We start from the raw sequence: 57,421 nt of genomic DNA, 5'->3' as shown, positions 1-57,421 counted from the left end.
TAAGGGCAACGGCACCACGTGGCGATTTGTTACCGGATTGCGGGCCACGCTAAACAAAACCGCTAAAAGGTCAGGATGAAAGGCCCCTTTCGCTTGACCGCGTCTGGGGTTTTTTTGATGCCCTTGCCTGACAAGGGTCGAGAGGAATGAGATGAGCGAGAGCTGGAATAAACGCACCCAAGCCGTCCATGGCGGCACCCGTCGCAGCCAATACAATGAGGTCAGCGAAGCGATCTTTCTGACGCAGGGCTTTGTCTATGAGACAGCCGAGCAGGCCGAGGCACGGTTCATCGAAACCGGCCCGGACGAGTTCATCTATGCCCGCTACGGCAACCCGACCGTGTCGATGTTTGAGCAGCGCATCGCCGCGTTGGAAGGGGGCGAGGACGCTTTCGCCACGGCTTCCGGTATGGCTGCGGTAAACGCTGCGCTGACTTCGATGCTGAAGGCGGGCGATCATGTGGTGTCGGCCAAGGCTTTGTTCGGGTCGTGTCTGTACATCCTCGAGAACATCCTGACACGCTTTGGGGTCGAGGTTACGTTTGTGGACGGCACTGATCTGGACGCATGGCAGGCTGCTATTCGGCCAGACACAAAGGCGGTGTTCTTCGAATCCATGTCGAACCCAACGCTTGAGGTGATCGACATCGCGGCAGTTGCCGAACTGGCTCATGCGGTTGGTGCGCTTGTGATTGTGGACAATGTGTTTTCCACACCGGTCTTCTCGCGCGCGATCGCGCAGGGGGCCGATGTCGTCGTCTATTCCGCGACCAAGCATATCGACGGGCAGGGGCGCGCCCTGGGCGGTGTCATCATCGGTACCAAGGACTTCATCCGTGGAACCGTCGAACCCTATCTGAAACATACCGGCGGCGCGCTGAGCCCGTTCAATGCGTGGATCATGCTGAAAGGGCTGGAGACGATGGCGCTGCGCGTTAATGCTCAGGCCGAAACGGCGCTGGTTATTGCCGAAGCACTGGAAGGGCATTCGGCGCTGGAACGTACCCTGTATCCCGGCCTGAAAACCCACGCTCAGAACGCGTTGGTTCAGACCCAGCTGGGCGGCAAGGGCGGAACCGTTCTGTCGCTGGATATCAAAGGCGGTAAAGATGCTGCGTTTGCATTCCTGAACGCGCTGACAATCCCGGTGATCTCGAACAATCTGGGGGATGCCAAGTCGATCGCGACGCACCCGGCCACCACTACTCACCAGCGGCTTAGTGATGAGCAGAAAGACGAGCTGGGCATTACACCCGGCCTCATCCGCTTCTCCGTCGGATTGGAAGATGCTGGCGATCTGCTGGCAGACATCAAACACGCCTTGGATGTGTCGCAACGTTAACAGCGACGGCGGTTTACTGAAATCCGGATCGAACGTAAGTGAAAATGACGCAACTCATGCGTCATTCGCCGAATTTCGATCCGGACTGTGATTTCCAGCGTATAAAGCTACACTGGAAAACGCGCCGGAGCTGTATATAGTCCGGCGATCAACCGAGGAACCCGATCGATGAACGTGCACCCCCGCGACATTGAGGACACGCCTGACAACGACGAAGCCGAAGCCGCTCTGAAGACATTGCGGAAATGGGCCGAGTCAGCGACCGAAACCGAGATCAGTCAGCTGGACCCGGCGATTGCTCGGCTGGTGCCTGGTCTGGTTCCGGTGAATTACCCATCGTTGTCGCGCAACTACCCCGAGGGGTTCACGGTCGACAGTGCATACCGCGCCACATTGCCGGACCTGCAAAACGGTCCGTCCAGTCTGATCCGCGGTGCCAAGCAACAGATCCAGCACGTCGGGATTTCCAATTTCCGCCTGCCGATCCGGTTTCATCGCAAGCATGGCGAAGACTTGACGCTCGAAACTTCGATTACCGGAACGGTCAGCCTTGATGCCGAAAAGAAGGGCATCAACATGTCCCGGATCATGCGATCATTCTACAAGCATGCCGAACGCACCTTCAGCTTTGAGGTGATGGAAGCAGCGCTTGATGACTACATATCCGATTTGGACAGTTTCGACGCACGTATCCAGATGCGGTTTTCTTATCCTGACCGGGTAAAAAGCCTGCGGTCGGGCCTGGAAGGGTACCAGTATTATGACATCGCGCTGGAACTGGTAGAGCAGGGCGGCGTGCGTCAGAAGATCATGCATCTGGACTATGTTTACTCTTCGACTTGCCCATGTTCGCTGGAACTCAGCGAACACGCGCGTTCGACCCGTGGGCAACTGGCCACGCCGCATTCGCAGCGGTCGGTGGCCCGGATTTCGGTCGTGGTCGATTGTGATGCGGATTGTCTGTGGTTCGAAGACCTGATCGCCATTTGTCGACGTGCGGTGCCGACGGAAACGCAGGTGATGGTCAAACGCGAAGACGAACAGGCCTTTGCCGAGCTCAATGCCGCCAACCCGATTTTCGTTGAAGATGCCGCCCGTCTGTTCTGTGCCGAGTTGCTGGCCGACCACCATGTCGGCGATTTCCGCGTGGTTGCCAGCCATCAGGAAAGCCTGCACAGCCATGACGCGGTCTCGGTTCTGACCGAAGGTCCGACCTTTGTTTCCGCCAGCCTGGACCCAAGGATGTTCAGCACTCTGTTCCACGTCGGATGACGGGCCAGAATAGATCGTTAAAGTATCAAAATTAGACTAACGGCGGTTTTCCGCCGCAGTGCAGCGAATATTGCTGCGCTCGCACAGTTGTTCGCGGTACACTGGCGCGGAATGCAGCCGTGGCAGGTGCGCATTGTTTGCAGGGTCTGCCACCCTGAAAGGAAGCTGAGACGTGCGACGCTCAGAACTGCTTGACTGCGCAATCCGCCCGAGAGATCGGGACGGGCAGGGTCCTTCACTCTTTTGTCGGCTGCATCGCTTTCAGAGGAGAACTAACGTATGAATCCGATTTCCCAACCGCTGGAGTTTCAGGCTGCGGCCATTCGAATGGCCGGATATGCGGTTAGCAACCAAATGAAAATAATGCAGATTTTGACCCGCTCGGCGATGGAACTGCCGTTTGTGTCAGTGCACGCTTTGCACGCGTCAGCCTCGGCTCCGGCACCGGTTGCACCATCGGAACAGGTCAAGCCAAAGGCCAAACCGGCCGCCAAGGCCAAACCAGCACCGGTCGCGAAACCCAAGCCGGTCGCCCGCAAGAAAACGGTTGCCAAGCCAAAGGTCGAATCACCCAAGCCAGCCGCGACTAAGACGGCTCCGGTGGCGGCAAAAACTGCCGAGGTTGTAGACAAGCCGGTGGCAAAACCCGCCGTCGCGAAAAAGCGGTCGGCACCGAAACCGGCAGTAGCGGCGAAACCAAAGCCGGTGGCGCAAAAACCGGCAGTTGCGAAAACGGCTGAACCTAAAGTTCAGGCCGCCAAGCCGGCGACCCCTCAGGTGAGTGCCAAAGCCGAGGCTCCAAAGGCTCCGGTCAAGCCAGCCGTCAAACCGGTTGTGGCCAAGCCGGCAAACGCAAACCCGTCGGTTGCTGCGTCTGACGCTGCAAAACCGGCAACGTCACAGGCATCTGCGGCCCCGGCGCGTCGTACCCGCGCACCGTCCAAACCGCCTGTAATGCCAACACCTGCGGCTAAAACGGAAGAGTAAAACCGGACACCGCTTGACACAGTCGTGCAGGCGCGCCAACGCTGCGCCTCATGACGGACATGCGCCCGGTTGGATATGTGATTGGCCTGTTGGTCGCCATTCTTGGGGCGACCATGATGCTGCCCATGCTTGCGGACCTCATTGAGGGACGGGGTGAGTGGCACGTATTTCTGGAAAGCGGCGTCATCACGATTCTGACCGGCGTCATCCTGGCGATGAGTTGTTCGAACGGGGTGGGCGAAGGTCTGACGATCCGTCAGACCTTTTTGCTGACCACCGGCGTTTGGGTCGCGCTGCCCTTTTTTGGTGCTATTCCGTTTCTGCTCGGTGAGACCGAGCTGCGATTTGTCGATGCTTACTTCGAGGCAATGTCCGGCCTGACGACAACCGGTTCGACCGTCATCTCGGGTCTCGACAACCTGCCGCGAGGTCTGTTGCTGTGGCGGGGTTTGCTGCAATGGCTGGGCGGTATCGGCATCATTGTCGTAGCGATGGTTTTCCTGCCCGAACTTCGGGTCGGTGGTATGCAGATCTTCCGATCGGAAGGATTTGAAACCATGGGGAAAATCCTGCCGCGCGCGCAGGAGATCGCGGGTCAGATTTCCCTGATCTACGTCTTTCTGACCGTCGTCTGTGCTTTGGTCTACGCCGGCTTGGGCATGGGTTTCTTTGATGCCGTGGTTCACTCACTAACGACAATCTCAACCGGAGGGTTCTCGAACTATGATGCGTCCTTTGGGACGTTTTCCGGCACTGCCGAATATGCGGCCTCGGTCTTCATGATCCTGGCGGCGCTGCCGTTCGTCCGGTATGTCCAGTTCGCAAATGGCAACACAAAATCGATTTTTCACGACAGCCAGATTCGAACTTTTCTGGCTACGATTTTGGTGTTGGTTGTCATCATGGCGGTCTTTCTGACGTCAGTGTTTCCCCATCATTGGGAACAGGCCGTTCGGGAGTCCCTGTTCAACATCACGTCGATCATTTCCGGTACTGGCTATGCCAGCGTCGACTACATGGGCTGGGGCAGCTTTCCGATCATGATGTTCTTTCTGATCGGTCTGATCGGCGGGTGCGCGGGGTCTACCGCCTGTTCGATCAAGATCTTTCGGTATCAGCTGCTGTTTGCCTCGATCAAAACCCAGATCCGGCGAATTCGTACACCACATGGTGTTTTTACACCCCAGTATGACGGCCGTACGATCGGCCCGGATGTTCTGACCTCAGTGATGAGCTTTTTCATGTTCTTCGTGGTTTCGCTGGGTGTGCTTGCCTGGGCGTTGGCACTGACAGGGCTGGATTTCATAACTTCGGTATCCGGGGCAGCCACAGCTTTGGCCAATGTCGGGCCGGGGCTGGGGGATAAAATCGGACCAGCCGGTAACTTCGCGGGACTCAGCGACACCGCCAAGTGGTTGTTATCGATTGGTATGTTGGTCGGGCGGCTTGAGCTGTTGGCCGTCTACGCACTGTTCACTGTCCAATTCTGGAGAAACTGATGAAAAGACCCCTTGGTGCGCAAATTTCGCATATGCTCAGGGATCGCGGCGTGGATGTCATCTTTGGCATTCCCGGCGTGCATAATCAGGAAATGTATCGCGGGATCGAGGAAGCCGGGATTACACATGTTCTGGCCCGACACGAACAAGGCGCCGGGTTCATGGCCGATGGCTATGCCCGAGCGACTGGCAAGCCGGGTGTCGCCTATGTGATCACAGGGCCGGGGTTGTGCAACATCATGACGCCGATGGGGCAGGCCTATACGGACTCGGTTCCAATGCTGGTAATGTCGTCCTGTCTGGACGAAGCGCAGGCTGTGCATGGCCAACTGCACCAGATGAAGGATCAGCGGGCTGCGGCTGAAACCGTCACCGACTGGTCGCGTCAGGCCAATTCGGCGCAGGCGGCTTATGGGTTGGTTGAACGCGCCTTCGAGGAATTCGAACTTAGCCGCCCACGTCCAAAGCACATTCAGGTGCCTATCGCGCAGCTCGAAGCAGACGCTGATCCTGCACCATTTCCCAACCAGCCCGCTTTGCGGACAAAGGTCCTGCCGCCGGACCTTGCGCCGGTGATGTCCATGCTGAACATTGCGCGGCGTCCGTTGTTTATTCTGGGCGGAGGCGCGCGGTCGAACCTGTGGCGGCAGATTCTGACCGAATTGGGTGCGGCATGTTTCACCACCTACGCCGGTCGCGGAATGGCTGGGCTGGATTATGCTCTGGATTTTGGGGCCATGCTTCCGCGACCAGGCAGCGCCGATGTCATCGCCTCAGCGGACCTTGTGGTCGTGGTTGGCGCGGAACTGGGCGAGGTTGACCTGTGGCGCGATGAACTGGGCAACTCTGCCAGTCTGGTGCGCGTCGATCTCGATCCGAAAGTTCTGTCTGACCGTCACCGGGCTGCGGTCAAGCTGCAGGCAGATGGCGAAAGCTTTGCGCGCGCGCTCTTGGAAGCCACTGATCATGTAAAACCTGCGACCGGCTGGTCACCGGCAGAGGTGGTCGAGGCGCGCAACCGCTGGCGGGCCGAGGTGGACGCGGAACGCCCCGGAATTGTGCCGGTCATGGACGCCCTGCGCGAAGCCATGCCCGGCGACACCATGATCTATTCCGACATGACACAGTTTGCCTATGTCGCCAAAGAGGTTTGGGACATGGCCTATCCCTACCATTGGCACCACCCGACGGGGTTCGGCACTTTGGGCTATGGACTACCGGCCGGAATTGGTGGGGCCGTAGCCCGCAGGGGCAAACCCACTGCGGTGATCGCAGGCGATTATGGTTTTCATTATACGATGCAAGAGCTTGGCGTCGCGGTTGAACTGGGTTTGTCTCTGCCGATCATCCTTTGGGACAACGGGAAACTCAAAGAGATCGAAGACAGTATGGTTCGAGGCCAGATCGCCCCGAATGCAGTCGTGGCGCGGAATCCGGATTTCTGTAAACTGGCCGAGGCATTCGGAGCCTTGTCGGCCGCGCCATCCAATCTGGACGAGATGCAGGTCGCAGTTCGTTCGGCATTCGACGCGCCGGTTCCGACCCTGATCCGCGTCACACCGGATATCCTTTAGCCTACAAAAAAGCGCCGCCCGAAAGAGCGGCGCTTGGATCTCATTCGGCGCGTATCAATCCCAGCAATGGACCAAAACGGTCATCCCGGTGGCGCGCCGGCTAAGCTCGTTGGGTGAAACTTGCGCTGCGGACTGGCCTGATTGGCCCGACACTCCGGCATTGGTCAATGCCTCATTCAGCCGGTTCGCCGTGGCGGCAAGGCTGACGGTTTCGGGCAGGGTGCGCCCCTCGGTCGGCGTCGGCAGCAGCATGCCAACAACCTGACCGTTGCCGTCAAACACCGGTCCGCCCGCGTCGCCCGGCTGAGCTGCCAGCGCCAGACGCTTTACTCCGTCTTCACCATTCAATCCGCGCAGGTCAGCGATTTGGCCGTAGGTGAGCGTCGGTGCACCCAATGCGCCTTGATAGGAAAATCCGGACACAGCGACCTCGGATTGGATGCGTGGAGCGTCTATGCTGAATTCTGCCACGTTGACCGGAACCAGATTGCGGCTGGGCCGCAGAACAGCGATTCCCAGATCCGCGTCCGACCAGGCGACCTGAAGCTCCTGATCGCCATCCAGCGTGATACGCGTGCAGTTATTGATCGCCTCGGACACGGTCAGGACAGTGCCATCTGCGTCGGTAAAAAAGCCCGAGCGGGACAGGCGAGGTTTGCGGATCTGCAGACCCGAGACCAGATCAATCCGTTGCTCAGCATCCGCTCCGGCCGATGCGTCCAGCACCGCGCCGGTTGGGGTGAAGCTGGCCTTGATTGCCGCAAGCACTCTGGCCCGTCGGGCATCGTCGTCCTCGGGCCAAACCAAGGTAAAGCCCTTGATCTGGCCATTATCCAGTCGTGCCTCGCTATAGGATACGATTCCGTTGCCGCGACCTTCAAGGGAGAAGCTGTCGCCACGCAACTGCCGAGGACCGTCGAGCGGAACGATTTCCAGCGACTGCATCACCTCATACAGGGCGCGCAACGTGGCTTTGTCGCCTTTCTGGCTGATCAGCAGAGCCTTTGCGCCCAGATCGGTTGAGTTGTTGAAGTGGACAAACGGTGCTTCGTACCGGTCAAACGTAATGACGCCCAGCGGCAGGTCTACATTGATACCGGCCTGAGCGTCCAAATGGCGATCCATCCCAACGCTCAGCAGGGGGGCGTTAAAGTCATCCATCAGCGCTTTACGCTGCGCGGTCGTCAAAACGCCGGTCGCCTCGTAGCCATTGAACCGCTGCCAATCGCCCATCGAACGCCGCGTACCTTGTCCAAACGCGCCGTCGATTGTCGAGTTATAGAAGCCAGCTGCCTGCAGTGCGGTCTGCAAGTCCTGACGTTCTTTCGCGGTCAGCAGGCGTTCGCTTTGCAAAGCTTGCGACCGCGTTTCATCAGATGCTTGCGGTGTCAGCCCGACCGCCGGCTGTTCCGGCTGGGGTTCAACAGGTGCCGTCACAACACCCCGGTCCAGGATATTCGCGCCGATCGGCCAGAATTGCTGACCCAGCGCGTTTGAGAACGCAATGTAGCTGTCTGCCGGTATCTGCCCCTCGGCCCGGTAGACACGCAAAACCTGCTCGGCGTCGTTGCGCAAATAAGGCCCAATAACAATAGCATACCAGCCAGAGTTCAGGCGAAAACCGTTTACGTCAGGGAGAAAGCTTGCATATGCCTGCGCCCGTTCCTGCGCTTCACGCAGCGACGGTTGCGCTTCGACCTGAACCCACACACCAGCATCCTGTTGTGCAAACACGGCCCGCGTGCCGAATAGAAAAAGAAACAATATAGCCGTAAGTATGCGTGTCATTGTCTGCCCATGTCCGCAGTGTTTTATCTTTGCCGGAGACTACGCGATTTGATGCGCGGAACGCCATGCCCGGAATACGGGGAATTTCCAGTGTGGCTGCGCAGTGACAGCATGGGCGCTGACGCCCGTTGACGCCCGTTGGCCCCTTGCATAGGAAGGACAAAACCGACCGGCAAAGGGCGCGGATGTGCCCAAAGGGAAATTCATGACCGAACCGTCCAGCGCTCCACGTTCTTTTCAGGAAATAATCCTGCGACTGCAGACCTATTGGGCCTCGAAAGGCTGCGCCATTCTGCAGCCCTACGACATGGAGGTTGGGGCAGGGACATTCCACCCGGCGACGACTTTGCGCGCGTTGGGGTCCAAGGCTTGGGCTGCCGCTTATGTGCAACCTTCGCGCCGTCCGACGGATGGTCGGTATGGTGAGAATCCGAACCGGTTGCAGCACTATTATCAGTATCAGGTACTGATCAAACCCAGCCCACCGGACCTGCAGGAGCTGTATCTGGGATCGCTCGAGGCCATCGGCATCGACATGAACCTGCACGACATCCGTTTTGTCGAGGATGACTGGGAAAGTCCGACTCTGGGTGCCTGGGGGTTAGGCTGGGAAGTTTGGTGCGACGGTATGGAAGTCAGCCAGTTCACCTATTTCCAGCAGGTCGGCGGCCATGACTGCGCGCCGGTTTCGGGGGAACTGACTTATGGTCTGGAACGCTTGGCCATGTATGTGCTGGGTATCGATCACGTGATGGACATGCCATTCAATGACCCTCAGTCGCCCAGCCCGCTGACATATGGCGACATCTTCAAGCAGACCGAAGAGGAATACGCCCGCTGGAACTTTGACGTGGCCAACACAGAGGTTCTGCTGCGCCACTTCGAAGAGGCCGAGGCAGAATGCGCTGCCATCCTGTCGCAAGAACACGACGACCCAAAGACCGGCAAACGCATCATCATGGCACACCCGGCCTATGATCAGTGTATCAAGGCCAGCCACGTGTTTAACCTGCTGGATGCGCGCGGCGTGATCTCGGTAACCGAACGCCAAGCCTATATCGGTCGCGTGCGGGCCTTGGCGAAACAATGCGCGGATGCGTTCTTGCTGACCGAGGCCGCCGGGTTCGAGGCCTGATGCGCCGCTCAGGCCAGTCCGGGCAGCAAGACCTTGAGGCCAGCCGCGATCATACCGATCGCGATGGCCGACAGGATCATGCCCATGAACCGGCTCATGATGACACGGGCGTTCTCGGACAGGCGTTTTGCAATGGCCGAAGCGTTCCAGAACGTCACAAACAACAGCAAGAGAACGATCAGAAAAACACCTGCGTAAACAGTGGCATCGATGGTGCTTTTGATATGGTGAGCATAAAGGATCAGCGTTGTAATCGTGCCTGGGCCCACGAGGATCGGGAAGGCCAGGGGGTAAAACGCGACGGTATCAGGTTCGGGATAGGACTGCCGTTCTCCCTCGGTCCCATGATGCGACGTACTGGGCTTTCCGTTCAGCATGTTCAGCCCGATCATCAGGACGACCAGACCGCCGGCGACGCGCAAATCATCCACGCTGATCCCAAACAGGCCGAGCGTCTGGTTGCCGATGGCCGCAAACGCACCGCCGAGGATCAGGCAGTAGATGGCCGTCTTAGTTGCAACCTTTCGTTGCTCGGCAGGGGGCAAGCCGTCTGTGACACTCAGGAAAACCGGCAGGTTCGTGATGGGATTCATGATCGCAAAAAGCGCTCCGAAAAATCCTACGGCAAGGGTGCTGTCCATTCCAAAAGTCTCTTTGCGGCCTGTAAACAATTGGAACCTGTCCTATTTTTACCGTGCGTGAAAGAGGCATCGTGAGCAGAAGGGAAAGACGATGACAGGAAAATTGCTTGCGATCATTCTACTGGTCTCGGCTGTCGTGGCCGGCGCCGGGATGTATTACCTGCAGATTTACGGTTTTTATTATGACGTTGAACCCAAGCCGGGGCAGGATGTCATGTTGATGACAGAGAGCAGCGAAGAGCCCGCGCCGATTTCCTACAGCGCTTTTCAGGCGATAGACGCAGACAGCTCTCCCATCCGCTACCGCGCCTGTTTTGAAACAGATCTGACGCCTGAGCAGATCGAGGAAACACATATCGCCGTCGAGGATGCAGAGCCGCTGACGGCACCGGGATGGTTCGATTGCTATGACGCCGTCGCGTTGGCGGATGCCCTGAAGTCTGGCGATGCCAAAGCGTTCATGGGGGCAAAGAACATCCATTTCGGCGTTGATCGTATTGTTGCGGTTACAAACGACGGTAAAGGATATGTTTGGCACGTCCTGAACAACTGCGGGGAAAAGGCCTATGACGGCACCGTGATTGGCGAGGAATGCCCGGCCCAACCGCAGAATTGAGGACGTAATGACCGCCGAATCCCTGCAGATACCCGACTTTCTAACAGCCACATTGGGTTTTGCGGTGTATCTGCTGGGGGCCGAGATCAACGCGCGCGTCGCCACACTACGTCAATTCAACATTCCCGAACCCGTTACGGGCGGATTGCTGGCCTCTCTGGTCGTGCTGCTGCTGTATGTGGTCTTCGATCTCGAGCTGTCCTTTGATCTTGCGACACGGGATTTCTTGTTGGTGGTGTTCTTTGCGGGTATCGGGTTGAATGCGCGAATTTCCGATTTGATTTCGGGTGGCAAGCCTCTGTTTTTGTTGTTGATCCTGACGTTGATCACGATCATTGCGCAAAATGGGATCGGCGCGCTGGGGGCGTCAATGTTCGGCTACCCAGCACAGGCTGGTGTTCTATTCGGCTCGGCTGCGCTGATCGGTGGGCACGGCACCGCGATTGCATGGGCACCCGAAGTGGCCGAGGCCACCGGATTGGACGGGGCGACCGAGTTGGGGGTGGCGGTGGCAACGCTCGGGCTAGTTCTGGCCGCTCTGGTCGGAGGTCCAATTGCAAGGCTTTTGGTCGAAGGGCGCAACCTCTACCCCGCACGCCCGGACGAAGAGCATACCGTGGGTCTGCCCTCTGACGGAAATGATGTGTCCAACCAAATCGACCACCTGTCGATCATGCGGGTGCTGCTGTTCCTCAACCTGGCGATCATTGCAGGGTATTCTCTGGGCGAGGCGATCAGCGCTGCCGGTCTGAAGCTGCCTCTGTTCGTGCCCTGCCTGATCATGGGCATCGTAATCGCCAACCTGCGCGCCTGGCTTGCGCCCAACCGGCCACCGGTCGAACGTACGCCTTCGTTGGCGCTGATCTCTGAATTCTCGCTGGGTGCCTTTCTGGCAATGTCACTGATGAGCCTGCAGCTCTGGACCATCGCGGAACTCGGTCTTGCCATTGTGGTTATCATGTCCGCCCAAACGCTGTTCACGGTGGCCTTCGTGATCTGGGTTCTGTTTCCCGTCATGGGCAGCAACTACCGTGCCGCCGTGCTGGCCGCGGGCTTCGGCGGCTTTGCCCTGGGCGCGACCCCGACCGCTATTGCAAATATGACCGCAGTCACCAAGCGATATGGCCCATCGCCTATTGCCTTTATCGTGCTGCCCCTTGTATCCGCATTCTTTGTGGATATCGCTAATGCCATCGTCATTCAGACGATCGTCAATTTCTAAGGACCGAATATGCCCGACCTGCTGATCGAATTGTTTTCCGAGGAAATCCCCGCGCGCATGCAGACCCGCGCTGGCGAAGACCTGAAAAAGCGGATCACCGATGGTTTGGTCGAGGCCGGTTTGACCTATGCCTCTGCCGCTGCCCTGACAACGCCCCGGCGTTTGACACTAGCGGTCGAAGGGCTGCTGGCTGAAAGCCCCACAACCCGCGAAGAACGCAAAGGTCCCAAAGTCGGCGCGCCGGACAAGGCGATCGAGGGCTTCCTGCGCGGCGCAGGTCTGACCCGCGACCAGCTGGAAGAACGCGAAACACCCAAAGGCGCGGTCTATTTCGCGACCATCGAAAAACCCGGCCGTCCGGCGGCCGCGATCATTGCCGAGGTGCTTGAGGCGACGATCCGCAACTTCCCATGGCCCAAATCCATGCGCTGGGGCAGTGGCGGTCTGCGCTGGGTGCGCCCGCTGCATTCGATCCTGTGCATTCTGACCGATGAGACCGGCGCGCAGGTCGTGCCGATGGAAATCGAGGGCATCAAGACCGGCGACACCACCGAAGGTCATCGTTTTATGGCGCCGGGCCGCTTTTCTGTTTCGTCCTTCGAGGATTACGCCGCCAAGCTGAAACGCGCCTTTGTGGTTCTGTCGCCTGAGGAACGCGCCGAGCATATTTGGAACGACGCCCAGAACCTTGCCTTTGCCGCCGGTCTGGAAGTGGTCGACGATAAGGGCCTGCTGGCCGAGGTCGCCGGGCTGGTCGAATGGCCAGTGGTCCTGATGGGGCAGATCGACGTCGAGTTTCTGGAACTGCCGCCCGAGGTTCTGCAAACCTCGATGAAAGAGCATCAGAAGTTCTTCTCGGTCCGTAATCCCAAAACTGGTCGGATTGAACGGTTCATCACTGTTGCGAACCGCGAAACCACTGACAATGGCGCGACCATTCTGGCGGGGAACCAAAAGGTGCTGTCGGCCCGTTTGGCCGATGCCAAGTTCTTCTGGGAGAACGACCTGCGTATCGCCAAGTCGGACATCGCCCAATGGACCCGCGCGCTGGAGAATGTGACCTTCCACAACAAGCTGGGCACGCAGGCGGAGCGGATCGGCCGCATTGCCGCGCTGGCCCGTGAGTTGGCGTCGGTAACGGGCGCAGATGCAGATCAGGCTGAGAAAGCCGCGCGTCTGGCCAAGGCCGATCTGAGTTCCGAGATGGTCTATGAATTCCCCGAACTACAGGGGCTTATGGGGCGGTATTACGTCGAAGCCGCAGGCGAAGACGCCGCCGTGGCCGCCGTGGCGCAAGAGCATTACTCGCCGCTTGGCCCGTCGGATGACGTGCCCACCGCACCGTTGTCGGTGACGGTGGCGCTGGCCGACAAGCTGGATACGTTGACAGCGTTCTGGGCGATTGATGAGAAGCCGACGGGGTCGAAGGATCCGTTTGCCCTGCGTCGTGCAGCGTTGGGGGTTATTCGGTTGGTGTTGGAGAATGAACTCCATTTGAAGCTTGGCGAGACTGTGTTCTGGCGCCTTGCGCGTACTTTAGTTGAACGCGAAAACGCCGAAAAGAAACAGGAATCCGAGGACCTTGCAGCTAGGATTGCAGCACGGGACCCCGAGCTGGCTCGCGGTTTCCTAAACAGAGAGTTTGAAAAACGTAGCGCGGAGTATCGGAGCGGAGACAGCATTGCTGCCAGCGGTCAAGCCGCCAATGATCTGTTTTCCTTCTTCCACGACCGCCTCAAAGTATTCCTCCGGGACGAAGGCATCCGCCACGACATCATCGACGCCTGTATCGCGATGGACGGCAACGACGACCTCAACCTGCTGGTCAAACGTGCCCGCGCTCTGAACGCTGTGATCGCGACCGAGGATGGTGAGAACCTCGTGCAGGGCTTCAAGCGCGCCAACAACATCCTCACCCAAGCCGAGGAAAAGGACGGGGTCGAGTACTCCTATGGTGCGGATATCAAATTTGCAGAGACCGACAGCGAAAAGGCTCTGTTCGGAGCGCTGGAAGCCGCGCAGGCCAAGATCGACCCGGCGCTGAAGGCCGAGGATTTCCCCACCGCCATGTCGGCAATGGCCGATCTGCGCGGCCCGGTGGATGCGTTCTTTGAGGATGTTCAGGTCAACACCGACAATGACATCCTGCGTCGTAACCGGTTGAACCTGCTGAGCCAGATCCGTCAGGTCTGCTCCAGTGTTGCCGATCTGAGCCGCATCGACGGATGATCCAGAACGCCCTTGCGCCATTGGTGCAGGGGCTTATGCTGCGTGCAAACCAAAAGGTGCCGCAGTGCAGAATAATCCGAATACCACGCTGATCACATCCGAAGCCCCCGTTGCTGCCAATACCCATGGCGGCCGGGCGAAATGCTTGCAACGTCTGGTTCGGCTGGACTTGCCAGTACCGCGAACGGTTGCCTTGTCGTTTGACGCCGTTCATCAAATCTCGGACGGGCAGGTCCCGGACATCAGCGCAATTCTCGACCAGTTCGACCAGACCGCTCTGGTGTGTGTCAGACCCAGTTCCGAAGACCCGGACTGGGGCGGGCCGGGGGCCATTCTGAACATCGGAATGAATGACGCGCGCTATGTCGACCTGTCGGATTCAATGGGAGTTGAGGCCGCCGCCGCGCTGTATCTGCGCTTTGTGCAAAGCTTCGCCGTTCATGTGGCCCGCCTTGACCCGGATGTGTTTGACGAGATCGAAGCGGACGGGCGCGAGGGTCTGCAGGAATCTCTGCGCGCCTATGAGGACGAAACTGACGAAGCCTTTCCGCAGGATCGGGGCGAGCAACTGATCGCCGTTCTGCGATCGATGGCGCGGGCGTGGGATGGCACCTCGGCCCGGTTGTTGCGGCAGGCCAAGGGTGCGCCGGCGGATGCCGGGCTGGGGCTTGTTATCCAAGAGATGATCCCAGGCGTCGGGCAGGGTGAGTGCGGGTCGGGCGTTCTGCAACTGATCGATCCGACGACCGGATTGCCTCAGATAACCGGTCGGTATCTGAGCCAGAGCCAGGGCCGGGACGCGCTGGGTGAAGGCGTTGCGGCGCTGTACCTTGAAAAGGACCCGCGCGGAGCGTCCTTGGAAGATGTCGCACCCGAGGCGTTTGCAGAGCTAAAAGCGCACGCAGCGCTGATGCGGATCAAGTTGCGCGAGGAAATGCAGGTCGAATTCGTGATCGAAAACGGCCATGTTCATATTCTGGACGGTGTGCGTGTTCAACGTAGTGCTAGGGCTGCGATGCGTATCGCCGTGCGGTTGGCCGAGGACGGCATCATCCCGCCGCAAGAGGCGGTGATGCGGGTCGATCCGCACTCGCTGAACGAGTTGCTACACCGGCAGGTTCATCCGGATGCGCGCCGGGACACGCTGACCACCGGTATCGCCGCCAGTCCTGGCGCTGCGACAGGTAAAATCGTGTTTACATCGGCTGAGGCTCAGGCCAGCGCCGCACGTGGAGAACCCTGTATTCTGGTGCGCCGTGAGACGTCTCCGGAGGATGTGCGCGGGATGCACGCAGCCGTGGCCGTGCTGACCGAAAAGGGCGGCATGACCAGCCACGCCGCCGTGATTGGTCGCGGTTTGGGGCTGCCCTGCATCGTCGGCGCGTCAGAGATGCGTTTCCAGACCAAGAAAAGGCAGCTGACCGCACCGGACGGGCGTGTATTCAAGACGGGTGACACACTGACAATCGACGGCAGTTCGGGACAGGTACTGGCAGGGAAGCCGACCATGCTGGAAGCCGCATTGGATGATTGTTTCCAGACCCTGATGGGCTGGGCCGACGAAGAGCGCGACATCGCAATTCGCGCCAACGCCGACACGCCGGCCGACGCGCAGACGGCTCGGAACTTCATGGCGCAGGGGATCGGTTTGTGCCGGACCGAGCACATGTTCTTTGACCCCGGCCGACTGATCGTGATGCGCGAGATGATTTTTGCGCAAACCTCGTCCGGTCGCGCAGCGGTGCTGGAACGCTTGCTGCCGATGCAGCGAGACGATTTCGTGCAGCTTTTCCGGATCATGGAAGGGCAGCCCGTCTGCATCCGCCTGTTCGATCCACCGTTACACGAATTCCTGCCAACTACGCGCGGGGGGCAGCGTGAACTGGCCGAGGCTTTGGATTTGCCGGTTTCGGATGTTGAGCGTCGCGTCGCGGCAATGACCGAATACAACCCGATGCTGGGCCTGCGCGGTGTTCGTCTGGGTGTCACGGTGCCGGAAATCTATGACATGCAGGCGCGCGCGATTTTCGAAGCGACGCTAGAGGCAAGCAAAGACGGGGCACCGGTCGTGCCCGAGGTGATGATTCCGCTGGTGTCAGCAAAGCGTGAGGTCGAGCTGGTCAAGGCGCGCATCGATTCCGTGGCAGCATCCGTCGCCGCCGAACGCGGGCAGGAGTTCGAATACCGGCTGGGCGTGATGGTCGAAACTCCGCGGGCTTGCCTGCGGGCCGATGAAATCGCGCCACAGACCGCGTTTCTGAGTTTCGGCACCAACGACCTGACGCAGATGACCTACGGTCTGTCTCGGGATGATGCGGGCCGGTTCATGTCGGCCTATGTCCGGCAGGGTGTCTTTGTAGAAGATCCGTTTCATGTGCTGGATCCGGATGGGGTAGGTGAGCTACTTAAACTTGGGGCTGAACGTGGCCGGCAAGCTCAACCAGACGTTACACTTTCTGTCTGTGGAGAACATGGCGGTAACCCCGAATCAATCGCCATTTGCCGTGATTTGGGGTTCGACTACGTGTCCTGTTCCCCCTTCCGAGTCCCCGTCGCTCGGCTGGCTGCCGCTCAACTGGCGATTTCGTCCAGACTTGGGGGTTGACAGCCAAACTCGAAACTAGAATTAGTAGGAGACAGAGAGCGCCGTCGTCAAATATTGTTGACGAAACGGCGATTTTCCACTTGCTTTTTCGTCAGAACTGGACGTGGCCGATTGAATTCGGTAAGAGCCTCGTCGCGCCCGCCGGGGGAGGGTATGGCGCAGAATGTGCCTGTGCGAGGTTATCTGATGCTACGATACATAATGGCTGTTGCCACGATGGCGGCAACCGTGCTGCCGAATGTTTCTTTCGCTGAGAGAGAAGCCACCGAATCTGCCAAACGTGAGCTTGTGAACCGGAGCGAATTGCCGGGGCAAAACTTTCGCGACTATCTGAATCTGTTCAAGCCTCGAAAGGCGCCTGTACTGCAAAAAGTTTCGTACTCGAAGGCTTGGCTGGATCAACTGCCGAAGGCCACCGGGGATGAGCACTTTAAATGCCTGGCCGAAGCGCTGTACTTTGAAGCGCGCGGCGAAAGCGTCCGCGGTCAGTTTGCCGTGGCCGAGGTGATCCTGAACCGGGTCGAAAGCGGCCGCTTTCCGAACTCACTGTGCGGGGTGATCAAGCAGGGGACGGGCAAGAAATACCAATGCCAGTTCACCTACACCTGCGACGGGCAAAAGGAAGTGATCCGCGAGAAAAAGGCCTATGAGCGAGTGTCCAAGGTTGCGCGGGCCGCAATCGACGGCGTTGGCGTTGGGCTGACCGAAGGAGCGACCCACTACCACACCAAAGCGGTGCGCCCGTCCTGGTCGCGCGTCTACAAAGAAACTGCGCGGATTGGCGTGCACATTTTTTATCGCCACAACTACCGCACCGCGAGCAACTGATTGACGCACCCGCGCTGGAACCTTGATGGCGCGGGTCGTTTTATGACCTAAGTAGCGGGCCAGGAGGTCCGCCATGATGTTATCCCGCAGACGATTTCTGCAAACTTCGACCGCATTGCTGTTGCTGCCTAAGGCAGCTCAGGCGGTCGGAACTGATCTGGTCGCGCAAGAAGCTATGCAGCAGATCGCACCGGATGGTTATCCAGCTACGCACGTTTGGACCTATGGCGGCGGCGTTCCCGGTGTGGAAATCCGATTGCCTCAGGGGAAGCGGGTCAACCGCACGCTCGTCAACAATCTTCCCCAGCCAACTGCCGTGCACTGGCATGGCATTCGGATCGACAATGTCATGGACGGCGTGCCGGGGTTGACGCAGGACGCCGTCGGGCCCGGACAAAGCTTCGAATACGACTTCGCGGTGCCGGATGCTGGAACGTATTGGTATCACTCACATAATCGATCTGTTGAGCAAGTGGCACGCGGCCTTTATGGCCCTCTGATCGTAGAAGAAGCCAGCCCGCCGGATGTTGGTCAGGATCTGACGCTGATGCTGGACGACTGGCGGCTGGATCCGGAAACCGCCCATATTGTTGATGACTTCGACAATGGGCATGACCTCAGCCATGCGGGGCGGTTAGGCAACCTTGTGTCCGTCAACGGTCGGTTTGATCCCGCACATCCGGTCAGATCTGGTGAGCGGTTGCGGCTGCGCCTGATCAACGCTTCGAATGCTCGGGTTTTTGATGTGGCCTTGGACGGACTGACCGGCTGGATTGTGGCCTTGGATGGGATGCCGCTGGCTGAGCCATTAATCGTCTCGGACAGCTTTCCTCTTGCTCCGGCGCAGCGGGCCGACCTTTTCGTGGACGTAACTTCAGCTTCTGGGGAGGTTGCCAGTCTCGTGAGCGTTGAAAGGGATGGTGGATTTGGGCTGGTGCGTTTCCCGATTTCCGCCGGGTCCGCGACAATGGGAAAACAGGGTATTGAGCCTTTGCCCGCAAATAGCATGCCGGACGTCCAGATTGATGCCGCACCCTTGCACCGCATGGTAATGCTGGGCGGCGCGATGAGGTGGCTGGAGAACGCAAGGCTAGGGGATACCGAACTAACCGGCCGAGAGTTGGCGCAGTTGGGTCGCTTCTGGGCGTTGAACGGGTATGCGGAACGTCCCGAAGATCCGTTTCTCGACGCCCGTTTGGGCCAGACCCATCGGATCGAGTTCGTGAACGAAACGGCCTTTCCCCATGCGATGCACTTGCATGGCCATCATTTCCGACTTGTCTTGCCGGACGGCAGTCTGGGGCCTTGGCGTGACACGGTGCTGGTCGAGCGGGGGCAGGCTCGGCAGATCGTGCTAGTTGCCGATAATCCGGGCGATTGGTTGCTGCATTGCCATATGCTGGGGCATGCCGCTTCGGGTATGATGAGCTGGTTCCGGGTCACCTGACGCCGCATTCGGTGGCTGGAAAGACGCATGTTGCGGTGTTATACGCGCGCGCATCGTTTAATTTGGGCAAACACGTCCACGAAGCCCGAAAAGGTTTGTCGCATGAGTTCTGAAATCCGTCTTGCCTTTGCGCACCCGTCCGAGCGGTCCGAAGCGACCGCCACCCGGGGGCCGCTGGATCGTATTTCGCTGCGCGACCATATTGTCGAGGTTGAGATAGGCGCTTTTCAGGCCGAGCGCGGTACGACGCAGCGCATTTGCTTTAATATCGTGGTCGAAGTGCGCCCGCTGACCGACCCGATCGACGACGACGTGGATCGCATTCTGTCTTATGACCGTGTGACCGAGGCAATCGCATATGAGCTCGCGGCTGAGCGTCTTAATCTGCTCGAAACTCTTGCGGACCGTGTAGCTGAGAGAATTCTACTTGAACCTCAGGCTGTAAGAGCCTTTGTCAGAATAGAAAAACTGGATCGCGGACCCGGTGCTTTGGGTGTCGAGATTGTGCGCGGCAAGGATACCCTCCACCACGATATGGTCGAGGAAGAACGGCCGCATCCGCGTTTGGTTTTCCTGTCGAACGAAGCGATTGCTTCACCTAACCTGACCGGTTGGATTGATCAGCTTGAAAACCGCCAGCGCCCGCTGATCCTTTGTGTCGGCGCGGCTGAAATTCCCGTCGCTCAGACGGGTCACGCGATGACCCAGCGCCGGATTGACCTGCTGGCGATCGAACAGAACGCTTGGGTTTTGGCGGCGCGCGATCATCGTTGCGTTGTGGTCTCCACGCGGACCGAGCTGGATTGGGCCATGAAAAACGGCCAGATCTGCGTCTGGGCACCGTCGAAAATCGTGTTGGACGCCGTTGATGGCCCGTCTGCCGCACCATCAGATGCCGTCGCGCTGGCCGCGTGGTTCGCAGCCACCTTTGAGGCAAGCGAGATGTTGGTGATCGGTGGCGCACTGCCTGATGCGCCGAAAACGCCCTTGCGTGCAGTGCCCGTGGATCAGGCGCAACTGTGACCGACTACTTCCGGCCACTGGTTCAGCATGGAGTTAACCGTCCTGCGGGTGCGGTGCCTTTGGCTGGGCAATCGCTGTGGTTCACTCATGTTGAACGGCTGAGCCGATTGGACAGGCCGCAGATCATCGCGGCTAGGGATGTCCCACAAGACGCTCTGAATCGCCTGACACGTCCGCGCGCGGACATCGCTGGCCTATCCATGGTTCGCCCGCACATCATGGGCATTCTGAACGCAACGCCAGATAGCTTTTCGGATGGAGGAGTGCACAACTCGGTCCAGACCGCGCAATCTGCGGCGGAGCATATGGTGTCTCAGGATGCCACTATTCTGGATATCGGTGGCGAATCGACACGACCTGGCGCGACTTTCGTGCATGAAGATGAAGAGATCGCCCGGACGCGTCCGCTGATCGAAGCCATCAAAACCCGCACTGACGCGTTGGTGTCCATTGATACGCGTAAATCCGCCGTTGCCAAAGCTGCGTGGGAGGCCGGAGCAGGGCTGATCAACGACGTGTCCGGCTTTACGTTCGACCCGGAATTGGCCCCGTATTGTGCCGAAGTCGGCGCCCCGGTTTGCGTGATGCATATGCAGGGCGATCCCGCCACAATGCAGGACGATCCGACCTATGAAGACGTGCTGTTGGACGTATTCGATTTTCTTGAAGGGCAAGTGGCCTATCTCGAAAAGCTCGGGTTGAACCGGGATCAGATCGTAGTTGATCCGGGCATAGGCTTTGGCAAAACCGAGGCGCACAACCTCGCCTTGCTGCAAGGTATCAGCTTGTTCCACGGGTTGGGCTGTCCGATTCTGTTGGGCGTGTCCCGAAAAGGAATTATCGGCCAGATTGGCAAAGAGCCGCGCAAGGATGCCCGGGCACCGGGATCAATCGCTGTAGGTTTGGCCGGATTGTCTCAAGGCGTGCAGATTCTACGCGTACATGACGTGGCCGAAACAGCTCAGGCCTTGCGCCTGTGGGCTGCCGTCCGGTAATCCGGACGCAGGCAAGAAATAACGGAGTAACATTATGCGCAAGCTGTTCGGAACCGATGGTGTGCGAGGCACCGCCAATACGCATCCGATCACGGCCGAGATGGCATTGCGCATCGGGGCAGCCGTGGGGCGGTATTTCCGCCGCGACCAGTCCGGCGCACACCGCGTCGTAATCGGGAAGGATACGCGCCTGTCCGGCTATATGCTTGAAAATGCTTTGACCGCCGGATTGACCTCGACCGGTATGAACGTGTTGCTGCTTGGGCCGGTGCCGACTCCAGCCGTTGGTCTGATGACGCGATCCATGCGTGCGGATCTGGGGGTTATGATATCGGCCAGTCACAACCCAGCCGAAGACAATGGCATCAAGTTCTTTGGACCGGACGGGTACAAATTGTCGGACCAGGCCGAGGTCGAGATCGAAAAACTGATCGAAGAGGGCGTACGGCCCGCGCAGGCACAGAATATCGGCCGTGCCCGCCGAGTTGACGACGCCCGGTTTCGTTATGGTGAGCGCGTAAAGTCCTCGCTGTCTCGCGACCTGCGACTGGACGGGCTTAAGGTTGTGGTCGATTGCGCCAATGGCGCGGCACACCGAACAGCGCCCGAAGTTCTTTGGGAGTTGGGTGCGGACGTGATCCCCGTGGGCACCGCGCCAAATGGTAAGAACATCAACCTGAATTGCGGATCAACCAAACCGCAATTGGCTGCAGAAACGGTTGTGGCCCATGGTGCGGACGTTGGAATTTGCCTGGATGGTGATGCTGATCGCGTTGTCATGGTCGACGAGCATGGACAGGTGGCGGACGGCGATCAACTGATGGCGCTTTTGGCGACAAGCTGGGCCGCAGCGGATCGCCTCAAGGGCGGCGCGCTGGTTGCAACCGTGATGTCGAACCTGGGGCTGGAGAGGCACTTGACCGAACATGGACTGCGTTTGGAGCGCACGGGCGTCGGGGACCGGTACGTTGTCGAACGGATGCGCGAAGGCGGGTTCAACCTGGGCGGCGAGCAATCGGGCCACATCGTCATGAGCGATTTCGCCACAACCGGTGATGGTCTGATGGCCGGGCTCCATTTCCTGGCCGAAATGGTTAGTACGGGTCGTAAGGCATCAGAGTTGTCGATCCAGTTCGAAACCGTGCCGCAAATGCTGAAAAACGTGCGCTACAGTGAAGGGCAGGCTCCGCTCGAAGCGGCCAGCGTTCAGGCGGCGATTGCCGATGCTGAATCGCGACTGAACGGGCAAGGGCGTCTTCTGATCCGCAAATCCGGAACTGAACCGCTGATCCGCGTTATGGCTGAGTGCGAGGATGACGCCCTGTTGACACAGGTTGTCGACGGGATCGTCGCCGAGGTCGAAGCGGTCGCGGGTTAACGCCCGATCAACATTTTGCGCAGACTGAACCACTGGCTTATTGCCAATCCGGTCAGGATCATCGCAAGCGCCACGTAAAAACGCAGCGGCAGCGCTTCGGACAGCACCCATGCGCCGAGCACCATCGACCAGATCGGCACCTGGTAGTTGACCAGTGTCATAAAAACCGATCCTGCACTGCGAATGACGGAGACGCGCAGCAGTGTTGCGAATGCTGTTGGCACAAGTCCAAGCACGATGATGGCAACGCTCGGCCGGGTTCCCTCCCAGGTTGGCACGCCTTCGGTCACGAACATGATTGGCAACAGGATTACCGCTCCGACCAGCAAGGTCAGGGCGGCCAGTACCACCGGATCGATCGGCGGGCATTGCCGCGTCAGGATCGACGCGCAGGAATAGCACAGCGCGGCGCCAATGCAGGCCAATTGGGCAAGTGGCTCCGACCCTTGGCCAAGTTGTGTCAAACCGGGGCCGATCAAGACCAAAGCGCCGCAGAATCCGAGAGTGACGCCCACGAACCGACGTAGGTTCAAAGGCTCATCTGAAAAGAAATGCGCAAGTGGCAGCACCATCAGCGGAATCGCAGCCATGGAAAGCCCCGCAAAGGCCGATGGCACGTATTGCTGCCCCCAACTCAGCAGTACGAAGGGCAGGGCCGTCGACAGAATTCCAATCACAATGACCGAGGTCCAAAGTGCTGAAGATCCAACGGGTAACCTGCGTTTTGTGACCGCCATCAGGCCCAACAACATCACCGCACCCAGGGTCGTGCGCGCGGTGGCGACCGTTATCGGCCCATAACCTTCCAGCGCCATGGCAACGACCATAAAGGTGCCGCCCCAGATCAGGCCCAGAGTAATAACGCCGCTCCAGTCGCGGGATGTGGGCTGCTGGACCATCTTCGCCTCAGTTCAGGGATCGGTTGTGACAAAAAAGGGCGGCCAACTGGGCCGCCCTTTCGAAAATGCCTGATGGGATCAGTTCTTTTCCTGATCAACCAGCTTGCCGGCCGAGATCCACGGCATCATGTCGCGCAGTTTCTTACCGACTTGTTCGATCTGATGCTCATCGTTGTGGCGGCGGGCCGCTTTGATGGTCGGCTGACCAACAGCGTTTTCCAGCATGAAGTCACGGACGAACTTGCCGGTTTGGATGTCCGACAGCGTCTCTTTCATCGCCTTCTTGGTCTGCTCATAAGGCAGGATCCGCGGGCCGGTGACGTACTGGCCGTATTCGGCAGTGTTCGAGATCGAGTAATCCATGTTCGCGATGCCGCCTTCATAGATCAGGTCAACGATCAGTTTGGTTTCGTGCAGACACTCGAAATAGGCCATTTCGGGCGCGTAACCTGCCTCAACCAGCGTTTCGAAACCGCAACGGATCAATTCGACGATGCCGCCGCACAGAACGGCCTGCTCGCCGAACAGGTCGGTTTCGCATTCTTCGCGGAAGTTGGTTTCGATGATGCCCGAGCGGCCGCCACCGATGGCCGAGCAGTAGGATAGGCCGATTTCCAGCGCTTTGCCGGTTGCGTCGCTGTCGACCGCGACCAGGCACGGTACGCCGCCACCTTTGACGTATTCGCCGCGCACGGTGTGGCCGGGGCCTTTGGGGGCCATCATGATGACGTCGACGCCTTCTTTCGGCTCGATCAGGCCAAAGTGGACGTTCAGGCCGTGGGCAAACGCGATCGCGGAACCCGGCTTGATGTTGTCATGCACGTACTTCTTGTAGGTTTCAGCCTGCAGTTCGTCGGGCATGGTGAACATGATGACGTCGCACCAGGCCGCCGCTTCGGCGATGCCCATGACCTGCAGACCTTCGGCTTCGGCTTTCTTGGCCGATGCGGACCCTTCGCGCAGAGCGACGACAAGGTTCTTGGCACCCGAATCGCGCAGGTTCAGTGCGTGGGCGTGGCCTTGGCTGCCGTAGCCCAGGATCGCCACTTTCTTGTCTTTGATCAGGTTGATGTCGCAATCGCGATCGTAATAAACGCGCATGTCGCCGGTCCTTTCCGTTTCGATTGCCGAGGTTCTATCCGCCCAGCGTGGTATTGGCGATAGGGTTGCGCTTGAGTATTTGTCAAAAAGATGAAGAATAATTCGTTAAATGATCTAAGTGCGAGAAAATCATGCTTGATGACATTGACCGGCGAATCCTGCGCCATTTTCAGGCCGACCCCAGCCTGTCAGCGGCGGAATTGGCCGAGCGTTGCCGGATCAGCCAAGGCGTTTGTTGGCGTCGGCTTGAAAAGATGCAGGCCGCCGGCATCATCCAAGGACAAGAGGCGGTGATTGACTGGGCTGTGCTTGGCTACGCGGTCGAAGTCTCGCTGCGCGTCACGCTCGACAAAACGCAGCCACGCGCCTTCGATGAGTTCACGGCTGCGGCCAGGAAAGTCCCCGAGGTTATCGAATTGCAGACGTTTCTGGGACGCGTGGATGTTCGCCTTTCCGTACTCGCCAAGAATATGTCTCACTATCAACAGCTGTACCGGGACCGCATTCTGACCCTGCCGCATATCGCGGATATCGAGGCACTGATGCACATCGCCAGGGTCAAAAGCGAAGAGGTTCTACCGCTGTGACGGACTTGGATGAACTGGACCGGAAGATTCTACTCGCCCTTGCGCAGGACGCTTCGCAAAGTGCCGGGGCGTTGGGGCGCAAGCTGGGCTTGTCGCAACCAGCGACCTGGCGGCGAATTCGGCGGTTGGAGACCGCAGGCGTCATCAAAGGGCGTAGGTTGCGGTTGAATGCAGAAGCGCTTGGGTTTGGCGTCACGGTATTCCTCGGCGTGAAACTGGCGCGCAAGGGGCAGATCAGCCTGGAAGATTTTGAGCGTGCAGTAAGCGCTATTCCAGAAGTGCAAACGGTCGAGCACGTATTGGGGCTGTACGATTACCGCCTGCGTGTGGTTGCGCGTGATCTCTCAGATTTTGAACGGGTGCTGCGCCGACGGATCATGACATTGCCCGGTGCAGGGGACGTAGAAGCGAATGTTTTGTTGAGTGAGGAGCGATTGCCCGGCCCGATTGGGTAAGCGGCGTTAGTACCGGGTGCGGATGCAATATCCGGGATGGTGAGTCATCCGCGCAAACGTCATTGGCTGACCATTTTTCCAAGTGGTGCGTTCCAACTGGATCATTGAAGTGCCTGCGGTTGTACCCATGAATTCAGCCAACCGGCCGTCGGCGGAAATCGCGCAAAAGGCAACTTCGGCCTCGGTAAAGGGGGCTACGTTCAGCAGCCACTCATGCGGGCCGTGCGTGTTCAGATCGGCATGTTCCACCTCTGGCACCGCATCGATGTTGATCCAGCGTTCCTCCAGCTGAAACGGGCGATTGTCGGCGTAGTGCATACAGATGACGTGCAGGACGCGCGCGTCAGATGTAACCCCTATCTGCGAGGCCAGCCAGCCGGGGATGTCCACGACGTTACGCTCGACCAGCGAATAGCGATAAGTTGCATTTTGGCCTTCAACCGTTTGACGTGCCAGGGAAAATTCAAGCTTCGCATGCTTGCTGGGCTCTTTTTTGACCCGTGTTCCGCTTTTGCGCTTTCTTTCTACAAATCCCTGTTCGGCAAGCTCACGCAGGGCACGGTTCACTGTGGCGCGTGCGCAATTGAATTCTTCGGCAAGTTGCGTTTCCGTCGGCAGCAATGATCCTTGAGGCCAAATGCGGCTTTCGATCCTTCGTTTAACTTCGTCCCGAACAACTTGAAAACTGATCCGCTTATGCGCATTCACGTGTCGAAATACCTTTCTTCCACAAAGTGAACGTATCTGGTCAGAAACACGTCAAAGTGTAAAGGGTTGCTGACACTAATTGGCGTCATTTGTTGTTTCATTTGACGCAATATTAGTAAATTAATCGTTAATTTTTTGGGTTCCCTTGGGTCAAGAATTGGGTTTGAGTGCTGGCCGATACATACGTGCTGGGGGCGTGAGCCAGCAGTCGACAAATCGAAAGGACAAATCATGCCAGCGCTATTGGATACCGTTGATCCCAATGGGCTCGAAGAATTCTCGGTCGTGTTCACGGACCGGTCGCTGAACCACATGTCGGTTCAGTTTCAGCAGGTGATGCGTGACATCTCGGGCCTTTTGAAAGAGGTGTATAACGCGGACGGCGTTGCGGTCATTCCCGGTGGTGGCACCTATGGAATGGAGGCCGTTGCCCGGCAATTCGCGCGCAACGCCAACGTTCTGGTCGTGCGGAACGGGTGGTTTTCCTACCGTTGGAGCCAGATCATCGAAACCGGCGGGCTGACCGCGTCTGCCACTGTGCTCAAGGCACGCGAGACCGGCAATTCCAGCCCGTCCCCATTTGCGCCCGCGCCGATCGAAGAAGTCGTCGCCACCATTCGTGAGCAGCGCCCGGACATCGTGTTTGCTCCGCATGTGGAAACTGCGGCCGGTGTCATTCTTCCGGATGACTACGTAACCGCAATGGCCACTGCGGCACATGAAGTCGGTGCGCTGATGGTTTTGGACTGCATCGCATCCGGTTGCGCGTGGGTCGATATGAAGGCTACCGGAGTGGACGTTCTGATCTCGGCCCCGCAGAAGGGGTGGAGCGCGTCCCCCTGCGCAGGGCTGGTCATGTTGTCCGAACGTGCCGAGGCACGGTTGGAAGAGACAACGTCGGACAGCTTTGCGGTCGATCTGAAAAAATGGCGTCAGATCATGCAAGCGTACGAAAACGGTGGTCACGCCTATCATGCCACCATGCCGACAGATGCATTGAAAGCCTTCCGAGACACCATGATTGAGACCCGCGACTATGGGTTCGAAAAACTGCGCGATGCGCAATGGGAGCTAGGCGACGGTGTCCGGGCAATGCTGCGGGACAAAGGGATTGTTTCGGTGGCTGCGGACGGGTTCGGTGCACCCGGCGTTGTTGTCAGCTACACGTCCGATCCCGAGATACAGAATGGCAAGAAATTTGCCGCTCTGGGCATGCAGATCGCGGCTGGCGTTCCCCTGCAATGTGATGAGCCGGAAGGGTTCAGCACCTTCCGTCTGGGCCTGTTTGGTCTGGACAAGCTCTATGACGTTGACGGCACAATCGCGCGTCTGAAGCGCGTGTTGGATCAGGTGCTTTGATGGCAAGGCCTCAGCGTACGCCGAGGCCCATCTGCATCAGCGTCTTGCGAACAGGCGGCAGGGAATAGAGCGCGTTCAGCCCCATCGCCCGAACGTCCCGCAATGGCCGCGCTTCGATCATCGAGGCGCGGTTCAGAAGGTCGATACCTTTGACGCGCATCTCAATCTCGGTGTGGCGGGCCTTGTGATAGGCGTCCAGCATTTGCGCGTCACCCAGACCTTCGGGTCGAGCCTGCGCAAGATCCAGAAGGCTGCGCAGATCACCAAGTGACATGTTCAGACCCTGTGCGCCGATAGGGGGCACCACATGGGCTGCTTCAGCCATCAGAGCGATGCGCTCACCCGACAGGCGTTCCGCAGATTGGCTGATGATCGGCCAGATGGTCCGGCGCGAGGCCAGGTTCAATGGTCCGAACAAGCCGCAGGAGCGCTCGGTCATCAGAGCCTCGAACGCCTCGGGCTCGGTATTCAGCAGCTCAACCGCGCGGGGACCGCGCTCCATCCACACAATCGCGGACGACGGCTGACCTTGCCAGTCAGGGAGGGGAACCAAGGTGAATGGCCCGCCAGAGCGGTGGATTTCCGTCGAGACATTGTCGTGCGGAATTGGGTGTGTGACCGCAAAGGCCAGCGCCTTTTGGCCATAGCGTGTGGTATGGACGTTAATTCCGGCCGCCTCTCGCATGGGCGAATTGCGCCCGTCAGCAGCCACCACCAACTTACCTCGGATGCGGCTTCCGTCACTCAGACCAATGCGCGCTTCGGCAGTGCGGGTAAACAGACTGACAGTTCCGGTCCCCGGGCGGAAATCGACATTGGGCATCTCGGCCAGACGTGCCACCATCTCGCGCCGCAACAACCAGTTGGGAAGGTTCCAGCCAAAGGGCCGATCCGAGATATCGGCGGCGTTGAAATCACGCACCACGCGAGGTTCGGGAACGTCTCCGCCGGCGTCTACAATACGCATGATCTGCAGGGGGGCCGCGTGTGCGTCCAACCGTTGCCACAACCCACATTGTTCCAACAGCCCATGAGCCGGTTGCAGAAAAGCCGTGGTCCGCAAGTCGGAGCCGTCTACGTCGCGTTCGGTAATGGGCGGAGTAGGGTCGACGCAGATCACGTCGAACCCAGCAGTTCCAAAGGCCGCCGCAGCAGTCAGTCCGGCGATTCCGCCGCCGGAAATCAGGATGTCACAGCTGTCTTTCATGGCCTTGGCCTCCAAGTCTTGCGCAGAACCTAGTGCGGTTCCGCAGCTGGTGCCAAGTGACATCCTGTCCCGTGTTTCAGCCGCGTGAAATCAGGATGAGGATCAGGAACATCACCGGCACCATCATCACGGCCGGGATATAAAGCCCTGGCAAGCCAAACAACAGAGCCGAGCAACCCCACATGCTGAAAATCGCGGCGGCGGTATAGCCCCAATCTTCGCCCTTCGCATGAGCGGCATCGCGGGCCATCCAGCCAAACAGGGGGATTGCAAATAACAGGCGCTGCCAGATTGGCAGGCGCCGAGGCATCTCGATCGCGCTCATGGGGTCTCCGATTCTGTTCGTCGCAAGGCGCATATAGGGACGATGCTGCACCTGCAGAATGTGCAGATCGTCGCAGTGTGACAGCCTACCGCAGGCGGGCCAAAAACGCTGTCAGATCATCGGTGTGGTGGTGTATGTGATCGGCTTCATGCGGCTCAGGGGCGACATGAACGGTACGCATTCCCATCGCGTGCGGAGCCGTCAGATTGCGCGGGTCATCCTCGAACATTGCGGCCTTGGCGGCATCAATGCCATCCTTGGAAAAAATCGCTTCGAACGCGGCTTTTTCGGGCTTTGGCCGGTATTCGGCGTGCTCGACCCCGTAGATCGCATCGAACAACCCACTCAGGCCCCGTGCCGCCAAAACCCGCTCAGCATAAGGCGCACTGCCGTTCGTGTAGACGATGCGACGGCCGGGCAAGGACCGGATGTGGTCGGCAAGTTCGGCGTCAGGGTCCATGTGGCTCATGTCCACCTGATGGACGGCGTGAAGATACGGGTCGGGGTCCAAATCGTGTTCGGCCATCAACCCGGCCAGCGTGGTGCCATATTGCCGCCAGTAGTGCGAGCGCAGCCGATCCGCCTCGGCCCGGTCGACACCGATGGCCTGCACCACGTAATCTGTCATCAGCACCTCGATCTGGTCGAACAGGCGCATATGAGGCGGGTACAGAGTGTTGTCGAGATCGAACACCCATTGGGTGACGTGAGCAAAGGAAGGTTTGACCATGGCTTTGGGTTTAGGGCGCGGGCGCAAGGTTTTCAATGCTGCACTTGATTGCGGGGGGCGGAGACGGATAGACATGTCCGAACGAGGAGACAAAACACCCCATGCCGCAATCCCGACAGCCCAACAAAGACGCCTACAGCCTTATTCTCGAAGCGATTGATGTGGGCGTTTACAAGCCCGGCGACCGATTGGTCGAAAGCGAGCTGGCGGAACGTTTTGGCGTATCCCGCACACCGATCCGCGAAGCCCTGCAACGGCTGGAGACGCAATCCCTGCTGGAACGCGATGGGCGTTCGCTGATCGTGGCTTCGTTGGACCACAATCAGATGGCCGAATTGTATGTTGTGCGGCGCGAGCTTGAAGGGTTGGCGGCAAAACTGGCCGCCAAGCATGCCACCGAAGAAGAGATCAAAGTGCTTCAGGACATGGTCGAAGCAGATGATGCTCTGGTGAACGACCCTTCGGCGCTGTCTCGGGCGAACCGCCGGTTTCATGAGCAGATCCACCTTGCCTCGCACAACCGGTATCTGGTGCAGCAGCTGGACCTTGTTCATCGGACCATGGCGTTGATGGCGACCACATCCCTGGCCGTTCAGGGGCGCGGTGAGATTGCGCAAAGCGAGCACAAAGGAATTGTCGAAGCAATTGCGGCACGGGATGAAGAGGCGGCCGAACGCGCGCTGAAGGACCATATCTCTGTCGCGTTCATGACTCGCCTGAAACAGGACGCGGTGCTGCGCGAGAACTGATTTCTAGAGCGGCTTAATCTCTTCACTGGCCTGCCCATGCTGGGTTTTGTCCCAGAAGAACGGGTTGCTGGCCAGTTCCCACAGCGCTTTGTAGGCGGCTAAAACACCAAGTGGAAAATACAGAGGCATGGTTGGAACCCAAGGCATGAGGAACCGTCTTTCGCGGGATGCGACGGCCAGCATTCCGACGATCAGATTCGTGATCTCGGCAGCCAGAAACAGGCCAATCAGCGCGTAGAAGGCCCAGTCTGGCAAAAGCGGATCGAACGGGCCCGGCAAGCCTAGTGTCGCCAACCAGAACAGCCAGAGAACCGGGGCCAGTAGAAACTGGCCAATCGTGCCCAGAAAAAACGCTTGGACTCCAAGAAAGCGCTTTAGCCCAAGGTCCCTGAGCAGACGCATCGGCGCGCGCATATGAACCAGATATGTCACCATGAATCCCTTAAGCCAGCGCGAGCGCTGTTTGACCCATGGCCAGGCGCGAAAGTTGGCCTCTTCAAACGTGGTGGTATCGACCATCTCGGTCCGGTAACCCGCGCGACTGAGGCGGACGCCCAGATCGGCGTCTTCGGTCACGTTGTGCGCATCCCAACCGCCTAGTTCCAGCAGTTTATCCCTGCGGAAAAAGAAAGTCGTGCCCCCAAGTGGCACGACCAGACCCAGACGCGCAATGCCCTGAAGGATGATCCGAAACCAGCTGTTGTATTCGATGGTAAAACACCGCGACCGCCAGTTGGTGCGGGGATTGTAGTAATCCAGGACACCTTGCAAACAGACAACATCCTCACCGACCCGAGCGAAATGCCCGACGACGCGTTCTATCTGATCGGGTTGCGGAGCGTCCTCGGCATCCCAAACGCCCAGAATATCGCCCCGGCAAAAATCCAGCGCGTAATTCATCGCGCGCGGCTTGGTGGTTAACCCGTTCAGTTCAGGGACTTCAACGGTCCTGATCCAACTGGGTAGATTGACCTGATCCAGCGTGGCGCGTGTGACATCATCCGAAGCTTCGAGAACCAGAATGACGTCAAGCAAGGCTTTGGGGTAAGTCAGACGTCGAAGCCGCTTTATCAGGGCACCGGCGATCTCTCTTTCTTTGTAAAGCGGCACCATAACCGAAACACGCGGCAGTCGCAGCGGTACCGGAACGGTTTCGGAGTTTGCACGAACCTGACTGGGTTGCGCTAAGAATGAAAATAATCCGGCCAGGCGCAAAATCATAAACAGGATCAAAGAAGCAACGGCGGCAGTCAGAAGGATGGTCAGACCGGCAACAGGGAAGGCCGTCAAAAAACAAACGAGTGCGACCAGCACCACGACAGGCCCCGCGCGAGCCGCTGGAGTCCATGATCGGCAACTTTGATCCTCGTCGACCCGGGTTTCCGCGGCCGCGGCCAGCGCGCCAGAGAAGGATTGGGCAATTGCCCGATCAATCTGGCTTGCCGACGCCAACACGGGTGCAATCGTGTGTTCGGTGTCCGACAGTGCGGCACGAACGGCAGCAAAGCGGTCCGGTCGCGAGGTTGCAACCAACAGAATCGGCCCGATGCGCTGCCATGGGATTACATTGTGTTCCAACCAGAATTCGACAGGTTTGATGGCACACAAATCCTGCGGCGGCACGGTGTTTTCGAGGTCTGCAATCTGCAGGCTGTTCTGTTCCGACAGCCCATCCATGATCTCCTGGCGACTGACCCAGCCTTCACCCACCAGGATCTCGCCCAGCGGGGCCTGTTGTCTGGATTGCAGATGCAGGGCTTTTTCAAGCTGCGCAGAAGTGATGCAACCACGCTCAATCAGGCAGGTGCCCAAGGGTTTTCGCGCCCGAACAGAAATCGGCGCGGCGCGCGCGAATTGCTGCAGGTTCAGTTCGACCATAAAAAAACCCTGACGCGGTGACCCGGCGTCAGGGTTGCTCAATCAAGGTTAACAGCGGGTTAACATTGAACGATGAAGCGATTAAGCCTGTGCTTTCTGGCCGGCCATCGCTTCGGCAAAGCGTTCGAACAGATAAAAACTGTCTTGCGGGCCGGGTGAGGCTTCGGGGTGGTGCTGCACCGAATAGACCGGGCGATCCGCCATCCGAATACCGCAGTTCGATCCGTCAAACAGCGAGCGGTGCGTTTCCACTACGCCCTCGGGCAGGGATTGTGCATCCACCGCAAATCCGTGGTTCATCGAGGTGATCTCGACTTTGCCGGTATCCAGATCCTTGACCGGGTGGTTCGCACCATGGTGGCCGTGGTTCATCTTGACGGTCTGACCGCCCAGAGCCAGCGCCAGCATCTGGTGACCCAGGCAAATACCAAAGACGGGCAGGTCAGTGGTGTCCAGAACCTCTTTGATCATAGGCACCGCGTATTCTCCGGTGGCCGCCGGGTCTCCGGGGCCATTCGACAGAAAGACGCCGTCGGGGTTGTGGGCCAGAACTTCGGCAGCGGTGGCCGTTGCGGGCAGCACTGTTACGTCGCAGCCAGCCGAAGCGAGACAGCGCAGGATGTTGCGCTTTGCGCCGAAATCGACGGCGACGACCTTGTGCACCGGGGCTTCCTGACGCTTGTAACCGTCCGGCCAGGCCCACCGCATCTCATCCCAGCGATAGCTTTGGGCGCAAGTAACGTCTTTGGCCAGGTCCATACCCTCCAGACCGGCAAAGCCACGCGCGGCCGCAACCAGAGCCTCGATGTCGAAATTACCTTCGGGGTCATGCGCCAGCGCCACATGGGGCGCACCTTGCTGACGGATGGCACGGGTCAGGCGACGGGTGTCGACGCCACCAATAGCGATCCGTCCGCGGCGTTCAAGCCACGTTTTCAGTTCTTCGGCCGAGCGCCAGTTCGACGGCTCGGTCGGGTCCCACTTGACTACCATTCCGGCAGCAACCGGATCGCCGGTCTCGTCATCCTCGGGGTTCACACCTACATTACCAATATGAGGGAATGTGAAGGTCACGATCTGTCCCGCGTAGGAGGGGTCAGTCATGATTTCCTGATAACCGGTCATTGCGGTGTTAAAGCACAGTTCTGCAACGGTCTGGCCGGTGGCGCCGAAGCCCATACCGTAGAACAATGTACCGTCGGCCAATGCCAGACATGCGGTGGGCTTGGACGGGGCGTTCTGGGCCATGGCGCGACTCTCCTGCAAGGTAAACCGGCGCATACCTAAGGGGGTTGAACGCTCGGGTCAAGTCTGTTCAATTTTTAGGCTATTGTTTTAAATCAATAGGTTAGCTGCATACGCCCCCGGTTGTATCGTGCTTTTTGTTTCGATATGGTCAGGGTTCCTTTGCCATGGGGATGGACAGAACATATGGATATGCGATCAAGGGTGAACACAGCCCTTAAGCAAGCAATGAAAGACAAGGACGCCGAGCGTCTGTCGACGCTGCGGCTGATCAATGCTGCGATCAAAGACCGTGATATTGCTTCGCGCGCGTCGAGCAACGAAGAAGTCAAGGGCTGCGGAGACGCTGAAGTTCTTGAAATTCTTGGTAAAATGACCAAGCAGCGCAAGGAAAGCGCACGTGCCTATGAAGAAGGCGGCCGACTGGATCTGGCCGAGCGCGAGCTGCGCGAGGTCGAGGTCATCGAGGAATTCCTGCCCAAGCAATTGGACGATGACGAGGTCTCAAAGGCCATTCAGACCGCAATCACCGCTACGGGTGCCGGGTCGATCCGCGATATGGGCAAGGTGATGGGTGAACTCAAAACCCGCTACACTGGCCAGATGGACTTCGGCAAGGTCGGTCCAATGGTCAAGGACCAGCTCTGCGCGTCAAACGGCAGCTGCTGAGCGGTAATCAATCGGGGAATGCTAAGGCTGCGCGACAGGTTCGCGCAGTTTTTTTGTGAGCTCATCATAAAGCGCAATCCGTTCCTCTTCCGACAGAAACGCGCCAATTTCCACTTCGCGCCCCTCTCCGATTAGCGTGACATAGTTGGGAACCGGGCCTCCGTGCACATGCATTTCGGGGCGCGCCCAATAGCGATTGCAGCTCCACTCCTGCTGACCCCGACGCGGATGGTGGTGCACCAACCGGGCCTGCGTGCCGTTCAGCGTCAGAATCTCGAACACGCTGCGTGTTTTGTAATTGGATTGGATCGCCAGCCATAGCCCCAAGACTGTCAGTAGCAAAAAGGGCAGCAAACCCCACAGCAGAACCGAGCCAAGCACCGCCAGCAGGGGAATTAGGCCAAACAGAAATACGGAAAACACCACCCACATCGCCAAGCGTGGCGGCAGGGAGTTATGTGGCCACAGCCGCAACTCCTGCTCGGAACTAGAGGTTTGTTTCCATCGGTAAGGCATGGTTCGAAAATAGCGCAACGCCGTCGAGTTTCGAATGGGAAAGATCAGGTAACGTGGCCGACCTTGGCCCAGGACAAGGCGTCGTCAAGGCGGTCATCGCCCCAGAAAACCTCTCCGCGCACGACCAGGCTGGGGGCGCCAAATACGCCCAGCTTCGTGGCCTGATCGGTTTCAGTCTCCAGCGCTGCGACTGTGTCGGGGCTGCGGGCACGGGCGAGGGTCAGACGCGGGTCCTGCTGGCAGCGGTGCAGGGCTTCGGATATGGCCGTTTCGCTTCCGGCTTCGATCCCGTCTTCGAACCAGATGCGATACAGGTTCTGGGTGAAGGCTTTGCCCCAACCGTCCGACATCCCCAGCAAGGCAACCTGATTTGCCAGAGCGAGGTCCGAGATCGGGTAGGGCGCAGGAAGCTTAGCATGCAGGTGATATTTGGCGGAGCGCCGTTCAATGTCGCGCCACATATATGCGGATTTGACCGGTTTGCCGGCGAAGGGAATATTCTTCTGTTCGGACATCACGGTGCGCACGTTGAACGGCCGCCAGTTAACCGCTGCATCATGTTCATCGCACCAGTCATCCAGGCGCATGATCGTCAGGTAGCTATATGTGCTGCCGATGGAATACCAAAAATCTATTTCGGGCATCTGTTTACTCCGATCCCAGAGTTTCAGGATGTATGATACCCTAAAACGGTCAGGTTTTCGAACTCGCCGTGAAATCGGGCGGCAGGTCCGCCCAAAACCGGTGCCTTAAAACAGAGCTTTTTCGATGGGTTGCGCAGGCTGAGGTGCTACGCCGCATTCGGTCATCTGGCGCAGATCGATTTCGATTGTCCGGCACAAGGCCGAGATTGGCACATCGGTGACATCTCCTTCGAAAGGGTCCTCCATTGAGGCACTGACGCGTTCGGTGACGAAGAAAATCCAGCATACCAGTGCGCCAAACGGGGCAAAGGTGAGCCAGTCGACCATCACTGCTTTCATCATCGAAACGTTATCCCCGGTAATGACCGAACGCTCGTCGTTGAAAGCCAGCGGCAGCATAAAGATGAAGATCCAGCTGAACATGCGGCCGACTTCGGCCACCTGACGGGGAAAAGGGGTGTTCTTGAGACGCTCACACTGACCCTGGGCCGCGGTGAGCCGGCCCAAGCGATCCATCAGCGCCACGTGCCAGTAGGGCGAAATCTTACCGTCTTGCGCCATTTCCGAAAGCCGTCGGGCCTGCAAGTTCAAAAGGAAGGCCGCGCGATTGTTTTTTCCTTCAAGGCGCGGCAAATCCATGTCCAGTTGGCTTTTCTTCCAGTTCTCGGGTTTCTGGTGCAGCTCTTCCCGGTCGGACAAAGGCGAATGGCCGAACATCCACGGCCGGCGTGTGCGTCCACTGGGGGAAGGTTGGCGCAGTTGATAGGCCAGCATGTTCAACCACGCGATATGCCGTTCAACCAACTCGCACCGCAGTTCGGGTTCGATCTGGGCGCCGTCCGGTTGGACGAGCGTGCCGATTGTATTCCCCCAATCGCGGCTTGAATTCGCTATTTCGCCCCATACGCGCCTTGCTTCTGTCCAGCGCCCATAGGCGGATGTGTTCTTGAACCCCAGGAAGAACGCGACGGCCAGCCCCAGCATGGCGACCGGCGGGCTGGGGTTCGAAATCAGGTCAATTGGGGTGAGCTCATCGACCACCAAAACAAGAAAAATCCAAGCCAGCACAATACAGATAAAGCCAGCGGATCCCTTGATCAGCTTTCGAATGGAAATGCCGTCATGAAGTAACATGGTTAAGTATCGTCTGCCTGCGCGTCGCTAATTCCTGTTTTTGAATACTATTCGGACGATCTTGCGTGTGTCTACGTGCGCGTCCAAACAGCCGACGAAGTGCAGGCAAGAAAAAAGCCCCGCACAGGGCGGGGCTTTGATCGATTTCTATGATGCCGGGATCAGTGCGCGTGGCCCTTGTCCCAGTCTTCCTGCTTGGGCAGCTGCTCGAAAGTGTGCTCGGGCGGCGGTGTGGGCAGGGTCCATTCCAGCGTATCCGCGTATTCATTCCACGGGTTCGGACGCGTCTCTTTCGCACCGCGCAGCAGGGCGTAGATCACGATACCGAAGAACAGCAGGAACGAGGCGAACGAGATGAACGCGCCGATCGACGATACAAAGTTCCACTGGGCGAATGCCTCGGGGTAGTCGATGTAGCGGCGCGGCATGCCCTGACGACCCAGGAAGTGCTGCGGGAAGAAGGTCAGGTTGGCGCCGATGAAGAACAGCCAGAAATGAATCTTGCCCCAGAACTCGGAATACTGACGGCCCGTCATCTTGCTGAAATAGAAGTATACACCGGCAAAGATTGCGAAAACGGCACCAAGCGACATCACGTAGTGGAAGTGCGCAACCACGTAGTAGGTGTCATGATAGGCGCGGTCCACACCCGCCTGCGACAGCACAACACCGGTCACACCGCCAACGGTGAAAAGGAACAGGAAGCCGAAGGCAAACAGCATTGGGGTTTTGAACTCGATCGAGCCGCCCCACATGGTCGCAATCCACGAGAAGACCTTAACGCCTGTCGGCACCGCGATGACCATCGTGGCCAGCATGAAGTAGGCCTGCTGACGCAGCGACATGCCAACGGTGTACATGTGGTGCGCCCACACGACAAAGCCCAGAACACCAATCGCGATGATCGCCCAGACCATCGGCAGGTAACCGAAGATCGGCTTGCGCGCGAAGGTTGCGATCACGTGGCTGATGATGCCGAAGCCGGGCAGGATCACGATGTACACTTCCGGGTGGCCAAAGAACCACAGAATGTGCTGATACAGGATCGGGTCGCCACCACCGGCAGGATCAAAGAACGTGAAGCCGAAGTTGCGGTCCATCAGCAACATGGTGATCGCGCCCGCCAGAACCGGCAGCGACAGCAGAATCAGCCACGAGGTGACGAAGATCGACCAGCTGAACAGCGGCACCTTGAACAGGGTCATGCCCGGGGCACGCATGTTCAGGAAGGTGGTAATCATGTTGATCGCGCCGAGGATCGAGGAGGCGCCCGATACGTGCACGGCGAAGATCGCAAGGTCCATCGACATGCCGCCTTCGGTCGTCGACAGCGGCGGGTAGAGAACCCAACCAACGCCCGAACCAAGCTGGTCGTTGCCGCCGGGGCTCAGCAGCGAAGCCACACCGAGCGAGGTACCAGCAACGTACAGCCAGAAGGACAGGTTGTTCATCCGCGGGAACGCCATATCCGGCGCGCCGATCTGCAACGGCATGAAATAGTTGCCAAATCCGCCGAACAGGGCCGGAATGACAACAAAGAACATCATCAGAACACCGTGATAGGTGATCATGACGTTCCACAGGTGTCCGTTGGGGGTACATGGGTCGGCCATGAAGCCTTCCAGGCACATGTACTGAACACCGGGGTGCATCAGTTCGAGCCGCATGTAGACGGTCATCAGAACCGAGATCAGACCGGCAAGTGCCGAAACGATCAGGTACAGAATCCCGATGTCCTTGTGGTTGGTCGACATGAACCAGCGGGTAAAGAAACCGCGATTGTCTTCATGCTCGTGACCATGAATGGCTGCGTCTGCCATTTAGGTGCCTCCTGTTGCAACTGCACCGCGCAGCCGGACCTCTCCAACGCGCGGGATTCCTGCTGGTTTTAGATTGCGGGGGGGCGACCTTCAATGGTCGAGTTTGATCTGGATCAAGATTAATTGTCGCGGGCAAGAGGCTGACCCGCGCTTTATCGACCAAATTCAGCACTCATCTGGGTATCAGCGCCGGGATTTCAAGGGCTATTCGCTTGGCGTGCTATCAGCGCTTGACCCAAGTCGAGGGGCACCGCAGAACTGGTGCCAACGTCCCAATCGGAGAATTGTTATGGCCGCCTATGATCCTGAAAACATCTTTGCCAAGATTTTGCGTGGCGAGATTCCGTCGACCCGTGTTTACGAAGATGATGAAACCCTGGCCTTCATGGATATCATGCCACGCGCGGACGGGCATCTGCTGGTGATCCCTAAAACGCCGTGCCGCAACATTCTGGACGCAACGCCCGAGCAACTTGCAGCGGTAATGGCGACGGTTCAGAAAATGGCAAAGGCTGTGGTCAAGGCCTTCGATGCGGATGGCCTCACGATCCAGCAATTCAACGAAGCCGCCGGAGGGCAGGAGGTTTTCCATCTGCATTTCCACGTCCTGCCACGCCATGACGGCGTCGCGGTGCGTGCGCCCGGAACGATGGGCGACTTTGATCTGATCGCAGAACACGGTGAAAGGGTCAAAGCCGCGCTGAGCTGAGCGACCCGGTTTACTTTGTGTTCGAGTGCGCACCCATGCATTCGCTATGATCACCAAAGGCGTGAAGCACGGCGCAGACGTGGTCGTGCTTTCCGTCGCAGGCCGCTGAAATTCGGGTCAGTTCAGCCTCGAGATTTTGCAGGCGGGCAATACGGTCCCTGAGGTCGGCCAGTTGCTTCTCGGCAATTTCATGCGCCCGATTGAGGTCGCTGCCGGATGCGCCTTCCAGGGACAGCAAGCCCACGACGTCGGCCAGCGGCAATCCCAAGTCACGGCAATGGCGAATAAAGAGCAGCCGTTTCAACGCTGTCTCGTCATACCGGCGCTGATTGCCCGCTGTTCGCTCTGGCTTAGGCAACAGGCCTTTGTCTTCATAAAACCGGATCGTCGGAACTTTTACCCCGGTCCGGCGCGACAGACTTCCAATCGAATACATCTTTTTTGCCTTGGGCTCTTGAACCTCTAGTAACTAGAGGAATTACATGCGGTGTGGAGTCATAACAAGGGACACACAATAAGATGCCGCATGATCATTCTCACAAGGGGCACACCCACACGCACACTCACATTGATCCCGAAGCGGGTGATGCACGTGTGGTCTGGGCGATTGCCGTCAACATGTTCCTGACACTGGCGCAGGTTGTCGGGGGTATCTTCTCGGGGTCGCTGGCGCTGATCGCGGATGCCCTGCACAATTTCTCGGATGCCATTGCGCTGGTCATCGCCTTTTTTGCCCGCAAGATTGCCCGGCGTCCGGCAGATCCCCGAATGAGCTTTGGCTATGGCCGTGCCGAGGTCGTCGCCGCGCTGGTCAATTACACAACATTGATCGTTCTGTCGGTGTACCTGTTCTACGAAGGCGTCATGCGGTTTTTCGAACCAGAGCCCATTAACGGCTGGATCGTCATCTGGATAGCAGCCCTGGCCCTGATCGTGGACCTTATCACTGCTGCGCTGACCTATACGATGGCCAAGGAAAGCATGAACATCCGGGCGGCCTTCCTGCATAATGTGGCGGATGCCCTGGGATCCATCGCTGTCATCGTAGCTGGCAGCGCGGTGATCCTGTTCAACTGGACATGGGTGGACCCGACGGTCACGATCATGATTTCTGTCTACATCCTGTGGCATGTCAAAAGCGAGATTGGCGAAACGATCCGAGTTCTGATGCTGGCCGCGCCGCCCGGACTCGACCCCGAAGAGGTCGCTTCGACCATAGAGAGCATGCCAGGCGTCGCCGATGTCCATCATGTCCACCTTTGGAGCATGCAGGAGCGCGAATTCGCCCTGACGGCCCATCTGGTCATTGCAGCCCCGGCCTGGTCAGAGGCAGAAGGGGTCAGGTCCGGTGTCAGGCAAGCGCTGAGTGATCAGTTCGGAATAAGGCACGCGACGCTGGAGATTGAACAGGAGGATCGTGCCTGCGTCGGGTCATCTCGTTTTGGGCATGGGGAAGGCTAAGCGCGGTGTGGGACGAGAATTGCCGCTCCGATTTGGGGTCGGAACGGCAGACTCGTTACCAAATACTTTTCCGATTACATGGGATGACCCAAGATCACCGGTTAACACACCACTCACTCTAAGAACGGTGAATCCATACTACCCTCAAACGCGCGGGATGTATCTATTTGAGTGAGATTTTCGTTAATTTCGACCAAATGAGCGGTAGCCATTTGGAAATTTTGGCTCGCTATGGAAACAGAAGGTGCGGCTTTCGTGGGATTGTCAACGTTTCATGCGGCTCGGACGATTCGCCAGCACCCTTTTAAGCACCAACCGGGTCAAAAATCTCCGCGAAAGTTTTCTGCAATGCCGTATCCACGTCGGCCAAAGTGACCGGAAGCCCCAGATCGACAAGCGAAGTCACTCCGTGCTCGGTGATGCCGCAGGGCACAATGCCCGAGAAGTGATCCAGATCCGGTTCAACGTTGATCGAGATACCGTGGAAGCTGACCCACTTGCGCAGGCGCAGCCCGATGGCGGCCACTTTGTCTTCGGCAGGCTGGCCGGATGCGGTCAAAGGTTTGTCGTTACGCCGCACCCAAACCCCGACGCGACCGTCCCGGATTTCACCATGCACGTTGAACTCGGCAAGTGATGCGATGACCCATTCTTCCAGTTGCTTGACGAAACGGCGGACGTCTTTGCCGCGTTTGTTCAGATCAAGCATGACATAGGCAACACGTTGGCCGGGGCCGTGATAGGTATACTCGCCGCCGCGTTTGGCCTCATATACTGGAAAGCGATCTGGATCGGTCAGGTCCTCGATCCGAGCCGATGTACCAGCAGTGTATAGCGGCGGGTGCTCCAGCAGCCAGACGCATTCGTCTGCTTCGCCAGCGGCAATAGCGGCAACGCGCGCCTCCATGAAGGCCACGGCGTCGTTGTAGTTGGTCAGCCCGTCAGTGATCTTCCATTCCATGGCGGTTCCTTATCGCTGGGGCCGAGCAAAGAAAAGAGGTCACGCGGCCTCGGCCAGACATCGCTGCAGAACTTTCGTGTACGTCTCGGTCCCCTGAGCCCCTGTCACCAGGTACTTGCCACCGAACACCATTGACGGAACACCGGAAACACCGTTGTTCGTCCAGAATTGCTGTTTCTCCCGAACCGGCGCGACGTGATTGCCTGATTCAAGGGCCTCGCGCGCGGCATCCCGGTCCAGCCCTGCGTCCTGGGCGGCATCCAGCAGGACTTCGATCCTGGAGACGTCCTTTTGGTCCGTGAAGTAAGCCGCGAAAAGAGCCATCTTCAGAGGATGTTGGCGGACCTGAGTCTCGGCCCAATCCAGTAGTTGATGTGCGGCAAAGGTATTCACCATTCGACTGTCATCATTGAAGTTAAAGGTAAAACCCAGTTCGGACCCCAGCTGGGTCAGGCGGTCACGCGCCTGCTGGCTTTGTTCTGGTGTCGAGCCATACTTCTCCACGATGTGTTCTCGCAGGTTCTGACCTTCGGCGGGCATGTTCGGGTTCAACTCGAACGGATGCCACCTGAGCTGAGCCAGTACGTTTTGTTCCCGCAAAGCCTGGTCAAGTTGGCGAAAGCCAACGATACACCACGGGCAGACAACGTCCGACACGATATCAATCTGGACAATTGGGCGGGATTCTTGCGCGGTCATAGACGGGCTCCGAGGAAAGGGGCGATTAGCGATGTACATGCTACAGATATGGGCAGCAAAGAGGAATTCAAACCAGCGTGTTTTTTGCCTCTTCACATCCTGTTCGCCACCGTCTATACGCGCCTCTACCAAGTCACTGGCAGTGCGGTCGTGGCGGAATTGGTAGACGCGCAGCGTTGAGGTCGCTGTGGGGTAACTCCCGTGGAAGTTCGAGTCTTCTCGACCGCACCAAATTACTTACAAAATATATTAAAAAACAAGCGCTTGTGTGATTATTCATGCAATCGGACCACCCCTTAGGCCACCTTTCTGCTTCCGCTCGATTGCGGCATGAGTGCGCACTGGATTTGCTGCTGGCAAGATGTGTATCTTCCAATCGTCAACTGCACCTGTAGGTAAATTCTTAGTACCAATTGACTTCTTCCGTTATCGATATGTCGCACTTCCAACATTGTACTTGAATGGGATAGCGGCGTTTGGCATCCATCGGTTGAAAGCTAAAAAGACAAATCAACATTAAGGGGCGTCGTAGTGGCGAATATCGATACTGGAGCAACCAATGTTGGAACAATGCTGCGTGACGGGAAGCGCTACTCTGTTCCAGAGTTCCAAAGAGATTTTAGTTGGGAAAGCGAACAGGTAGACCAGCTTTGGGACGACTTTCAGGCCGCTATCTTGAACCAAAATGATGATTACTTCCTTGGTTCCTTTGTGATAAACGACCAAAACCCTTCGAATTACATGATCATCGATGGGCAACAGCGATTGACAACAATATCAATCCTAATTTGCGTGCTTCGCGACCATGCCGCGCGGCTGGGTGAGGATGACACAGCAAAACAGATCAGCACAGATTTTCTCGGCAAGTTCAATTACCAGTCAAAAGATACTGCGCCCAAACTGACCTTGAACACGAACAACCGAAAATTCTACGATGAGTATATAGTAAACCCTGTCGGTATAGAGCAAATTCGACGGGCATCCAATCAACGCAGTTTGTTGAAGACGAACCGTCTCTTGGCTTCTTGTTACTGCAACCTTTATGACAAAGTCCAAGAACAGTTGGATGGCCATATGTCTCTTGGAGAATTGGTCACTTCGATAACAGAAGCGATGGATGACACTTTTCAAGTCATTCGTATTGCCGTCAAAGAAGACCGTGACGCGTATTTGCTGTTCGAAACACTGAACGACCGGGGATTGGCCCTTTCAGTTGCAGACCTGCTTAAAAACTACATTTTCTCGAAGTCAGGAAACAGGCTCGAACAAACGAAAGCAAACTGGCGTGAGATGGTATTGCATCTAGGCTCGATCGAACTGAAGCGGTTTCTGCGCCACTACTGGCTATCGGAGTATGAGGTTGTACGAGAGAAATATCCTTCGGGGGTAGAAGCAGCTGGGCTGAAGTAATCAACGGCTACGAACATACAGCCCAGATTTTTTCTCCACCCCTTGTGACATAGATCAACGTTTTTGGCTGGCAATAGTGGATAATTTTGATGTTAACAGGCGCGGACAACGTCTAGTGGGGCAGATAAAAATCCATATTTTACGGGGCTTTGGGCAGAAGTGGTTTTCGGATGGTTAAGATTGATTAAAACGGTGGCGCTGCAACCAGTTGCAACGCCTAGTGCAAAGCTCAAGCCAAGTTGAAACCAGTTTCTGTAGAATTGCCTAATGCGTATGTCGGAGCCGTCGTTTTTGGTTTGATTGTGCCACCTTCAAACACGAGTTTTGTATCCTTGAAGCCGGTTGGCAGATCTTTAGGGTGCATCCAAACGTTTCGGAGCTAGTCCGATTCATCAAGTGAAAACAATAACGAACAGGAATTGAGGATGTCGTCAGCTCGAACTCGATTGGTGCTTTATGCTTTGCTCTCCGCGATGGAGAAAGATCTACGCAAGGCGATCTCCGACTATGTTCTTCCATTTGTCGAGTTGAATGAAGCATTTGGGGAAGAGGTCGTTTCTGGTCTTGTGGACCGTTGTCGGCGCGACAGCGGAGACCTATCCGAACCGCAGTCACTTCTAGACTACACTAACCTGTCCGACACACTACACGTTTTGTCAAAGAACTCCGCATTCCTTGGGGAAAAAGGACGAAAACACTATAGATCAATCTCTTCTAGGCTTAACAACCTAGTTCCGGTTCGAAATCGAGTGATGCATACTCGGCCTCTGCAGTTTGACGACTATGTACTGACATTTGAAACATGCCGACTTGCGGTGAAGAGCCACCCTGTTCTATGGCGCGAGCTTTCAGAAACTATCCACAAGGTCGAAGACGATCCCGCCTATCTTTTGAGCCTGACAATTTCTTCGCCAGAAGGTGACCCAGAAACTGTTTTGCACAATTTGCCTACACCAGATTTCGATGACACCGGTTTTATTGGTCGTGAAGAAGAACTTGCCACGATCTCCAAGGCGATCAAGGGCCCCTAGGGGCACATGAAACTCTTTGCATGTTTTCATCTTGTCCGCAGGGATGACCCATGTATCGCCGTGCAGTTCATCCAAATGAAAGAAACGCAGCGGCTTGGAACGAACCGCCGTCAGGATCAGTAACCGGAATGCCAGATGCGTAACTGAACCATCATCTAGGCTCTCATAAAAAGCGGGAACTTCGACCCACGTCATAGCCGGGATGTGCTTGCGAACCTGACGAGATTTGCCCAGCAGGGCTTTCGCCTTCATCGTTGCTTGAAGGTCCACATCCAGTCCCATCGCTGCACCATGCCGGAAGACGATGCCCAGACGGTCCATGGCTTTCTTTGCGGTCTCGCCTTTGGAATGCCAGATAGGAGCGAGTGTGTTTTTGATGTCCTGTTGGTCAATCTCTTCGATTGGCACGTTTCCAAGTTTGGGAAGGACATGCAGTTGCAGTGGCGAAAACCAGCGTCCAGCCTTGCCATCGTCCTTTAGTTCGGCCTGACGTGCTGCGAAGGCTTCCTCTGCCACTACCGTCAATGTGTGATCAGCTTTGGCGGCTTCGCGGCGTACACGTTCCCGTTCTTTGATCGGGTCTTTTCCCTGACGGGCGACGGCTCGCCATTTCTCTGCCTCTTCGCGCGCTTCTTTTAGAGAGACGGCAGACAAAGCCCCCAAACCCATCTCTCTACGACGCCCGTGAACATGAACCCGAAGGAACCACTTGCCGCCGTCACCATCTTTTTTGTGCAACCAGAGGCCCCCGCCGTCCGAGTATTTGCCGGGTTGGGCATTCTTTACCTGCAATGATGATAGCTTGTTGAGTGCTGGCATTGGTCCACCCTCTGGTCCACCTTGTTCTTTGAGGCACAGTGAACCACTCTGACGTGAATGGAAACCATATTTTTATTTTTTGGCAGGGGTTTAGCGGTATTCTTGAAGCTATCTGAAGCGTTCGGAAACGGGCGTGTTCAAGTCTTCAATGCATCTCGACCGCACCATCATCCAACGAAATCTGATGACTTATCAGTGCATCTGTTGTGTACAGTTGCACCAGTTCGCGTTGGAATGCTCGCTCGGCAATTTCCTGTCTCGCCCGCGCGGATCGGGATGTGTATGTGTGGGGCAAGACAGTTTCGGGAAGGGTATTAATGTCTCAGTCCATTACCGTATTCACAACGATGAAGAACGAAGGCCCTTACATGCTGGAATGGGTCGCGTTTCACAAAACGTTGGGTGTCGATCACTTTGTGATTTTCACAAACGACTGTGACGACGGGACGGACAAGATCGCAGGGCGGTTGCAAGAGCTTGGACTGGCCACTCATGTTAGCAATGAGGTTAAAGAGGGCGGGAACCCTCAGCACCAGATGCTGCGACGTGCGCGGCGCCAGCCCAAGGTCAAAGAAGCCGACTGGCTGCTATGCCTGGACGTGGATGAGTTCTGGAACATCCGATGCGGCGACAATAGTTTTGGCGCTCTGATCGCTGAGATCGAAAGTCGGGCAGGGCAGCCGGTCGACGCCATCTCGTTTGCTTGGAAGTTGTTTGGGAGTTCCGGGAACATCAGCTTCGAAGACCGCCCCGTGACCGAAACGTTTTCGATGGGCGATCAGGAGTATCCCCATCATTCGGGCCGCGCCTACGGTCTGAAAACCCTGTTCCGGAACAATGGCAAGTTTACGCGATTTGGGCCGCATCGGCCGAAGGGGTTCGAAGAGGAAAAGGCGTCTGAGATCGCCTGGTCCGATGCTGGTGGCAAACTGTTCCCGGCTGAGAAGGTCGGTTGGCGGGCATGGCGCGGGTTTGACCACTCGCTGGGTCGGATTCATCACTATTCGGTTCGGTCTATGGACGGTTTCCTGATTAAACGCGACCGGGGTCGGACGAACCATATCAAGGTGGATCAGGGGCAATCCTATTGGCAGGACATGAACGCCAATAAAGAGCCGGACCAGTCCATCCTGCCCGCCGCGCGCCGCGCTGCGCCGTTGCTGGAAGAGTTGAAATCGGATCCCGAATTGAAGGAACAGCACGCGCAGGCCTGCGATTGGCATCGCGCTAAGGTGTCCGAAATCAAGATGCGCCCTGAATGGGTCGAGTTCCGCTCATGGCTGGCTGACAATCTGATCTGATAGCCATGACAGACGAACTTTCGAAAGAGCAGTTGAAACCGGAACATCCTGACCGCAAGACCGGGTATGAACGTATTCTGACCGACCCCGCGCCGCCGTGGTTTGTCGAGCTTTATCCCGGTGGTGACGGGACTGGTTTCCTGCAAAAGCTGGAGCGCCATTCAATCCTGTTCCATCAGCGCGACACCTCGCGGCTGGTTGTCAGCTTCGATAATATCGCCAACGCCAACGACCTGTCTTTCGCGCGCGAACCTTGGGGATGGAAGTTCTTTCGGGATGAAGGGTGGTCTCATATGGGGGTCTTTGCGCGCACCAAAGCGTGGTACCGTGACCCTGAGATCCTTTCGTATTTCGAAAGCAAAGTTGCCGAAGGGTTTTTTGAGCGGTTCGATCAGGTCGTTTTCGCGGGTGCGTCGATGGGGGGCTTTGGGGCATTGACCTTTTCGGCGAATGTTCCCGGTGCGAACGTGATTGCATTCAACCCGCAAACTACGCTCGATGAACGCCTTGTGCCTTGGGAAACCCGGTATCGGTTCGGTCGCGTGCAGGACTGGGATCTGCCAATGAGCGACGCGGCGCAGACAGTTCAGGCTGCGGGCAAGGCCTACGTGTTCTACGACCCGTTCTTTGATCTGGACCGCCAGCAGGTTGGGCGTCTGCAAGGCGACAATGTGATGTTGCTGAAGACGTGGTTCTCGAACCACTTTGCCGCGCCGATGCTTCGCAAGCTCGATATCCTAAAGCCGGTCATGCTGGGGGCGATGGATGGATCGTTGGACACGACCGAGTACTACAAGCTGATGCGCGCGCGGCGTCGATTGCCGCTATATATTCGGGGGATCGAGGCCGCCGGAAGGGAACGACACCCGGATTTGGTGCAGCGGGCAAGGCAGCGGTTTCGCCGACTGCGCCGACAAGCGTTGGCCGAGATGGCAAAGGATGCCCAATGACACCCGCCAAGGGCGTGTTCGTCGGCCAACGGAAGGACCGCATGGGCGCGCGGTTGCTGATGATGCTGACCTGCATACGTCTGGCCGAGGATTTTGACACGACCTATCGGGTGAACTGGTTCCCTCAGGGTGCTGATGCACCGGAATTGGATCACCCGCAGGAACTGTTTGCGCAAGGGTGGATGGATGATCACTTCCTGAGCCAGGAGGCATTCAGCGCACTGGCACAAGATGCCCTTCCGATCTGGTCTTTTCAGAATGATGAGTCACCTGATCGCCTGATCAAACATCTCAATTCCGGCAGGTCGGTGCTGGTTGAGGAAGGGTTCGAGGTTCTGGCCTTTCCCTGGGAAGACATCGAAGCCATTCGCCCAAGGTACCGCGGCTTTATCCGTCAGGTCGGGTTCACCGAAGAAATACGCGAAGTGATGGACCGCGCGGACGCCAAGCTATCAGGGCAGGGCGTGTCGGCCTATCATATCCGCCGCGGCGACATTCTGAACGGGTTGCCATGGAAACACACCACTTGGCCCGCGAAGATCGAGCCAGAAGAGCTGTATGAGGCGCATCTTGAGAAAAATGCCGATAAGACAGCGATCATGTTTTCGGATCAGCCCGAACTGATCCGGCGGTTTCAAAAGCGGTTTCCAAACCTGTTGCAGATGTCGGACATCGCCGATGTGTCGGGGATGACCCGCGCGAAACGTGATTTTCTGGAACTTTATACAATGTCGCGGGCGGATCAGGTAATTGCGCCGGTCATCTCTGCCTTCTCCATGGCCGCCGCCCGCATCTCAGGGCAGCAGCGCAAAGTGTTTCGGGATGTTCTCTCCGAGGATGAGTTCCAAGACGCCAGCGAGCGAGTAGTGCAGAGACTAAAAGGCGGTTCAGATAACTTTCTGAATGTATCAGAGGCTTCTCATATTTATGCCAAAGCCTTGTTTCACATTTTTCAGTTCGGTTCGGACGATCGATCCCAAGAAGCTTTCGATCTTGCCCGGCCACTGCTTGAACAAGGAGCTGACAACGCCTTTCTGCCACTACTGCAGTCTCTCAACTTGTTTTACCTGGGCAAATGGCGCGACGCACTGGAGATGACTGACCTAGCACTAAAGAGCAAAGATCTTTGGCCTGAGGATTACGCGGTCCTTTGCGCGTTACGTTGCGCGATATTAGGAAGGCTTAAGAGAAGATGGCAGGCAGCGGTCTCTTTCAGTCGGGCTTATTGGGCAAAACCACTTAGACCGGATGTCGTGGTTCTAGGCTCCCGCGCATTTTATCGAGATCAGTTGGCATTGCGTGTGCTTCCGCCAACAGATTGGTCGCTGCAATGGTATCTCAGGCGGCCATGGTTCAATTTCAATTCTCACGTCGCACAACGCAAAGCTTTGATCCGGTTACCGTGCAATTTCGATATGATCCTGTTGGACTGGTCCGATTTGGCGTTGGATCAAAAAGCGAAGAGACTGCTCACAGATCCTTCAAGGATTCAGTTGTTAACGGATGGTTTGGTGCGCGCGGGCGATATCCCTGAGGATGACCCTAGACGAAAGAGTCTGCAGATCGTCTTGAATACGCACATGGGAGATATCTCAAAATCCAACGCCATTGATGCCTCACGCAAGGTTGTTTCACTTAGGCCGGAAAACCCGTTGTATCACATAAGGTTAGCTTGCTTGTTTGAAGGGGAAGGGGATTTGCCGAAAGCGCGGCTGTCGATGGCTGAGGCACTGGCATGCGATCCGGACAATCCATTTTTAATATTTGCAATGGGACGTTTTTTAGAGCGAACCGGATCAGTAGAGCAGGGTGAAAACCAAATCCTGAGCGCCGCCGATATCGACGTCGCGACGGCCTCGATTCAGGGAAAAGCAGGTCAAATCCACCTCCGCCGGGGTAACAAAGGGAAAGCAAGGCAGTATCTTCAAAAGGCACATGATTTGTTTCCGCCGTACAAACGCTTTGCCAATCAATTAAAGCGAGCCGGAGGGTAAATGACCGCATTTCCCCTTGGTAGTTCCGTCAACTCGCCGTAATTTACAGGCAAATTCTGAATGATCCCATTGAACTTTGGGCAACAAAAACAAACAGGGCAGTCACGCATGGCCGATCAGGACCCCCGATACATCAGCATCACACCGATGAAGAACGAAGGCCCGTTTGTGCTGGAGTGGGTGGCGCACAATCGTGCGATTGGTGTCGATCAGATGGTTGTGATGACCAACGACTGCACGGACGGAACAGACGCTTTGCTGCAGCGCCTGGACGATACAGGCGTCCTGACCCATGTCGACAACAATTCGCGCCGGAAAACCAGCCCACAAAAACGTGCCTACAAGACCTTTCTCAGGATGGAGATTGCGCGCCCGCAGGACTGGGTCATCGTTATCGATGCCGACGAACACATCAACGTCAAGACAGGGGACAACACGCTGCGGGCACTGACTGACGCCATCCCCGACGCAAAAACGATTTCCATGACCTGGCGGTTGTTCGGGAATGCTGGGGTCGTGCGATATGAGGATCGTTTCTTGTCGGATCAATTCCGGCAAGCGGCCCCTGAGCGGATTTTTCGACCGCCTCAGGCGTGGGGTTTTAAAACGATGTTCCAGCGGGGAATTTGGGATGCGCTGGGTGTTCATCGCCCCAAGCGGCCAACGGTCGAGACCATGGAAGAGTGTCACTGGTACAACGGATCGGGGCAGTTGATGCCCGAGCGCTATTTTGACAAAAGTTGGCGATCGGCGCGGGACTCATTCGGGTATGATCTGGTGCAGGTCAACCATTACGCGTTGAAGTCCTGCGAAAGCTATCTGGTCAAAAAGATGCGCGGTCGCGCCCACCATCTGGGCGAGAGCCTTGGCTTGGAATACTGGAACATGATGAACCAGAATGCCGAGACAAATACCTCGATCGACGCCATTCTGGACCGCAAGCGTGGGTATTACTACGAAATGCTGTCCGATCCCGAGATTGCTTCACTGCACCACGCATCCTGTAATCTGCACCGACAACAGATTGAACAATTGCGCGACTTGCCCGAAATGCAGGACCTAATGCAGCAGATGACTGCGGGATTCGCGGCAAGCCAACAGGCATGACGCAGAATTTCTCTGGGACAGGAGCGCAATAATGCTTTGGCTGCATATGGGAATGCCCAAGACTGGCACAACCGCGCTGCAGGGGTATTTGCGCGGAAACGCGGATGTGCTGAACGAAATCGGCTTGCGGTACATGGAAACCGGTCGACGAAGGTTAGAGGGTAAGAGGCGTCTGGCGGTAAGCCACAATACCATTGCGTTTCACATCAATCAGACCTCTCAGTCGATGGATCAGTTTCGCGCGGCCATGACCAGCGAATACGATGCGCATGCCGATCAGACCTGTCTTGTATCGTCCGAGATGTTCTATTCCTGCGATCTGAACAGGTTGGCCGAGGTTTTTGCGGAAATACCATCGCGTTCGCTGAGGATCACATTCTACTGTCGCCGTTATTCCGATTTCTTCGAAGCGGGCTACAAGCAGCGCGCCAAAAACGGGCGATTGCCCATTGGTGGGACCGAGTACATTCGCCATCAATTGGATCAGATCCGCAATCGGCCAGCGATGTTTAGTTTTTCCGCCAAGCTGGCGCAGATCCGGACTGCCTTTCCCGGTGTCACGGTGGCTCCGCTTTTGTATGAACGCTCCGAAATGGTTCAGGGCAATGTCGTCGATGATTTCTTGTCGCGGATCGGTACGCCTCTGGAGAAAGACCGTACGGGCGGCCATACGTCGAACCCGTCTCAGTCACGTGCTGCCAGCGAGGCATTTGGAATCGTCACCCGCGCGATTGGGCGCAAGAAAAGCCGCCAATTGCGTCGGCTCGTTGTTGATGATCCGGTTATGGTGCGCCGAAACGACGTGTTGGAGCCCGACGAACGTGCGTGGCTGGACGAATTTCTGGCCAAGGAAGACACCGCGTTCCGGCAGGAGTTTTTTCCCGACCGGTCCGAACTGTTCAGTCCCAAGCAGTTGGGTGAAGAAGACAAGAATTTCCGCAGGGATTCGCCCGAAGAGTACGAGGCATTGCGCAAAGCGTCAGAGATCGTGTTCCGGATGGCATTGGAAAGCTGACCATCATTCCAGGATGGGGACTTCCTGACGCTTCTTTCCGGTTGTCTTGTCGAAAATCAGGATGCGGTTGTCGTCGGTGACGACCGCGTACCAGTTGTTGCCGATCGTCACAGCTTGCGCCTTTGCTCCGTCAGGCAGCTCGATCTGGTCGGGCAGGGTGGGCGTTCTGTCCGATAGCCGGATGACAATCAGTGCGAATGTCACTAGAACCCCGCCAATCATCACCGCGGTCAGCAACATGACCATTCTCCGCAGCAAGCGAAGCTGTGGCGTTTCCTGCGGTTCTTGGGGTTCGGAAGGGACAGTCATGGGCACCCGTCAGATTGAATTTCACATCGCGGCCGATCCGCCGCCTCGCCTTGATAAGGCGCTTTCACGGGATGTTCCAGCCGATGAAAACCTGTCGCGCACGCGGCTGACCCGATTGATCGATGAGGGTGCCGTAATTGTCGACGGCTCTGAGGCTCGCGATCCCAAAGCCAAAGTGGCGGAAGGGGCGGCAGTGATCATCACGGTTGCCGAGGCCGAAGAGAGCCATATCGGACCCGAAGACATCCCGCTGGAGATCGTTTTTGAGGATGCGGATCTGATCGTCATCAACAAACCGGCAGGCATGGTCGTACACCCTGCGCCGGGATCGCCCAGCGGTACATTGGTCAATGCGCTGCTGCATCACTGTGGCGACGACTTATCCGGTGTTGGCGGTGTTAAGCGCCCGGGGATTGTGCACCGGATCGACAAGGAAACCAGTGGGCTTTTGGTGGTCGCCAAGTCAGACGCGGCGCACCACGGTCTTGCGGCTCAGTTCGAGGCGCACAGTGTGGAGCGTTACTATCGCGCGATCTGTTATGGTGTGCCGGATGCGAATGATCCGCGCCTGCGCGGGATCAAGGGCGTCAGCTTTGAACCCGGCAACATCATGCGCCTGACGACGCAACTGGCCCGGCACAAGACCGACCGGCAGCGGCAGGCCGTCTTGTTTCATGGCGGACGGCACGCAGTGACGCGCGCCCGTCTGGTGGAGACATTCGGCGCTCCTGCAGGCATCGCCCTGATCGAGTGCTGGCTGGAAACCGGCCGCACGCATCAGATCCGCGTACATATGGCCCATGCGGGTCATGGTCTGGTTGGTGATCCGGTATACGGGGGTAAACGCAAACTCGCAGCGAAGGCTTTCAGTGCCGCCTCTGCCGAGGCCGTGCGCAGTTTTCCGCGGCAAGCGTTGCATGCTGCCGTTTTGGGCTTTGAGCACCCTGTAACCGGTGAAAACCTGCGGTTTGAGGCTGATTTGCCCAAGGACATGGAAAATCTGATTGAACGGCTTCGTGTGCCCCTGTCATAATACGCAAAGTTACGTGATAAACCCGTTCTTAGCTTTCCTTTATCAATCGTTAATTTCAAACTGTTAACGGTGCCTCTTGAATGGATTGGGAAGGATTCCCATATCCCATGTTAACGAAGTAAACATTTGTCGGAGGGACATGAAACATGGCAAATTACGCAAATCTCCCCGCGCCGACGCCGGAAGGCGGGCTGAACCGCTATATGCAGGAAATTCGCAAGTTTCCTTTGCTGGAGCCGGAAGAAGAATACATGCTCGCCAAACGTTGGGTGGAAGAGCAAGATACTGAATCTGCGCATAAAATGGTCACGTCGCACCTGCGCCTGGCGGCCAAGATCGCCATGGGCTATCGCGGCTATGGCCTGCCGCAGGCTGAAGTGATTTCCGAGGCCAACGTGGGTCTGATGCAGGCCGTCAAAAGGTTTGATCCGGAAAAAGGCTTCCGCCTGGCAACCTATGCGATGTGGTGGATCCGTGCCTCGATCCAGGAATACATCCTGCGGTCGTGGTCATTGGTCAAATTGGGCACGACTTCGGCGCAAAAGAAACTGTTCTTTAACCTTCGTAAAGCCAAAGCTCGCATCGGCGCTTTGGAAGAAGGGGACATGCGTCCGGAAAACGTCGCTCAGATCGCCAATGATCTTGGTGTGACTGAAGAGGAAGTCATCAGCATGAACCGCCGCATGTCCGGTGGCGATGCCTCGCTGAACGCGACCGTCGGGTCCGAGGGTGAAGGCACCATGCAATGGCAGGACTGGCTGGAGGATGAAGACGCCGATCAGGCTGGCGATTATGAGGCGCGCGACGAACTTGATGCGCGACGCGAATTGCTGGCAGCAGCTTTGGACGTTCTGAATGACCGTGAGAAGGACATTCTGACTCAACGACGCCTGATGGATCAAGCTGTTACGCTGGAAGAGCTCAGCACGCAGTACAACGTCAGCCGTGAACGTATCCGGCAGATAGAAGTGCGCGCGTTTGAGAAGCTGCAGAAGAAAATGCGCGAACTTGCGCGTGAAAAAGGAATGTTGGGCACCGTCTGACCCAATAAGCATCAGCCCGCCGGAATGGCGGGCTGATTTGTTTTAAGCGAAAATGAAATCGTTTTCGGACAGATGGCCTGGCCATACGCCCGTCAGGGCAATACTGTCGCCGTCATCAAGCTCAATCGTTGTTCGGAAGATTCCACCCGCAATATCGTCTTCGATGTCCTCAAAACTGGATATGCCTTCATAGCCTGATAGGTCGATCTTGTCCTTTCCGACTTTGAAATCGACGATCCAGTCATCGCCGTCTCCGTTTTCAAAGACAAACGTGTCCTTGCCGCGACCGCCGAATAGAGTGTCATTGTCGGCCCCGCCATCGACCACGTCCGACCCTCGGCCGCCGAAAATCGTGTCCTCGCCCTCATCGCCGCGCAGAATGTCCTTGCCGCGCCCGCCAAAGATGACGTCATTTCCGGCGCCACCCAGGGCTACATCATCGCCCCTGCCCGTGTTGATGACGTCCCGTCCGCCTCCGCCATGGACGAAGTCCTGACCGCGCCCGGTAAAGTAAAACGCATCCGAGTCATCTCCCAGAATGAAGTCGGTGTTTTTTTGGCCCAGAATGTCGCTGACGGACACGGGCAGCAAAACACCGTTGAGTATGTGAATAATCCCGTTAGACGCTTCCACATCAAACCCGATCAGGCCAGGGTCGGCGATACCGTCATCCGCGTCGCCCAAGCTTGGCGGAGTGCTTTCCAAATTCAGCTTGACTGATGATCCCAGTAGCGTTGGGATCTGAGCGCCGTTGCCCAAACCAGACACAGCTTCAAGATCGAACGCGCCGTTGACTACGTGGTACTTCAGGATGTTCGTCAACAGGGGCACCGGGTCCCCGCCACCCAACAGGGTCAGCGCTTTGACAATGTGCCCAAGCGCGCCTTCCTCGTCCGAGCCGGTGTAGCCCAAAGTTTGCGCCAAACCGACGAACGCTGCGTCGTTTGGTGCAAAAACGGTCAGGCTGGCTTCGGGATCGTCCAGCGCTCCGGCCAGCCCGGCGGCGACAACGGCCTCGCGCAGGATGTCGAAATCTTCGTTGTTCTCGTCGAACGATCCTACGGCGCCGCTCATCAACACGGTTCCTGTGATTGTCGGCGTCATTGTGTCTGTCGGTGTTGGCATTTCTGGCTATCTCCCACCCAGTTGGTCACAACATCAATCCCGGGCGCTTCAGAGGCACACAATGCCATTTTCCCGGTGACATAGTTGCTACGTCGGAGACAATGAAACGGATCAAGAAATTCAGAGAATTGCTGATGTTGCGCTGTTTCACCAGCGGGTCAATTGGAGGTTTTATGGTCTCTTTTCAGTAAGTTATTGCTACTTCTGCTGAATCTGCGAAACAGTGCTCGCAATCAAAATTCGACAAGTTCTATCCGGGTCCGTAGTCATTCCCGTTACCCTGACCGTTTGTGAAAAAGTCGGATCAGGAGGAGTTTCAATCTGCCGAAACCAGCCGAAATCAAGACCAAGAAATGCCTGACTTGCCCCCAGTTGATTGATACAGTTAGCGCAAGCAGTCAGACAATGAGGATGCGTCATGCAGCAGCCGGTTCAATGGGGCGTTTTGGGCGCCGCGAAGTTTGCGCGCCAGTATATGGCTCCAGCCATTCATGCGGCCGACGGTGCCCGATTGGCAGGGCTGGCCACGTCGGATGCAGCCAAGGCTGAGCCGTTCCAGCGGTTTTGCCCTGATCTGACGGTTTACGGCAGCTATGACGCGCTGTTGGCGGATCCCAAGATCGAAGCGGTCTACATCCCGCTGCCCAACCACCTGCACGTCGAGTGGAGCCTGAAGGCGTTGGATGCCGGGAAACATGTGCTGTGCGAAAAGCCGATGACGATGACAGCGACCGAGTTCGCGCCTTTGATCCAAAAGCGGGACGAGACCGGATTGCTGGCCGCCGAGGCCTATATGATCGTGCATCACCCGCAGTGGCAGTTCGTTCGTAAGCTGATCGCAGATGGTGCGATCGGGAAGCTCGTGCATGTGACAGGGGCTTTTAGCTTTGATAATCGTGCAGATACCGGGAACATCCGCAATCGGGCCGAGACGGGTGGCGGCGGGCTGCGTGACATTGGAGTCTATGTGATCGGCAGCGCGCGGTTTGTGACAGGGCAGGAGCCTCTGTCCGTCGAATCCGCGATCCGGTGGGAGGACGGTATCGACGCATTTACCGAAATTCGGGCACAGTTTCCGGGCTTTACCTACTCCAGTTACGTGTCCATCCGGATGCACCTGCATCAGGAAATGGTGTTCCATGGCGAAGGCGGTATGATCCGCCTGACCGCGCCGTTCAATGCGCGTGTATTTGGTGAGGGGCGGGTGGAGCTGCACCGACCGGGCCTAGAGGTGCAGGTTACACGCTTCCCCGGCGATGATCATTATAAGCTTCAGGTCGAGGCCTTCTGCCGGTCGGTTCGCGACGGTATTGACTATTCGTGCCCTCTGGAATTCTCGCGCGGTACGCAAGAGATGATCGATCAGGTGTTCGAGGGTGCAGTCTCCCTCTGACTTGCCACGTCGCGCTTGGCCAGTCTAATCTGGCGATCACCCGATCAGGAGGGAGACCATGGCAGGCGGCTGGGCGCGCGACGGCGCGGTGAGTGAACAGATCGAAGCGTCCATTTCGGACGAACTGGCCCGGATGCAGGCGCAAAAGCGCCCTGTCGGGGAAAGCCTGACCCATTGCGGCGAGTGCGAAGAGCCGATTCCGGAAAAACGGCGTCTTGCATTGCCCGGTGTAAAGCTCTGCCTCGATTGCCAACAAGAGCGGGACGGCACCTTCAAGGCCCGTTCCGGCATTAACCGGCGCGGGTCCAAAGACAGTCAACTGAAGTAAGCGGGGCAACAGGATGCCCGCAAGCAAAGAGAAACAGCCGCTATTGCAAAATGGGCTGGTTCTTGGGTTTCTGGCGGCGATCCTGTGGGGCACACACAGCGTCATTGTTCGATATTTGACTAACGA

The 57,421-nt window shown here is 57.4% G+C and carries 53 protein-coding genes, 1 tRNA gene and 1 riboswitch (1 of these 55 cut by a window edge); of the genes, 34 read left to right on the top strand and 20 right to left on the bottom strand.

All coding sequences use genetic code 11. The features are described 5' to 3' along the window. The first annotated feature begins 8 nt into the window (after positions 1-8). Positions 9-86: riboswitch (SAM riboswitch) on the top strand. 65 nt (positions 87-151) lie between these two features. The 5 genes from metZ to MHN28_RS08415 all read left to right on the top strand — a co-directional run bounded on the left by metZ (position 152) and on the right by MHN28_RS08415 (position 6,674). Then, positions 152-1,342, top strand: coding sequence for an O-succinylhomoserine sulfhydrylase (gene metZ, locus MHN28_RS08435; protein WP_239337939.1), 1,191 nt, complete (start codon positions 152-154; stop codon positions 1,340-1,342). A 168-nt stretch (positions 1,343-1,510) separates the two neighbouring features. Next, positions 1,511-2,614, top strand: a complete 1,104-nt coding sequence (gene folE2 / locus MHN28_RS08430; RefSeq protein ID WP_239337938.1) for a GTP cyclohydrolase FolE2 — start codon at positions 1,511-1,513, stop codon at positions 2,612-2,614. A 279-nt stretch (positions 2,615-2,893) separates the two neighbouring features. Beyond that, positions 2,894-3,601, top strand: coding sequence for a hypothetical protein (locus MHN28_RS08425; protein ID WP_239337937.1), 708 nt, complete (start codon positions 2,894-2,896; stop codon positions 3,599-3,601). Positions 3,602-3,651: 50 nt separating this feature from the next. After that, positions 3,652-5,100: a TrkH family potassium uptake protein gene (locus MHN28_RS08420; RefSeq protein WP_239337936.1), complete on the top strand. Its 1,449-nt coding sequence runs from the start codon at positions 3,652-3,654 to the stop codon at positions 5,098-5,100. Then, positions 5,100-6,674 carry a thiamine pyrophosphate-binding protein gene (locus MHN28_RS08415; RefSeq protein WP_239337934.1) on the top strand — a complete coding sequence of 525 codons (1,575 nt, stop codon included), beginning with the start codon at positions 5,100-5,102 and terminating at the stop codon, positions 6,672-6,674. Before MHN28_RS08420 ends, MHN28_RS08415 begins: the two co-directional genes overlap by 1 nt. Positions 6,675-6,728: 54 nt before the next feature. Here MHN28_RS08415 and MHN28_RS08410 read toward each other — a convergent pair whose 3' ends face one another. Then, complete coding sequence (locus MHN28_RS08410) at positions 6,729-8,462, bottom strand: serine protease (protein ID WP_239337932.1); 1,734 nt, start codon at positions 8,460-8,462, stop codon at positions 6,729-6,731. Positions 8,463-8,667: 205 nt separating this feature from the next. Here MHN28_RS08410 and MHN28_RS08405 point away from each other — a divergent pair, with 205 nt between their 5' ends. Then, positions 8,668-9,597: a glycine--tRNA ligase subunit alpha gene (locus tag MHN28_RS08405; protein ID WP_239337930.1), complete on the top strand. Its 930-nt coding sequence runs from the start codon at positions 8,668-8,670 to the stop codon at positions 9,595-9,597. Between the two features lie 8 nt (positions 9,598-9,605). Here MHN28_RS08405 and MHN28_RS08400 read toward each other — a convergent pair whose 3' ends face one another. Next, positions 9,606-10,238 carry a MarC family protein gene (locus MHN28_RS08400; RefSeq protein WP_239337928.1) on the bottom strand — a complete coding sequence of 211 codons (633 nt, stop codon included), beginning with the start codon at positions 10,236-10,238 and terminating at the stop codon, positions 9,606-9,608. A gap of 91 nt (positions 10,239-10,329) precedes the next feature. Here MHN28_RS08400 and MHN28_RS08395 point away from each other — a divergent pair, with 91 nt between their 5' ends. The 9 genes from MHN28_RS08395 (at position 10,330) to glmM (ending at position 22,581) form a co-directional block, all read left to right on the top strand. Next, positions 10,330-10,854 (top strand): DUF6446 family protein, encoded by a 525-nt coding sequence (locus MHN28_RS08395; RefSeq protein WP_239337925.1) that lies wholly within the window; start codon positions 10,330-10,332, stop codon positions 10,852-10,854. Between the two features lie 7 nt (positions 10,855-10,861). Then, positions 10,862-12,076 (top strand): sodium/glutamate symporter, encoded by a 1,215-nt coding sequence (gltS, locus tag MHN28_RS08390; RefSeq protein ID WP_239337922.1) that lies wholly within the window; start codon positions 10,862-10,864, stop codon positions 12,074-12,076. Between the two features lie 9 nt (positions 12,077-12,085). Further along, entirely contained in the window at positions 12,086-14,305 is a 2,220-nt protein-coding gene (gene glyS / locus MHN28_RS08385; RefSeq protein WP_239337920.1) for a glycine--tRNA ligase subunit beta, read from the top strand. A gap of 64 nt (positions 14,306-14,369) precedes the next feature. Continuing rightward, positions 14,370-16,910 (top strand): putative PEP-binding protein, encoded by a 2,541-nt coding sequence (locus tag MHN28_RS08380; protein ID WP_239337918.1) that lies wholly within the window; start codon positions 14,370-14,372, stop codon positions 16,908-16,910. Between the two features lie 186 nt (positions 16,911-17,096). Continuing rightward, positions 17,097-17,738 carry a cell wall hydrolase gene (locus MHN28_RS08375; protein WP_239337917.1) on the top strand — a complete coding sequence of 214 codons (642 nt, stop codon included), beginning with the start codon at positions 17,097-17,099 and terminating at the stop codon, positions 17,736-17,738. Between the two features lie 73 nt (positions 17,739-17,811). Beyond that, the gene (locus MHN28_RS08370; protein WP_239337916.1) at positions 17,812-19,185 is read left to right on the top strand and encodes a multicopper oxidase family protein; all 1,374 of its coding nucleotides are present in this window, start codon (positions 17,812-17,814) and stop codon (positions 19,183-19,185) included. Between the two features lie 102 nt (positions 19,186-19,287). Further along, complete coding sequence (locus MHN28_RS08365; RefSeq protein WP_239337915.1) at positions 19,288-20,208, top strand: dihydroneopterin aldolase; 921 nt, start codon at positions 19,288-19,290, stop codon at positions 20,206-20,208. Continuing rightward, positions 20,205-21,203, top strand: coding sequence for a dihydropteroate synthase (gene folP, locus MHN28_RS08360; RefSeq protein ID WP_239337914.1), 999 nt, complete (start codon positions 20,205-20,207; stop codon positions 21,201-21,203). Before MHN28_RS08365 ends, folP begins: the two co-directional genes overlap by 4 nt. Before the next feature lie 34 nt (positions 21,204-21,237). Next, positions 21,238-22,581, top strand: a complete 1,344-nt coding sequence (gene glmM, locus MHN28_RS08355) for a phosphoglucosamine mutase (protein ID WP_239337913.1) — start codon at positions 21,238-21,240, stop codon at positions 22,579-22,581. Here the strand turns inward: glmM and MHN28_RS08350 are convergent. Beyond that, on the bottom strand, positions 22,578-23,480 hold the full coding sequence (locus MHN28_RS08350; protein ID WP_239337911.1) for a DMT family transporter: 903 nt from the start codon (positions 23,478-23,480) through the stop codon (positions 22,578-22,580). The genes glmM and MHN28_RS08350 overlap by 4 nt on opposite strands. A gap of 78 nt (positions 23,481-23,558) precedes the next feature. Further along, on the bottom strand, positions 23,559-24,581 hold the full coding sequence (gene ilvC, locus MHN28_RS08345) for a ketol-acid reductoisomerase (protein WP_170441820.1): 1,023 nt from the start codon (positions 24,579-24,581) through the stop codon (positions 23,559-23,561). Positions 24,582-24,712: 131 nt separating this feature from the next. On the opposite strand from ilvC, the gene MHN28_RS08340 reads away from it, so the two are divergent. Both MHN28_RS08340 and MHN28_RS08335 read left to right on the top strand, forming a co-directional pair. Next, positions 24,713-25,168: an Lrp/AsnC family transcriptional regulator gene (locus tag MHN28_RS08340; RefSeq protein ID WP_239337909.1), complete on the top strand. Its 456-nt coding sequence runs from the start codon at positions 24,713-24,715 to the stop codon at positions 25,166-25,168. Next, positions 25,165-25,623, top strand: a complete 459-nt coding sequence (locus MHN28_RS08335; protein ID WP_239337907.1) for an Lrp/AsnC family transcriptional regulator — start codon at positions 25,165-25,167, stop codon at positions 25,621-25,623. Before MHN28_RS08340 ends, MHN28_RS08335 begins: the two co-directional genes overlap by 4 nt. Positions 25,624-25,629: 6 nt before the next feature. Here the strand turns inward: MHN28_RS08335 and MHN28_RS08330 are convergent, their stop codons facing one another. Beyond that, positions 25,630-26,331, bottom strand: coding sequence for a GntR family transcriptional regulator (locus tag MHN28_RS08330; RefSeq protein WP_239337904.1), 702 nt, complete (start codon positions 26,329-26,331; stop codon positions 25,630-25,632). A gap of 231 nt (positions 26,332-26,562) precedes the next feature. Between MHN28_RS08330 and MHN28_RS08325 the strand changes: the two genes are divergently transcribed. Beyond that, on the top strand, positions 26,563-27,690 hold the full coding sequence (locus MHN28_RS08325; RefSeq protein WP_239337901.1) for an aminotransferase class V-fold PLP-dependent enzyme: 1,128 nt from the start codon (positions 26,563-26,565) through the stop codon (positions 27,688-27,690). A 10-nt stretch (positions 27,691-27,700) separates the two neighbouring features. On the opposite strand, the gene MHN28_RS08320 is transcribed toward MHN28_RS08325, so the two are convergent. The 3 genes from MHN28_RS08320 to MHN28_RS08310 all read right to left on the bottom strand — a co-directional run bounded on the left by MHN28_RS08320 (position 27,701) and on the right by MHN28_RS08310 (position 29,952). After that, positions 27,701-28,897 (bottom strand): UbiH/UbiF family hydroxylase, encoded by a 1,197-nt coding sequence (locus tag MHN28_RS08320; protein ID WP_239337900.1) that lies wholly within the window; start codon positions 28,895-28,897, stop codon positions 27,701-27,703. Between the two features lie 76 nt (positions 28,898-28,973). After that, positions 28,974-29,222 carry a hypothetical protein gene (locus MHN28_RS08315; protein WP_239337897.1) on the bottom strand — a complete coding sequence of 83 codons (249 nt, stop codon included), beginning with the start codon at positions 29,220-29,222 and terminating at the stop codon, positions 28,974-28,976. Positions 29,223-29,307: 85 nt separating this feature from the next. Next, on the bottom strand, positions 29,308-29,952 hold the full coding sequence (locus MHN28_RS08310; RefSeq protein ID WP_239338183.1) for a pyrimidine 5'-nucleotidase: 645 nt from the start codon (positions 29,950-29,952) through the stop codon (positions 29,308-29,310). Positions 29,953-30,053: 101 nt separating this feature from the next. On the opposite strand from MHN28_RS08310, the gene MHN28_RS08305 reads away from it, so the two are divergent. Beyond that, on the top strand, positions 30,054-30,701 hold the full coding sequence (locus MHN28_RS08305; protein WP_239337894.1) for a GntR family transcriptional regulator: 648 nt from the start codon (positions 30,054-30,056) through the stop codon (positions 30,699-30,701). A gap of 3 nt (positions 30,702-30,704) precedes the next feature. Here the strand turns inward: MHN28_RS08305 and MHN28_RS08300 are convergent, their stop codons facing one another. Together MHN28_RS08300 and carA are read right to left on the bottom strand one after the other, a co-directional pair. After that, positions 30,705-32,579 (bottom strand): glycosyltransferase, encoded by a 1,875-nt coding sequence (locus MHN28_RS08300; protein ID WP_239337893.1) that lies wholly within the window; start codon positions 32,577-32,579, stop codon positions 30,705-30,707. Between the two features lie 81 nt (positions 32,580-32,660). Then, positions 32,661-33,827: a glutamine-hydrolyzing carbamoyl-phosphate synthase small subunit gene (gene carA, locus MHN28_RS08295; protein ID WP_239337892.1), complete on the bottom strand. Its 1,167-nt coding sequence runs from the start codon at positions 33,825-33,827 to the stop codon at positions 32,661-32,663. A 183-nt stretch (positions 33,828-34,010) separates the two neighbouring features. Here carA and MHN28_RS08290 point away from each other — a divergent pair, with 183 nt between their 5' ends. Next, positions 34,011-34,493, top strand: coding sequence for a GatB/YqeY domain-containing protein (locus MHN28_RS08290; protein WP_239337891.1), 483 nt, complete (start codon positions 34,011-34,013; stop codon positions 34,491-34,493). 21 nt (positions 34,494-34,514) lie between these two features. Here MHN28_RS08290 and MHN28_RS08285 read toward each other — a convergent pair whose 3' ends face one another. The 4 genes from MHN28_RS08285 to ctaD all read right to left on the bottom strand — a co-directional run bounded on the left by MHN28_RS08285 (position 34,515) and on the right by ctaD (position 38,607). Beyond that, complete coding sequence (locus MHN28_RS08285; protein WP_239338179.1) at positions 34,515-35,009, bottom strand: DUF2244 domain-containing protein; 495 nt, start codon at positions 35,007-35,009, stop codon at positions 34,515-34,517. A gap of 44 nt (positions 35,010-35,053) precedes the next feature. Then, complete coding sequence (locus tag MHN28_RS08280; protein WP_239337890.1) at positions 35,054-35,653, bottom strand: 2-hydroxychromene-2-carboxylate isomerase; 600 nt, start codon at positions 35,651-35,653, stop codon at positions 35,054-35,056. A 105-nt stretch (positions 35,654-35,758) separates the two neighbouring features. After that, a complete protein-coding gene (locus tag MHN28_RS08275; RefSeq protein ID WP_239337889.1) occupies positions 35,759-36,787 on the bottom strand; it encodes a bestrophin family protein in 1,029 nt (342 codons plus the stop codon). 161 nt (positions 36,788-36,948) lie between these two features. Continuing rightward, positions 36,949-38,607 (bottom strand): cytochrome c oxidase subunit I, encoded by a 1,659-nt coding sequence (ctaD, locus tag MHN28_RS08270; RefSeq protein WP_239337887.1) that lies wholly within the window; start codon positions 38,605-38,607, stop codon positions 36,949-36,951. A 289-nt stretch (positions 38,608-38,896) separates the two neighbouring features. Here ctaD and MHN28_RS08265 point away from each other — a divergent pair, with 289 nt between their 5' ends. Beyond that, positions 38,897-39,316, top strand: coding sequence for an HIT family protein (locus tag MHN28_RS08265; RefSeq protein WP_239337885.1), 420 nt, complete (start codon positions 38,897-38,899; stop codon positions 39,314-39,316). Between the two features lie 10 nt (positions 39,317-39,326). Here MHN28_RS08265 and MHN28_RS08260 read toward each other — a convergent pair whose 3' ends face one another. Then, the gene (locus MHN28_RS08260) at positions 39,327-39,752 is read right to left on the bottom strand and encodes a helix-turn-helix domain-containing protein (protein WP_239337882.1); all 426 of its coding nucleotides are present in this window, start codon (positions 39,750-39,752) and stop codon (positions 39,327-39,329) included. 83 nt (positions 39,753-39,835) lie between these two features. On the opposite strand from MHN28_RS08260, the gene MHN28_RS08255 reads away from it, so the two are divergent. Next, positions 39,836-40,777: a cation diffusion facilitator family transporter gene (locus tag MHN28_RS08255; protein ID WP_239337880.1), complete on the top strand. Its 942-nt coding sequence runs from the start codon at positions 39,836-39,838 to the stop codon at positions 40,775-40,777. 304 nt (positions 40,778-41,081) lie between these two features. Here MHN28_RS08255 and lipB read toward each other — a convergent pair whose 3' ends face one another. Next, positions 41,082-41,738 (bottom strand): lipoyl(octanoyl) transferase LipB, encoded by a 657-nt coding sequence (lipB, locus tag MHN28_RS08250; protein WP_239337878.1) that lies wholly within the window; start codon positions 41,736-41,738, stop codon positions 41,082-41,084. Positions 41,739-41,777: 39 nt separating this feature from the next. Continuing rightward, positions 41,778-42,437: a DsbA family oxidoreductase gene (locus MHN28_RS08245; RefSeq protein ID WP_239337876.1), complete on the bottom strand. Its 660-nt coding sequence runs from the start codon at positions 42,435-42,437 to the stop codon at positions 41,778-41,780. 144 nt (positions 42,438-42,581) lie between these two features. Here MHN28_RS08245 and MHN28_RS08240 point away from each other — a divergent pair. Together MHN28_RS08240 and MHN28_RS08235 are read left to right on the top strand one after the other, a co-directional pair. Then, positions 42,582-42,668: transfer RNA gene (locus MHN28_RS08240), tRNA-Leu, on the top strand. 300 nt (positions 42,669-42,968) lie between these two features. Then, positions 42,969-43,847 carry a DUF262 domain-containing protein gene (locus MHN28_RS08235; protein WP_239337874.1) on the top strand — a complete coding sequence of 293 codons (879 nt, stop codon included), beginning with the start codon at positions 42,969-42,971 and terminating at the stop codon, positions 43,845-43,847. Between the two features lie 848 nt (positions 43,848-44,695). Here the strand turns inward: MHN28_RS08235 and MHN28_RS08230 are convergent. Next, positions 44,696-45,697, bottom strand: a complete 1,002-nt coding sequence (locus tag MHN28_RS08230) for an integrase arm-type DNA-binding domain-containing protein (protein WP_239337872.1) — start codon at positions 45,695-45,697, stop codon at positions 44,696-44,698. A 317-nt stretch (positions 45,698-46,014) separates the two neighbouring features. Between MHN28_RS08230 and MHN28_RS08225 the strand changes: the two genes are divergently transcribed. The 5 genes from MHN28_RS08225 (at position 46,015) to MHN28_RS08205 (ending at position 52,064) form a co-directional block, all read left to right on the top strand. Then, entirely contained in the window at positions 46,015-46,998 is a 984-nt protein-coding gene (locus MHN28_RS08225) for a glycosyltransferase family 2 protein (RefSeq protein WP_239337870.1), read from the top strand. A 5-nt stretch (positions 46,999-47,003) separates the two neighbouring features. Further along, on the top strand, positions 47,004-47,948 hold the full coding sequence (locus MHN28_RS08220) for a hypothetical protein (protein ID WP_239337868.1): 945 nt from the start codon (positions 47,004-47,006) through the stop codon (positions 47,946-47,948). Between the two features lie 59 nt (positions 47,949-48,007). Next, a complete protein-coding gene (locus tag MHN28_RS08215) occupies positions 48,008-49,942 on the top strand; it encodes a hypothetical protein (RefSeq protein ID WP_239338176.1) in 1,935 nt (644 codons plus the stop codon). A 108-nt stretch (positions 49,943-50,050) separates the two neighbouring features. Then, the gene (locus tag MHN28_RS08210; RefSeq protein ID WP_239337866.1) at positions 50,051-51,049 is read left to right on the top strand and encodes a glycosyltransferase family 2 protein; all 999 of its coding nucleotides are present in this window, start codon (positions 50,051-50,053) and stop codon (positions 51,047-51,049) included. Between the two features lie 31 nt (positions 51,050-51,080). After that, positions 51,081-52,064 carry a hypothetical protein gene (locus MHN28_RS08205; protein WP_239337863.1) on the top strand — a complete coding sequence of 328 codons (984 nt, stop codon included), beginning with the start codon at positions 51,081-51,083 and terminating at the stop codon, positions 52,062-52,064. A 3-nt stretch (positions 52,065-52,067) separates the two neighbouring features. On the opposite strand, the gene MHN28_RS08200 is transcribed toward MHN28_RS08205, so the two are convergent. Beyond that, complete coding sequence (locus MHN28_RS08200) at positions 52,068-52,373, bottom strand: DUF6476 family protein (protein ID WP_239337861.1); 306 nt, start codon at positions 52,371-52,373, stop codon at positions 52,068-52,070. On the opposite strand from MHN28_RS08200, the gene MHN28_RS08195 reads away from it, so the two are divergent. Together MHN28_RS08195 and rpoH are read left to right on the top strand one after the other, a co-directional pair. Continuing rightward, positions 52,372-53,406 carry an RluA family pseudouridine synthase gene (locus MHN28_RS08195; RefSeq protein WP_239337859.1) on the top strand — a complete coding sequence of 345 codons (1,035 nt, stop codon included), beginning with the start codon at positions 52,372-52,374 and terminating at the stop codon, positions 53,404-53,406. The two genes, MHN28_RS08200 and MHN28_RS08195, sit on opposite strands and share 2 nt — an antisense overlap. Positions 53,407-53,552: 146 nt before the next feature. After that, on the top strand, positions 53,553-54,449 hold the full coding sequence (gene rpoH, locus MHN28_RS08190) for an RNA polymerase sigma factor RpoH (RefSeq protein WP_239337857.1): 897 nt from the start codon (positions 53,553-53,555) through the stop codon (positions 54,447-54,449). Between the two features lie 42 nt (positions 54,450-54,491). Here rpoH and MHN28_RS08185 read toward each other — a convergent pair whose 3' ends face one another. Then, on the bottom strand, positions 54,492-55,523 hold the full coding sequence (locus MHN28_RS08185) for a fasciclin domain-containing protein (RefSeq protein WP_239337855.1): 1,032 nt from the start codon (positions 55,521-55,523) through the stop codon (positions 54,492-54,494). A 469-nt stretch (positions 55,524-55,992) separates the two neighbouring features. Here MHN28_RS08185 and MHN28_RS08180 point away from each other — a divergent pair, with 469 nt between their 5' ends. The 3 genes in view from MHN28_RS08180 to MHN28_RS08170 are tightly spaced (at most 58 nt apart) and all read left to right on the top strand, a layout consistent with a single transcriptional unit that may run on beyond the window. Next, on the top strand, positions 55,993-56,967 hold the full coding sequence (locus tag MHN28_RS08180) for a Gfo/Idh/MocA family protein (RefSeq protein WP_239337853.1): 975 nt from the start codon (positions 55,993-55,995) through the stop codon (positions 56,965-56,967). Positions 56,968-57,025: 58 nt separating this feature from the next. Then, positions 57,026-57,295, top strand: a complete 270-nt coding sequence (locus MHN28_RS08175; RefSeq protein ID WP_239337850.1) for a DksA/TraR family C4-type zinc finger protein — start codon at positions 57,026-57,028, stop codon at positions 57,293-57,295. Positions 57,296-57,308: 13 nt separating this feature from the next. Beyond that, positions 57,309-57,421: the start of a DMT family transporter gene (locus tag MHN28_RS08170; protein WP_239337847.1), read on the top strand. It continues 778 nt past the right edge of the window; the window shows 113 of its 891 coding nt (coding positions 1-113); the start codon lies at positions 57,309-57,311; its stop codon lies beyond the right edge, outside the window.

This window comes from Ruegeria sp. Ofav3-42, from assembly GCF_022347725.1.
GTDB lineage: Bacteria > Pseudomonadota > Alphaproteobacteria > Rhodobacterales > Rhodobacteraceae > Ruegeria.
This window is presented reverse-complemented; position numbering and strand designations above follow the sequence as displayed.

Coding starts and splice junctions, on each gene's coding strand:
- metZ (WP_239337939.1), top strand. CDS start 152: ATGAGCGAGAGCTGGAATAAACGCACCCAAGCCGTCCATGGCGGCACC.
- folE2 (WP_239337938.1), top strand. CDS start 1,511: ATGAACGTGCACCCCCGCGACATTGAGGACACGCCTGACAACGACGAA.
- MHN28_RS08425 (WP_239337937.1), top strand. CDS start 2,894: ATGAATCCGATTTCCCAACCGCTGGAGTTTCAGGCTGCGGCCATTCGA.
- MHN28_RS08420 (WP_239337936.1), top strand. CDS start 3,652: ATGACGGACATGCGCCCGGTTGGATATGTGATTGGCCTGTTGGTCGCC.
- MHN28_RS08415 (WP_239337934.1), top strand. CDS start 5,100: ATGAAAAGACCCCTTGGTGCGCAAATTTCGCATATGCTCAGGGATCGC.
- MHN28_RS08410 (WP_239337932.1), bottom strand. CDS start 8,462: ATGACACGCATACTTACGGCTATATTGTTTCTTTTTCTATTCGGCACG.
- MHN28_RS08405 (WP_239337930.1), top strand. CDS start 8,668: ATGACCGAACCGTCCAGCGCTCCACGTTCTTTTCAGGAAATAATCCTG.
- MHN28_RS08400 (WP_239337928.1), bottom strand. CDS start 10,238: ATGGACAGCACCCTTGCCGTAGGATTTTTCGGAGCGCTTTTTGCGATC.
- MHN28_RS08395 (WP_239337925.1), top strand. CDS start 10,330: ATGACAGGAAAATTGCTTGCGATCATTCTACTGGTCTCGGCTGTCGTG.
- gltS (WP_239337922.1), top strand. CDS start 10,862: ATGACCGCCGAATCCCTGCAGATACCCGACTTTCTAACAGCCACATTG.
- glyS (WP_239337920.1), top strand. CDS start 12,086: ATGCCCGACCTGCTGATCGAATTGTTTTCCGAGGAAATCCCCGCGCGC.
- MHN28_RS08375 (WP_239337917.1), top strand. CDS start 17,097: ATGCTACGATACATAATGGCTGTTGCCACGATGGCGGCAACCGTGCTG.
- MHN28_RS08370 (WP_239337916.1), top strand. CDS start 17,812: ATGATGTTATCCCGCAGACGATTTCTGCAAACTTCGACCGCATTGCTG.
- MHN28_RS08365 (WP_239337915.1), top strand. CDS start 19,288: ATGAGTTCTGAAATCCGTCTTGCCTTTGCGCACCCGTCCGAGCGGTCC.
- glmM (WP_239337913.1), top strand. CDS start 21,238: ATGCGCAAGCTGTTCGGAACCGATGGTGTGCGAGGCACCGCCAATACG.
- MHN28_RS08350 (WP_239337911.1), bottom strand. CDS start 23,480: ATGGTCCAGCAGCCCACATCCCGCGACTGGAGCGGCGTTATTACTCTG.
- ilvC (WP_170441820.1), bottom strand. CDS start 24,581: ATGCGCGTTTATTACGATCGCGATTGCGACATCAACCTGATCAAAGAC.
- MHN28_RS08340 (WP_239337909.1), top strand. CDS start 24,713: ATGCTTGATGACATTGACCGGCGAATCCTGCGCCATTTTCAGGCCGAC.
- MHN28_RS08325 (WP_239337901.1), top strand. CDS start 26,563: ATGCCAGCGCTATTGGATACCGTTGATCCCAATGGGCTCGAAGAATTC.
- MHN28_RS08320 (WP_239337900.1), bottom strand. CDS start 28,897: ATGAAAGACAGCTGTGACATCCTGATTTCCGGCGGCGGAATCGCCGGA.
- MHN28_RS08315 (WP_239337897.1), bottom strand. CDS start 29,222: ATGAGCGCGATCGAGATGCCTCGGCGCCTGCCAATCTGGCAGCGCCTG.
- MHN28_RS08310 (WP_239338183.1), bottom strand. CDS start 29,952: ATGGTCAAACCTTCCTTTGCTCACGTCACCCAATGGGTGTTCGATCTC.
- MHN28_RS08305 (WP_239337894.1), top strand. CDS start 30,054: ATGCCGCAATCCCGACAGCCCAACAAAGACGCCTACAGCCTTATTCTC.
- MHN28_RS08300 (WP_239337893.1), bottom strand. CDS start 32,579: ATGGTCGAACTGAACCTGCAGCAATTCGCGCGCGCCGCGCCGATTTCT.
- carA (WP_239337892.1), bottom strand. CDS start 33,827: ATGGCCCAGAACGCCCCGTCCAAGCCCACCGCATGTCTGGCATTGGCC.
- MHN28_RS08290 (WP_239337891.1), top strand. CDS start 34,011: ATGGATATGCGATCAAGGGTGAACACAGCCCTTAAGCAAGCAATGAAA.
- MHN28_RS08285 (WP_239338179.1), bottom strand. CDS start 35,009: ATGCCTTACCGATGGAAACAAACCTCTAGTTCCGAGCAGGAGTTGCGG.
- MHN28_RS08280 (WP_239337890.1), bottom strand. CDS start 35,653: ATGCCCGAAATAGATTTTTGGTATTCCATCGGCAGCACATATAGCTAC.
- MHN28_RS08275 (WP_239337889.1), bottom strand. CDS start 36,787: ATGTTACTTCATGACGGCATTTCCATTCGAAAGCTGATCAAGGGATCC.
- ctaD (WP_239337887.1), bottom strand. CDS start 38,607: ATGGCAGACGCAGCCATTCATGGTCACGAGCATGAAGACAATCGCGGT.
- MHN28_RS08265 (WP_239337885.1), top strand. CDS start 38,897: ATGGCCGCCTATGATCCTGAAAACATCTTTGCCAAGATTTTGCGTGGC.
- MHN28_RS08260 (WP_239337882.1), bottom strand. CDS start 39,752: ATGTATTCGATTGGAAGTCTGTCGCGCCGGACCGGGGTAAAAGTTCCG.
- MHN28_RS08255 (WP_239337880.1), top strand. CDS start 39,836: ATGCCGCATGATCATTCTCACAAGGGGCACACCCACACGCACACTCAC.
- lipB (WP_239337878.1), bottom strand. CDS start 41,738: ATGGAATGGAAGATCACTGACGGGCTGACCAACTACAACGACGCCGTG.
- MHN28_RS08245 (WP_239337876.1), bottom strand. CDS start 42,437: ATGACCGCGCAAGAATCCCGCCCAATTGTCCAGATTGATATCGTGTCG.
- MHN28_RS08230 (WP_239337872.1), bottom strand. CDS start 45,697: ATGCCAGCACTCAACAAGCTATCATCATTGCAGGTAAAGAATGCCCAA.
- MHN28_RS08225 (WP_239337870.1), top strand. CDS start 46,015: ATGTCTCAGTCCATTACCGTATTCACAACGATGAAGAACGAAGGCCCT.
- MHN28_RS08220 (WP_239337868.1), top strand. CDS start 47,004: ATGACAGACGAACTTTCGAAAGAGCAGTTGAAACCGGAACATCCTGAC.
- MHN28_RS08215 (WP_239338176.1), top strand. CDS start 48,008: ATGATGCTGACCTGCATACGTCTGGCCGAGGATTTTGACACGACCTAT.
- MHN28_RS08210 (WP_239337866.1), top strand. CDS start 50,051: ATGGCCGATCAGGACCCCCGATACATCAGCATCACACCGATGAAGAAC.
- MHN28_RS08205 (WP_239337863.1), top strand. CDS start 51,081: ATGCTTTGGCTGCATATGGGAATGCCCAAGACTGGCACAACCGCGCTG.
- MHN28_RS08195 (WP_239337859.1), top strand. CDS start 52,372: ATGGGCACCCGTCAGATTGAATTTCACATCGCGGCCGATCCGCCGCCT.
- MHN28_RS08200 (WP_239337861.1), bottom strand. CDS start 52,373: ATGACTGTCCCTTCCGAACCCCAAGAACCGCAGGAAACGCCACAGCTT.
- rpoH (WP_239337857.1), top strand. CDS start 53,553: ATGGCAAATTACGCAAATCTCCCCGCGCCGACGCCGGAAGGCGGGCTG.
- MHN28_RS08185 (WP_239337855.1), bottom strand. CDS start 55,523: ATGAGCGGCGCCGTAGGATCGTTCGACGAGAACAACGAAGATTTCGAC.
- MHN28_RS08180 (WP_239337853.1), top strand. CDS start 55,993: ATGCAGCAGCCGGTTCAATGGGGCGTTTTGGGCGCCGCGAAGTTTGCG.
- MHN28_RS08175 (WP_239337850.1), top strand. CDS start 57,026: ATGGCAGGCGGCTGGGCGCGCGACGGCGCGGTGAGTGAACAGATCGAA.